This window comes from Leptolyngbya sp. Heron Island J (assembly GCF_000482245.1).
GTDB lineage: Bacteria > Cyanobacteriota > Cyanobacteriia > Phormidesmidales > Phormidesmidaceae > Leptothoe.
In genome coordinates, this window is the sequence record NZ_AWNH01000103.1 from 57,672 (window position 1) to 115,342 (window position 57,671).

A 57,671-nucleotide genomic window follows, 5' to 3' on the forward strand; every position below is an offset into this window, starting at 1 on the left:
CATGCTTTTTCACCGCAGGAAGTGCAGTTTATTGCCCGTGAGGATGGTTTAACATTTGCCACGGTGATCCGAGAACTGGCCCAGGCGGGTGTTGGTTCGCTACCCGGCACTGCCGCTGAAGTGCTGGATGATCGGGTGCGACGGGTGCTGTGTCCTGAAAAAATTGATGCCACGACCTGGGTGGAGATTGTCACGACGGCCCATGAGCTAGGGATGCCTACCACCAGTACCATGCTATCCGGCCATATTGAAACGATTGAGCAGCAAATTGGCCATTTTGAAACACTTCGCCAGCTACAGCAGCGCTCCTTATCTCAGGGTGAGACCGGCATTAGTGAATTTATCTTGCTGCCGTTTGTCGGCCAAGATGCTCCGGCTCCTTTGCGTAAGCGAGTGGGTCGTGACCAGCCGGTGATAGCCGATGCCCTCTTGCTCACCGCAGTTGCCCGGATTTATTTGGGTCGCTGGATCAAAAACCATCAGCCGAGCTGGGTCAAACTAGGTCTGGACGGCGCTACTGAGGCACTACGTTGGGGCTGCAATGACATTGGGGGTACCCTGATGGAAGAGCATATTACCTCCATGGCCGGAGCCCAGGGGGGAACCTGTCAATCGGTGGCAGATTTGACGGGTGCGATCGCCACCCTCAACCGTCCCAGCCAACAGCGAGATACTCTGTACAACCTGATTTCAGCCAATTATTAACAGACGCATCCAATCGTTAATGTTTGCTCCAATCTAGTTCTATTCCCGTGGCAGATTTGTAGAGTAGTTCAGGATATTCACACATCCAATGTCTTAGTTCTCACCGCCCCGTTAGCTGCATGCTCAAACTTATCAGCATCTTGCCACCGGCCAAGCAGCATAAGCTCCGTAAACATCTCAACCAACATCGTTCACTACTGACATTAGACACCTCCAGCTATGGCATAGGACGGCAACGTTACTGGTTAGAACATGAGCCCGTTTTAGGCAGCTGTGGCCGTTCCTATCAACTGGCTGTGCGTCAGCCTCAATTTTGGCATTTCTGCCAAACCATCTATCAACGGGCCTATCGTATTGGTCTGCCGGATCAAGAGGCTCTGCAACCCGATGTGGGCTTAGTTGCCTATGGCGGCATTGGCATTCGAGAGCATCGTGACGATCCCTATGCCGCCTGTCCAGCCGTCAGTATTAACCTGTCCACCAGCCCGACCCAGTGGGGCTATACCGCCAACTATGCTGGCTATGACAAACGCTATCCCAGGCGAGCCCAGGAGCAAGTTCATCGATTGCCACCGGGAGCGATTGTCATGTTCAATAGTCAAAATCCGCACCGTGTGATCAATCCCGATCGCGAACGCTGGTCGATTAATCTATGGCGGATCTCCTCCTCCTCTCGACCTTATTTCCAGAGCTATTTAGAAGCCCATCCCTTAACCCACAATAATACGGTAAGCTTTTTCTCACAGGTGGGAGAAAAAGTCTATGGCCAAAATCGAGCAGAAGGACGTGCAAATTGGGGACCTACAGTGGGTTTACCGTGAACTAGTCCCTGATAATCCCAACGATAAACCGCCTGTCTTGATGCTCCATGGTTTAGTCTCCCAAAGCTATAGCTGGCGGGAGGTCATGCCCGCCCTGGCAGCCCAGGGATTTCGTAGCATTGCGCCCGACTGGATTGGTCACGGTTCATCGTCTAAACCTGACAAGCGTCAGTTTGCCTATGACCCAACCACCTATCTCAATGCCCTGAGTGAATATATTGACACCCTGGAACTGAGCCGATTTTCCCTGGTCGTTCAGGGTTTTTTGGGAGCAACCGGGCTCCTGTATGCTGCTCAGCATCCCGACAAAATTGAGAAGCTGATTATTCTCAATACGCCCCTGCCTCCCAAGGCAAATTTACCGTTGCCAGTAAAGATGATGGGCTGGCCTTTTGTCGGTGACATGATGACCCAGGACCCGCTGTTAGTGGATCGCACTCTAGAAGGCGGTGGCCCTTATCAGGTATCTGATGAAGATCTGGATATCTATCGTCGCCCATTTCTCAAAAGTTCTGATGTGGGTCGTGCCTTGATGTGGACCATCCGCGCTATGAAAATGCCCCAAATCACCGAACAGATTGCCCAGGGATTTGCCAATTGGCCACGACCTACCCTGGTGGCCTGGGGCATCTCGGACCCCTGGCTATCGGCGGCGGATGCTAAGACATTTGCCCAGGGTCTAGATGACGGGGAATATGTGGAACTTGAAGAAGTGGGTCACTATGCCCAAGAAGATTGGGCAGAAAAAGTGAGTGAAGCCGTGGTGCCGTTTTTACGCAAGCAGGAATTCTAACGATAAATTTTCTGGTGTTGCTGAGGCTCGGGATGATGTCATCTACAAGATGCTGGTGAATGGTCGTTGCTGATCCATCGGTGTAACCTCCAAATCAGCAACGGCATTATTCTTTGTTAGGCAGCTGTTTTTTTAACTCTGCTAACAATATTGCCTGTTCTTCCTGCAGGCTGTTGAGTCGCTGTAAGATTGTTGCGATTTGTTGTTCTTGAGAGGTTTCTGGGGTCGTTGTTTTGGTCAGTAGCCAGCGACCCAGGGAGAAGGGAGAACGACCCAGCCACTTGAGAAGACGATGGAGCAGCTGGCCGGTGAGGGAGATACTGAGCTGCAGCAAGATGATTAGGGTAATTGCGATCGCAACCAGCCAGTAGGGATGATGTAATCCCCACAAAACTGCTGTCTCGGTCGGTGTCAATACCGCGCCAACGCCTAATCCCACTAACAATAGACTACCCCCCATCAATCACCGCCACCCCCCATCAATCAACCCTTAATCATCCCGTCGGTCACGTCGCCATCGCTTGCGATGTTGTAACTCACGCTTTACCGCAATACTCCACTTATCGACCAGGGTGATCATTGCAGGCATATCCCGAGAGACCTTATCTTCCCAGCCTAGCTCAGCTACTACCGACTTAAAGGTACGACGTTTGGTCATGCGATAAGCAATTTCTTCCACCTCATGCCAGGTCAAATTGCTTTCAATATTCGCTTTAGTAATTACGGTCAACAGATTGGTATATCGATTTCCCTCCGCTTCAGTCATCATCGTGTGGGGAATATCTAACACGCGCGCAAAGCTGTGATACCAGCAGTAGGGCTGATGTTCGAGTGCCGCCTCAAAAAAACGCTTATGGTCATAGTTATTCACAGCGCGATCGCTTTCACTAGAAACCATAAAAATTGGGGCAATGGAAGACTTTTTAATGCGCTTAAAGTTGTATTTGGCGATCCGCAACACCGCCCGCAGGGCAGAAATCTCAAACCCTGGATAGCTAGGTCCCAACAGTTTTTCCCATTCAAAATACGTATCGATATGTTTAACAAACAAATCGATCACCTTGCTACTAGAACTAAAATAGGGCGCAAACAAAATTGTCCGGTAGATTTCATCTGTTTTTTCCATCGCCAGCCAGGTAGCCAGCGTGGCACCACCGGATAACCCCCCAATCACGACCTGGGACCCCATCATCCTGGCAATTTTGAGCCACTGCAAACCAAATTTTAGATAGATGCGTGGATCATCGGTTAGCGGTGGGGGGTTGCCAGGTCCCCACTGGCCTGCCAGACCATGGCCTGGCAGTAAAGGCACCAGTACATTAAACCCAGCTTTGTGCAGCATCTGGGCCATGGGAATAAACTGGTATGGCCCAGCAGTGAAACCATGAAAAAATAAACAAACCTTGTCAGTTGGTTGACTATGGAACAAAAAATATGAACGACAAAGCTGGTCAATCAGCGATAGCTTTGACTCACGCGCCGATATTTTTTGCTCTAGCACCGTTTTAAGCGTCAGGTAATCCGCCATAGTAACGTGATGTCTGGACACAGTCGCATACTAACGCCCAGACTCGGCATATTCCGAAAAGATTGCGAGACTGCTTAATATCTGGCTCGGAGTCTACTGTGCTCAGAATAGGGGTGGAAAATCAAGTGCTTTAAGAGGACCATTGACGGGAACAGTCGCGATCATTATTCGGCGGGTGGCTCCTCTTGCAAATCGGCATTATTCGTCAGCAAAATCACTTCACCACTGCCATCTACGATGCATGAACCCTTCTCCTCAGGGAGTTCTACCATGGACCACAGGATCAAATAGGTGCCATCTTCCATCGCTTCTGAGGGTTCAAGCTTTGGCGTTCGTTCAAGGGTGGCTAGGGTTTCGTAACAGCTGCGGGCAATGGCTTCGACATCATCTGGAATCACCGGCTTTTTGGGGCCACAGGAACTGATGCCGCTGAACAGCAAGAGCAGCAGCAAACAATTCAGCCTGGTAGCGCCTGAGCCCAGGTAGCGCTTACGTTGTGCCGCGCGGCACTTAATAGATATCCTTGACAGAATCATTCCTTAAACCGGTAACGCCCTTACAATCAATAGGAGCTGGTACAGCAAATGTGCATTAGGATATTTGCGCATTACATTGGTGGCGTCATCAATACCTTACAAGGTACTCAGTCTCATCACCAATGTGACCAGCGATTAGCAGCTTACAGAACTTTTAGACCCAGTCCCCATGCAATTATTTCGATTTATTCTGCCCCTGTTGGTTGCCATTTGCCTATTGTTCACTGGCTCTCCTGCTTTAGCTGCACCTGTAGCTGTATTGCCGGGTCTCAAAGGAGTATTTACGGGTACTCCCCCCACTGATATCGGTGTTTATGAGCAGCAACTGAGTGCCTGTCCCACCTCGCCTAACTGTGTTAGCAGCAGCGCTAGTGATGATGAACACTATATTGCGCCGATTGAGTATACAGCTGCATCTGATGCGGTCCGCGACAAACTGGTGGCCGTTTTGAACAATCAGCCCCGTACTGAAATTGTTGAACAGACCGATGAGTATATTCGAGTCGAGTTTACCAGCCGTCTGATGGGGTTTGTAGACGATGCTGAATTTTATTTTTCGCCCGATGGTAAAACCGTTGCCATCCGTTCTGCGGCGCGGTTAGGTGAATCGGATTTGGGTGTGAATCGGCGGCGGCTAGAGCAGTTTCGCTTGGCGCTCCAGAGTTTAGGCGCTTAAGGATAACAACTGCTGATCGGATCAAAATACCGTGGTCTCTAATCATTGCCATATTCGACCCATGACTCGCGGCGAGCTAGACATTGCCGTTGATTGGGCTGCTGCAGAAGGCTGGAATCCAGGGCTGTACGATGCTGATTGCTTTTACCATGCTGACCCCACTGGGTTTTTGATGGGGTTTCTCGATGGCGAACCGCTGGCTTCGATTTCAGCTATTAAGTATGGTGATTCCTTTGGTTTTATTGGCTTTTATATTGTCAAACCAGAATTTCGGGGGCAAGGCCACGGGTTGGCCCTTTGGCATGCAGCGCTTGAGTCTCTCAAAGGGCGTAATGTTGGCCTAGACGGTGTGGTTGCCCAACAGGAAAACTACGTCAAGTCTGGGTTTAGCCTGGCGTATCGGCAGATCCGCTATGAGGGATTGGGTGGGGGCATTAGCGCTGCTTCGAGCTGCACACCATTGGCCGCATTGCCAGTGGAGAAAGTTGTTGAGTATGATCGGCAATTTTTTCCTGAGGTGCGATCGCACTTTATCCAATGCTGGGTTATCCAACCCCATCACCATGCCATCGCCATAGTAAAGGAGCAAACCCTGGTGGGCTATGGCGTCCTGCGCCCCTGCCGCAGTGGCTATAAGATTGGCCCACTGTTTGCCGACACCGCAACCATGGCCGATGCAATCTTCCGAACCCTGGTAGCCAACGTTCCCCCAGGACAGCCATTTTATTTAGATGTCCCAGAAGTTAATAGCGCCGCCATTGCCCTGGCTGAGCACTATGAAATGCGCTGTGTATTTGAAACAGCGCGGATGTATACCCAGAGCGCTCCACAGTTACCCCTCAACAAAATTTTTGGTGTAACCACGTTTGAGTTAGGGTAGTGCGATCGCCTTAGAACGCTACAATATTAGAAATAAATATTAAGTGTTCGTTACATTGGGACGGGAGTTGGTTATGGGGCGTAAGCAAGCCATCGTAATTGGGGCTGGAATTGGCGGACTTGCCATGGGTATCCGCCTCCAAAGTTTAGGATTTGATACCACCATTGTGGAAATGCTGGATGCCCCCGGTGGTCGCGCTTACGTCAGGAAAGCAGACGGCTTTACCTTTGACATGGGACCGACGGTAATCACGGTCCCTCACTTTATTGAGGAACTGTTTTCCCTAGAGCGTGATAAAGCAGCCCTCACCCAGGACGACTTCCCCACCGAAATTGTCGACGAAAGCAAGCGTATCAAGTCTGGTATCTCGGGTGGTCCCAACACCAGTCGCTACGTCAAAATTGTGCCAGTGCTGCCCTTTTACCGCATCTACTTTGATGACGGCACCTTCTTTGACTATGACAGCGACCCTGAGAACACCCGCCGACAGATTCTAGAGCTAGGTGAACCCGGCGATTTAGAAGGCTATCATCGTTTCCACGCGGCCGCCAAAGCCGTCTTTGAACGCGGATTTTTGGAGCTAGGCTATACTCACTTTGGCAGTGTCGGTTCCATGCTCAAGGTGGTGCCCGAACTGCTGAAGCTAGATGCCGTACGCACCCTATTTAGCTTTACCAGCAAATATTTTAAGAGTGACAAACTGCGTCAGGTGTTTAGCTTTGAACCACTGCTGGTAGGCGGTAACCCTCTTTCAGTCCCTGGCATTTACGCCATGATTCACTTTGTTGAAAGTACCTGGGGTATCCACTTTGCCATGGGCGGCACCGGTGCTTTGGTCAGCGGCTTTGTGAAAAAATTTGAGGACCTGGGGGGCAAGATTATCTACAACGCCAAAGTCAGCAAAATCAATGTCACCAAAGAAAACGGCAAGAAAGTTGTTCAGGGCATTACCCTGGCTGATGGGACAGTAATGCAGGCCGATGCGGTTGTCTCCAATGCAGATTGGGCCACCACCTATGGCAAGATGATTGAGTCTAAGTATCGTTTCTGGAACAGCGACCTGCGGGTAAAAGTGACCCAGCAGTCCATGTCGGTATTTGTCATGTACCTTGGCTTTAAGGCTGACGGTAACGAGAATGCCAAGCTGCGGCACCACAGCATTATCCTGGGTCCCCGTTATGAGGAGCTACTAAAAGATATCTTTGGTCGCAAGATCATGCCCAAAGATTATTCTCAGTATGTGCATCTGCCCACCCTGACCGATCCGTCCCTGGCTCCTGAGGGACATCATGCGGCCTACATTCTGGTACCAGTTCCTAACAATGCTTCGGGCATCAACTGGGATGAGACGGGTGAAAAACTAAAAGACAAGGTGCTCACCTTTATGGATGAGCGGGGCTATCTGCCCAATATCAAAGAGCGGTTGGTACATTGCAGCTACATTACCCCTGACTACTTTGAGAACACCATGATGGCCCACATCGGTAATGCCTTTGGTCCTGAGCCTACACTGATCCAGTCGGCATTCTTTAGACCCCATAACCGCAGTGAGGATATTGCAAACCTCTATATAGTTGGGGCTGGAACTCAGCCAGGGGCAGGTACACCTAGCGTGATGATGTCTGCCAAAATGACAGCTCGTCTGGTGGCTGAAGATTTTGAGGTTGCCCCCGAGATTGTTGGCGGTACATCTGAAACTAAAGAGCCCTCTTTGGTGTAAGCGGTTAGCCGCTATAGCGTGACGTTGGAGCGTCAATCGCTCATCAGCTGAGATAAAGATTGTTCAGGCCCCCAAATCCCTAATGCTGGGGGGCCTGAGTTTTGTTATCCCAAACTTTGTGAAACACCAGTATGCTTGATTGGGCGATCAGGATTATTTTTGACAGGGCGATCAGGATGTTCACGTAGCCGTACATTAAAAGTAACGAAAAACTAAGAGTATTTACCTATTTTTTGCAAACCAGCCCATCCTCCTTAATCAGCGAACATAATTAACACTTTCAGGGTGATTTGCTACCGTCAAGCCATCAAAGTGGCGGATATGAGGGGTTTTATTCAGGTGACCTAGGGACATCTTAGGTCATCTCGTTGATCGTTGTGCCCAAGGAGTTCCCATGGTATTTCTTCCCGCAATCATTGTGTTTGCTGCTGTTTTTCTGCTCTTTTCCAAAGAAGTTCTGACAACAAAAGAGAAGCCTCAGAAGAAAGTAAAGACTGAGGTTTCTGAGCCAAGTATGTCTGATGTACTCCTCAAATATAAGATTCTCAATGAACTTGAAAAATCTTAGGGGTAGCCATTGATCTATTCCTGAGGTTCAGCTTATAAGGCCTATGGGTCAAAATAAATGCCAAAGTGCCTGCTAATTCTTTTTGTCTAGGTTGTGAAAATGTTGCTGCTTTAGGAGAGTGTCTGCATACTGGTGTTACTGATCCTTCCTATGATTTCATCTGTTGAGTCTGGGCGAATCGCACTGTTTTGAGATCGGTTCATTCTCTAAATCAGCAACGGCTTCATACTTTCAGGTTCAAGTTAGGTTCAACATGGTCTCCACAGTTATTGCTGTTCCCGGTGCCAACAACACTCCATTGCGATAATGACCGGTTGCCAAAATCACATTTTCATAGCCTGCTAACGGCTTAATCACTGGAGCTCCTTGACCCTGAGGACGAGGTCGTAATCCGCTCCAGTGACGCAGGGTTCTTGCCTGGGCTACGGCTGGACAGTAGCTGATGGCAATTTGGCGCATTTGTTCTAAATACTCCAGGTTCGGCACCATTTCAATGTCATCACCTAGGGGAAATTCAACCGCTTCACCACCGGGAGGAAATTCTACGGTGGCCCCTACCCAATAACGTTTTTCTCCTAAGGGCACCAAATGGACATCATGGCCGTTGAGCACCGGTTGAAAAATATTGTCATCTAGGGGGTGATCTAGCTCAATTTCTATGGCTTGGCCCAACACTGGGATCATCGGTAGTGGTTCTTGCCCGAGCTGGCTTAAGTCTGCTGAGTTTAGACCTGCCGATATAATCACCCAGTCTACTTCTAAGGTTTCTTCGGGTAGCTGGAGCTGAGAGCAATAGCCAGCTCGTTTATTTAAGCCTAAAACTGGGCTTTGCCAGTGGGTAGTGACGCCGCGCTGTTGGGCCGCTTCAACCAGGGCTAATGTTAGTTCTTGGGGATGAACCTGACCGTCTTGGGGGGAGTAGATGGCGGCGGCTGCCGTATTGGCATTTACCTGGGGGCAGCGTTCGTGTAGCTGTTGTGGTGACCAGATTTCTAAGGGATATCCTTGGTTGGTGCGTTTGGCCTGGAGCGATTGCCAGCGTGGGATTTGTTCAGGGTCAAAACAGAGGCTGACTAGGCCCTGGATGTGAGGAATCGGACGTTCTAAAGATTTTTCTAGTTCGGGGAGTAGTGTTTTGTAGCGCTCAATGCTGTCTCGACGCAGTCGCCAGTTGCGGCCTTTGACTTTGTGGCTGATGATGCCCATTAAAACGCCCAAGGCTGCTTGGGTAGAGCCTTGGGCAGGATTCTCTTGATCGATGATATGAATGTCAAGATGGCTGTGGCGACTCAGCTCGTAAGCTAGGGTAGCGCCAACTATTCCACAACCAACAATAGCAATTCGTGTCATCCAGTGGCTTAATCTACAACTGATTCCTCGGTGGGTACGAGGTTGAGCAAGGTGCTCAAATCTTTGGCAAAATTGATGTAAGCCGCATTGGTGCGGTTGCCATCAAAAGCGCCAACAGCGGCGCTCATGGTTTCGAGGTCGGCTGAAATCTTGTCTGATAGTTTCAAGGCTTCGGCTTTATCGTCGGGTAATAGTTGAAAGGCTAAGCGGTTCATGCGCTCTCTGAGTTCGCCTAGGGGACCGTGGATAAAGTTATCGATATTAGCCCAGTTTTCTTCACGGATATAGCCTGCTAGCTCGGGAAGACGGTCTTTTGACGTTTGAATACGACCTGCGTAAACTGCGATCTGAGCGATCTGCTCGGTGGAGTATGTGGGGGGTGCAGCCGCCTGACCGCCAGAACTGCAGCTGACAAGTAGTGTCGCGATCGCAACCAGAAATATGCCCATAAGCGATCGCGCCAGTGATCGAAACCGTTCCATACCTGCAATACCTCTTAAAATGCTCCCAGTGCGATGTGCGCTAGATATTTAAGCCATAACGCAGCATCAAACCCAGCTAATTATAGTACGTCACTCATGGCGAAATCACGTTCATACTAGCCTTATCGAGGACTACTAAGAAGGTAATCAATGCCTAGCATTTTGATTCGTTCAATGATACTGACGCTCTAACGATATGTAGCAATTTAATTCCGTATTCACGAAAGTTTTTTATTTCAGTCAGAAATTTGAGGTAGACGGCGCAGCTGGTGGTTTTGTTCCTGTCAAATGTATGGACGATTTGAATACTCTTATTGAAAAGGCTCAACTCTCCATACATCAATTATTTAGCCGCCTTTTCAATCTTTCATCCCCTGTAGTTATCCGCATTGTGCTTGACCACTTAATGTGCAGGAAGCAGAAAGAGAATAATGAAGCCCATTTTGCATAAAATAACAGTTGGATTAGGCGTAGTAGGTTTCCTACTAGCTTGCTCGCAGAGGAGTGCAAACGCTTTCAATCTAAAGGCTGAGACGTTAAATGGCTCACAAGTCGTACAAGATAGTCGAACTGGATTGACCTGGCTAAAATTAACTGAAACAGATGGATTAAGCCCTAATAGTGCATTGACTAGATTTCCAAGTTACTCCTGGGCTAATGGTGAAGCAGTAAATGGGTTATTTTTATCTCTACAACAGGACTTTGGAGGTGAAATTTTTAGCGTTAATACAGGTGGAATTTCGGGAGCTAGAGCACAAAATAGTGCATTTTTATCTCTCTTTGGCTTGACCCTGCCAGGGGGGGCTCGCGGATGGTATGACCAAGAAATTGTCGATAACTCCTCCACTATGGTCCGTGTATCCACAAATACTTTGATAGTCGCCAGGTTTATTGGTATCGGCGACTCAGGGGCTGCAAGGCGTCAATCTGGTGTCTTCTTAGTAAAAGACAATACTCCCGCTGAACCCATTCCCACACCAGCTCTCCTTCCTGGTCTCATCGGCATGGGGGTCGCCGCCCTGCGTAAACGTATTCGTGAGCCTCAGTAAAACATATCTCTGGGTGTAGTTACACTGTTGACGGGTTCCTTGCGATCGCAAAATACAAACTTTGTCTAATACCATGCATATTGGATATTAGGTTTACCGTATTTAGCCAGATAACAACAGAGCCCGTCACTATGAGATTACTCGTTCAACTTATCGGCCTAGTCCTCATGCTATTTGGGATTTATTTTCTAGGCAAAAACATTTTCTTCACAACTAATGTTAGCCCTTACTTCTGGCGTGGCCTTGCTGCCGATGCTTCAATCTTTTTACTGTGTGCTGGTATTTGTCTCCTAGTATTTATGCCCCTTGGATTCATGAAGCAGTTAGGTTGGATTTTTGTCGCCGCTGGCATCCTCTGTATTTTTGTCAGTAGTCGAGCAATTCTAAACCCCACTAGCCTCTGGCAATTTTTCGTTGCAACAGCATCCATGGCGTTTGGGTATCGGTTGTTTGCTACTGGTCGGATGGCTTAGCTCTGAGCTGAAGCATTATGCGGAGAGCGGGAGTAAGGAGATTGCACAACAATAAAGTCCCAGGTTGAGGCTGTAGATGGGTGGATGAGTGATGGGGTAACGGGAAATTATTGAAGCGCTGGAACCGAATGACTCTATCAACAACAATAAGCCTAAACATAGAAGTTCCTGAAGCTCTCTATCTCTCTATAACAAAGTGACTCGATACAGTGATTCGATACATAGAAGAGGATCGGGAATGGGATAGCGATCTCCCCCGCTAAGGAATGGGGAGCAAACAGTTAGTTTTGACTTTGCTGATGTTCGCATAGCCCTTACCCCAGCCTTCTCCCCCGGAGAGGGAGCTAGATTCCAAGTGTCTTCTCCCCTCGGGAAAAAGAGTTAGGATGTAGACGCCTGAGTGGCTACTCCCAGAGTGGGCAAAAAGCTGGACATTAATAAATCCTGATTCCTAAGCTGCGCGATAACGGGAATCCCCTCCCGAAAGAAAAGCTGGAATTTAGTGTGGCTACACCCGTCTTCAGCGAAGGGTGTGTTTGCAGGAAAATACCCCCGGATGGAAACAAGGGTATTTTGTACATCTATGAAGTAATGATAATGAAATCGCTAATAAATTCCATCTACTGGGCTTTAGCCAGGACTTCTGCACGAATCCGACTGGATTCGTGCTCATTACTTAATAAAAAGACTTAGCATACTTTTCGCTGCTGCATCGGGAAAGCTGCCGCAGTTCATCACAACCGCTTAGATTAACTACGACCTTTGGCTGAGTTGGAGCTCATCTAACCACCTCAAAGCTTGCGACTAAAGTCTAGCTATTTGCGCTGAATCGTATGAACATACTAGCGCAGATGGGGGCAGACGAATGGACTTGGGGCACTGTTCCTAACTATGAAACACCTATAAAGAAACGAGCCTCAATGCCTCTTGTATTAAGGGTTTTTAATGCGAACTTTGTAGAGCGATAAGAAAAAACCCCTGATTTGACTCAGGGGTTTCATGAAGAATGGAATTGTATTTATATGACGAATACTGCAGCCAAAGTTCCGTAGAAATACTTTTTAGACGAAGGTATAGGACGCTACCTAAGACCGTCGCAGTGCTTCGCCTATACCCGAAGAGTTAAGGGGGATAGGTTCGACTCTCAAGCACTGATCCTCTAAGTGCTCTGCGAACTCTGTTTAGAAAGGGTTTTATTACCAAGGACTGCCGATGGTGGTAAAAGAGGCCCAAAAATAGGGATGGGAAAAGAGGCTACTGTCAATCTGAGATAGATCTTCCGGTAGCTCCAGGGTGCCCCCAGACCAGATCAGCTGGCCGTTTTCTACTTGAATGTCGCCATTGAGCATGGCCAGTTGGGCCTGGCGTAGGGCTTTGGCCTTGATCGGTTCGGTTTGTAAACTGGTGTAAAACTGGGTCATCAGTCCGGCGGTGCCCACATCGTCTACTTTCCATAGGCTGGCGATGGCGGTTTTAACTCCAGCCTGTACGGCTAAGCCAGCAAATCCTAGTTCGGCTTCTTCATTGCCTAGGGCTGTGCGGCAGGCACTGAGTACCATCAGCTCAACAGCGGGATCATTTAACCCTAGCGATCGCACCTGGTCGAGGCTAAGACGCTGGTCCCAAAACTGAATGTAGGAATTGTCGAGACTGCCCGCTTTAAATTCACCGTGGGTGGCCAGGTGGACAATGCCGTAAGGTTTACGGGCGCGGCTAGCCTTAAGGGCATCAGGGGTAAAGGTTTCGTTGATCACAAAGTCGCCGGGCCATAGCTGGTCGGCAATAGTGCTGAGTTCGATGGGGACAGCGGGTAGTTCAGGCTGGTCGGCAAAGTCCGAGGCTCCCATGGCTAAGACTTCGGTCTGGCGTACGTCCACATAGCGCAGGTCTGTCAAGCTAACGCTGGGCATCAGTCCGACGCTGTAGCGCTCGATCAGAAACTGGTCGCCATTGTGGAGGGCGGATACGGGGAGCGATCGTAATCCAGGCGGCATCACAAAGGCCAGATTGGTAATCCCCCGTTGTGTGAGTTCCGCTTCTAAGGGGTCAATCAGCCAGGAATCTAGCGCTTGAGCTGCACTCAGATAGGTGCGGGTGCGGAACCGACCGGGATTAATCACATTACGACGGAACCGATCAGCGGTTCTTTGCAACTGTTCATGCTGAACCGGCAGCGTCTTTAGAATGGGTGGACCATCCGGTGTGATCACCACCAACTCAAGGATGTCAGTGGCCTGAATTTCACGACCAGCTTTGGGAGCCACTGCACCAGGCTCACCTGCTGTATCCCCTGGGACAAAGGAGACATAAATAATGGCGGGCGGCTCGCCGGTTTCTTCCGCAATTAACGACAGCTCCATCTGGACCTGCGGCAGGTTGGGGATGGTGCCTTCTTCTGTACCCAGGTTGAGATAGTCTTGAAACTCGTCAGTATAGCGAGTCTCATTCCGTAAAATTGCCTGCTGGGCATCGGGTAGCAGTTGGGGTTCAACTGAGATCACCACCTCTGGATTGTCATCTATAAGTTCTGGTCTGGGACGATTGGTGGTGCAATCGGCATCACAGTCATCTACATCCGGTAGTTCAGGGTCCGGGTCTGGATCAGGATCGGGGTCCGGATCGGGGTCCGGGTCTGGATCAGGCGGGTCTCCTGTTAAGATTGAAATATCTCCTCGAATCTCATCGCCTAGAAAAGACTCAACAGGTTGAATCTCACTCTCGGTTGCAACAATGGCACCAGCTGTACCATTGACCCCAGCATCACCCACATCAAACGGAGTCAGACCGTTGCCGCCGTGGGTAATGGTGACCTGGCCGTTACGGCTGAGCACACTGCCCTCTAAATCAGGAAAATTTCCTTCTGACATAAACAGTTGAGCAATGCCTAAGGCTCTAAAGAACTTTGGCGTTGTCACGGTAATATCACCATTGGCGACCAAACTCTCCACTTGAATATCGTTGTCGCTAATTAGAGTTAGCTGGTTGCCTGTATTTAGTTCGTCCGATATTAAAATACCTATGGGATTGGTGGTGCTATTACCAGTGATTTCCAGAGAGCTGTCAAGTGTGTTCAGATTCCCATCGATACGGACCCCAACATCGGTCTCACTGTTGCCAACTAGCGTAATCCCATTACCTGAGAAAATTGCAGCGGTCTCTTCAATGAGAATGCCAGGCCGATTACCAGCGGTACCGGTTAAGCTCACCAATCCACCCAGTCCCTCTTCAGAAAAGATAGCGGTTGTATCAACAGTGTTGTTGCCCGCTATAAGAATAGCTGAGAGATCGCCTGCTCTAGTTAAATTACTGCTGTCGGCTGATATGGTTAGATCTCCACCAGAGGTGTTAATGGCGCTGCCAAAAAAGATTTCGCCAACCGTGTCAATCACCACTTGACCTACACCACCGCCGTTTGTATCCGCCAGCAGCTCCACATTCAGTGGCTGTGGCGGCAGGCCGAATTCGCTGTTGAGTTCTAAATCTGGCTGAATCGTACCATTAATAAAAATACTGCCCGCAGCTTGTAGAGATAAGGTCGCCTCACCATCAATGGTGTCATAGAACAAATCACTGACCAGGGTAATATTGCCCTCTTCTGTACCATCAGTCCCTGTGGTTATGGTTACCGTTCCTCCTTGACCCAGGGCATCAATAATTAAACCAACATTGATCTGGGCAGGGGAGGACAGGGGACTGAAAACATCACCTGTTTCGTCAAAGGGCGTTGTTTCAAAATTGCCAATCTCCACATTTAATGGATCAATCAGCCATAAACCGGCGGTGCCCGCTGGGGCCGATACATTTGGAGTATTGTTCCCTAGGGTTAACCCCTGCAGACCGCTAGTTTCAATCAGACCGCCGTTCCCACCGTTAGGACCGCCTTTGGCTAAAAACTGTCCCAGGGCGTTGGTGGTTTGATCGCTCCAGACAATGATTTCACCACCGTTGCCATTCACCGTAGCACTGGCATCGACAACAGAATCCGCACTGACATAGACAATCTCGGCATTGGGTAATGGTCCCTGGCCTTGATAGCTGCCACCAATCTGGATGACACCACCGCCGTCAGGGTCGCTAGCATCGAGCTGACTGCTAACCATCCCGACAGTATCTCCTAGCAGGGTAATGTCCCTGGCGGTGATTTCTCCATTGACAATGGTGGTGCCAGGGGTATTTGGGATGGCCAGGTCGCTGTTGACCAGTCGTACAGTTCCGTCGGTGTCTAACTCCAGACTACTGATGGTAGTATCCCCTGCTCCCGTTAAGAGTTCTGGCAGGGTGAATGGAGATAATACTGTGTCGCCGCTGGGGGCAATGTCATAGCTGAGCAGTGAACCGTCTGGGCTGAGACGAATCATTTGTTCACTGGCAACAGATGAGATCGCAACCTCTCCAGCTGATAGATTGCCGGTGGAAACAACGGTGCCACCCGCCAACATCAGCGAGTTGTTTTCACCAAGATTTAAATTAGCGGTATTGACCACTGAACCGAGGCGACTCAACCGAAATACCAACCCCGTTGGACTACCCACAAGACTGCCATAGTCAGGGGTGCCCACCATCTCCAAAATGTCTTCTCCAAAGGCCAATCCATCAGCGGTAGAAACACTCAGATCGCCCGGTAACGCCAGGGTCGCATCTGGACCAAATACCACCCCCACTGGATTCAGCAAAAATAGATTGGCCGTGCTGCCTGTGATCCCTAGCTGGCCATTAATAATCGATGGATTCCCACCATTAATTCGCCCAATTACATTCACCACATTGGGCTGAGTTATGAAGGTAGCGGCTTCTGCTGAGGTAAGACCAAATTGTTCAAAACTATGAAAGAGATTCTCTCCATCGTTGGAGCGGGTTCCCCCTGTAATCTGATGGTCGCCATTAACATTCGTAACAGTTGTATTGGCTCCATTGGGGGTAATCGACTGCGCCCCAACATTACCCCCCCCGACTAACAGGCCACTGATGATCAGGGCTGCACAACTTCTGATGCATACCATCGTTAATGTCTCCAGCAGATAGGGTATCTCACACCATGACCTATATTCCTAGTAATGAGGGATTTTACCGGAATATCTATGGAGTTCTATGTGATCTTGTTGTGAATTTATCTAGTTTTGATACAAGAAATAACACAGTTTACGTATCACGTAAGTAACCATTCTGGTGATACCACTGTACTGTATCTTTGATAGTCTCTTTCAGAGGACGATAGGAGGTTTTTAGCCCCTGAGCTGCTTTCGAGGCGTCGAACCACTGTCTTGACATCATGATTCTCACTATATCGCCATGAAAGAAAGGTCTCTTCCCCCTAATGCGACCAATCAGGTTTTGCAAAAATGTCCATAGGGGGACCGCAAATCGGGGTAGCTTTTTGCTAGGGACTGGCTGCCCACTAGCTTCGGACAGGTCATGCATGATTTCACTGACCGAGTAATAGCCCCCGGTAACCAGGTAGCGTTCATTGGGCAGACCGGAATAGACGGCGGATAACATGGCCATGGCCACATCACGGGCATCCACAATGGGAATCCCACCACCCGGTATCACAGGAGCTTTACCTTTTAAGAAGTTAAGAATAAACCGTCCCATCTCTGTAGGGGCAGAATCGTTAGGTCCCATCATGCCGGCGGGCAAAATCAGGACTACGGGAAGCTTGTGGGATTTTAGAAAATTAGAAATGGCTTCTTCAGCCATCAGCTTACTCTTAAAGTAGGGATTCTTATGGTTCCATTCCTGGAAGGGCGTGGACTCGTTACTGGGAGCTCCGCCACGGATAATACCGACACAGCCGCAGGCGCTGCTAACGTGGATCACCTTAGAGACTCCAGCCTGATCGGCGGCTTCGAGCAGTTTGACGGTGGCATCGACGTTAATGGCCTTAAGTTGCTGCCAGTGATCGCCATAATCAAAGGATTCGCGAAAGTAAGATGCGGTGTGAAATAGCACATCACAGCCCTGTAGATAATGGGCAAAGGCATCGACCTCTTGCAGGTCTCCCTGGATGATTTTCAACTTGGGATGTTCTTCTAGAACCTTACTGGCTTTGGTTAACTCACGCGTTAATGCAATTACCTCAAATCCCTGACTTAGTAGCAATTGGGTTAGGTTGCTACCTAGCAGACCGGTACTGCCAGTCACAAACGCTTTCATAAAAACTCCTATATGTGGATAAAACTGGCTGAATATGAATAATGCCCTGCTAGAGCAGGATGTACCGCAGCTATCAGACGGTTGAGTCTAGTCGGTATCGGTGTAGAGCATGTAATGGCTCAGTAGATAAGCCAATCATTGGCAACCTGATAGTCACCAGCCATTCACCAGAACCATATACAGACTCAAATACTGATAATCCGATGCAATATGTATCTCTTTAGTGCTTTGTGCTTAGTATCTCAGTCAATTTAAGTAAATATATTGGGTCTTGATTTTGTCTTGATATTTGATTAGAGATGTCAGATTAGGGCTCAGGGTTCCTTAAAAACCCCACCGGGTTGTTCTTTAGGACAACCCGGTGGCAGGTTAATCCACTAACACTTCTTGTAAGAGCGGTGCTAGTTCGTCCTTTATCTGTCCAGCTCGGATAAACTCGGCGTAGGTATCTGACTCAATCGCTAATAGTTCTTCTTTGATTTGCTCAGCGGCAAAGGTTTGCAGGTCTGGATATTTGGCCTGCAGGGTTTGTAATTCTTCCTGGAGTTTGTCCACCTGACCCTGGACTAAGGCGAGCTGATAGCGACCAAATTCGGCGTCAACTTCCTGTCGCTCCATGAGTTCTTTAATCCGGCCGATGACTCGGTTGAGGGCCACCCGTCTGGCAATGGCCTGCATGTATTCTTGTCGTAGGGGCTGATCACCTAGGAGATTCAATGCTTCTAGCAGTGGTTTGGTGGTTAATCCCTGGACCAGCAGGGTAAACAACATGACGCCAAAGACCGTGGCAATAATCTCTTCTCGTTCGGCTAGGGCGGCAGGTACACTCAGGGCCAGGGCGACGGAGACAGAGCCGCGCAGTCCTCCCCACCAGAGTACGGTTTGTCCTTGCCAGCTGATGTCTGTGTTATCAGGGGTGATCATGTTGCTAAAAAAGCTGAGGCCAAAGACACTGATCAAACGAGCCAGCAGCATGGTTGCGATCGCAATGCCAATGGATTCTGTATAGTTACTCAAACTGCTGAACTCCACCTGATCCCCAATCAGTAAAAACACAATGGAGTTGACAAAAAATGCCAGAAATTCCCAAAACTCTGATACCACCAGCCGAGTCCGAGGGTTCATGCCAATGCGGGACCCAAAGTTGCCCAAAATCAACGCTGTAGTGACGACCGCAATCACTCCAGAGCCCCCCAGCTCCTCCGCCACAATGTAGGTGCCATAGGCCGACACCAGGGTGAGCGATTGCTCCACCAGCGGTAGATCAAACCGCTGGGTCAAAAATGAAATGCCAAAACCAATCAGGGCACCCGTGCTGACGGCAATGCCGGTGAAGACCAAAAACTGGGCAATGGTCACCGATAGGTCAAACTGTTCTACACCCAGGGCAATGCCAATCACCAGGTTAAAGGCAACAACCGCCACCCCATCGTTAAACAGACTCTCGCCCTCCATCAGCGTCGTCAGCCGTTTATTCACCCCTAGTTCTCGAAATAGGGCCACCACCGAAACCGGGTCGGTGGCCGATAGACTGGCCCCCACCAGTAGGGCCGTGGCCAGGGATGCTCCAGCCACATTCAGCAATCCCCAAAGCAGTGCGCCCACGCAGATCACCACCCCAACAATGGCGTAGAGCACAATCGGTATCCAGTCTCGCTTGAGGTTTTCCCAGCGGATATTCCAGGCCGCCTCAAACAGCAGCGGCGGCAAGAAGATAAACAAAATGAGCCCAGGCGATAGATTCACCAGTCGCACATTCAGCACCGCCAAGCCTAGACCAACCAGCAGCAGCAGCAGCGTGTAGGGAATATTCCGCAGCCAGCTGACGACCCGCGATAGCGTGGCCACCCCCAAAGATACGGAAAGCACCAGCAAAAACTGACGCAGGTTTTCTTCAATGGCTGCATCTTCAACCATGATGTCCGTAGCGGCGGCAGCAGTCGCTAAAACACCGTGCAAATCAGGCAAACCACTCTCTAAGACCATGACATACGAATACCGGCAATCAAGGCTACATGATAAGGGCTTTATCGTTTATTTAGTCAGGGAACTTGCAATTTGCCTAAAATCTCTCTCTTTGGGCGGAATTGGGCCATCCGGGAGTCTTGTCTAGGAACCAATACATTCTCGTTTACGCATCGCCAGCATCAGCACCTAACAGATTGAGCCTAAAGGTTATGGGTCTGTAAAGACCGATAAATATTCGGTGTTTGTTGGCCACGCATCGGATGCAGGATGCTGATGATTTGCGGGGGCACTGGACATTTGGATAGGAAAAAAGTCTATCTACCCAATAACGCTGATTGGGCTGTACCAGGGTCAGGCTCATTATTTATCGAACGTATAGTTAGCTCACTTAATTCATTAGGAGCAGCCCTGGGGAGCCCCTGACGCTGCCCGCCGTTAATTTTGCATAGCTCCTGCTCTCCCGCGACCAAGCTTATCCGTCAGATTTACCGATAAAAAAGCCCCTATGACATCTTTTATACTTCCTGCTAAGTCTGATCATCGTCAGCCGATAGAACCGCGCGTCCAGATCGACGAAACTGCCCTGGCGATTTTTGATAGTCGTGTGGATGACTTGCCACTTTTACTGGCAGGGCTGCGACCTGGGGTCAGTGCCCATGTGCTGGACCCGAACCGTGATGGCATTGAACAAATTAGTGAGTTGGTGCGTCAGCATCCCACCACATCCCTGACCCTGGTGGCCCATGGTGCGCCCGGTGAGTTGCAGCTGGGGGCTGACAAGCTGCAACTGGCCAATCTCAATACTTATACTCAGCATCTGAAAAGCTGGTTTAGAACCGCTGATGCGGCCCGTCTGACCCTATTGGCCTGTCAGGTAGCTGCCGGGGATGCGGGTACGGAATTTGTCGCAGGGTTGGCAGAGTTGACCGGGGCTGTGGTGACGGCGGCAGCGACTGTTGTGGGGAATGGGCAATGGCCCCCCGTCGCTACTCAAACATTTCGGCAGTCGGTGTTGGATACCTATAGCGCTACCCTGGTGCTGACCTTTAAGCAGGCGATCAAAGATGGCAGTCTGGATGGTGGCGATCCGGATGTGAATCGATTGTTTGGCACATCGGGGGTGACGGTGAGTCCCGATGGCACCCAGGTGTTTGTGACCAGTGCAATCGATGCTTCCCTGACGGTCTTTAATCTGGATGCGTTTGGGAATTTGACATTTAGTCAGGTGATCCGAGATAGCTTTGAGGTAGACGAATTATTTGGGGCCTTTGGGGTGGCGGTGAGCCCCGACGGTAGCCAGGTGTTTGTGGCGAGCACGGGGGACAATTCCCTGACGGTGTTTAGCCGCGATAGTGCTGGCATCCTGACGGAGCAACAGCTGCTAAAAGATGGCCGGGGTGATATTGAAGCCCTGGAAGGAGCAACTGATGTTGCGATCGCGCCCGACGGCAGTCAGGTGTATGTGGTCAGTTCAGTGGATTCAGCCCTGACGGTGCTCGATCGAGATGAATCTGGCAACCTCACTTTTCGCCAGGCCATTGTCGACGATTTTGGTGGAGCCAACGAACTCTTTGGAGCTTCAGGGGTGGCGGTGAGTCCTGACGGTAGCCAGGTGTTTGTCACCAGCCAAGACGATGCCGCCATTACCGTTTTTGATCGAGATGCCTCAGGTAATTTATCCTTTCGTCAGGCGATTAAAGACGGTCAGAATGGGGTCGAGCATCTATTTGGAGCCTCGGGAGTCGTAGTCAGCCCTGACGGCAACCAGGTCTATGTCGCCAGCGCCGTTGATGCGGCCATCACCGTCTTTGATCGCAATGCTGACGGTACCTTGAGTTTTGCCCAGGTGGTGCTTGATGGGGACGATGGTGCTGAACTCTTTGGCGGCACCGGCGGCACCGGCATTGTCACCGTGGACGGATTTACTGGCATTAGCATCAGCCCCGATGGCAACCAAGTATTTGTTACTAGCTTTGGCGATAGTGCCATTACCGTCTTTAATCGAGACGCGGCCGGACGACTCACCGTCGACCAGGTGATTCAAGATCAAGATGGGGTCAACGGAGCTAATGAACTGGCAGGAGCCATCGGTGCAGTTGTTAGCCCTAATAATCAGCAAGTCTTTGTGGTTAGCACCACAGATAATGCCCTGACCGTTTTTAACCGTGACCTGGCTCCCAACCTGCTCAGCATTACCCGGCAGACGCCAGCCACCACCGAGACCGACGCTGATACGCTGGTGTTTCGCGTCACCTTTAGCGAAAGCATCCAAAACATTACCGCTACTGACTTCACTGTGTCCGGTGGCTCCACCGCGACGGTTAGCAATATCACCGCTGTCAGCGCTACCGCTTACGACATTACTGTGTCCGGTGGCGACCTGGCTGACTTTAACGGCATCGTTGGTCTGGACCTGGCTGCTGGTCAAGACATTACCGACCCCATTGGCAATTCATTGCCCACCACCGAGCCGACGATCGATGAAACCTACAGTCTGGTTAACGAAACCATAATCACCCCCAACAAGCCGGCCCAACTCACCCCGCTATCAGGGTTAGAGATTACCGGGTTAGGGACTGACAACACCCTGCGTCTGCATGTGCAAGCGGTGGATATTGCAAGCGTGGGTGAGATTCGGATTATTGACGTGAACGGTGCTAACCGTACTCAAATCGGTGAGTTCTTTTTACTGGAAGGCGGTCGGTTACCAGCTGCCTACAGGCCTGCGTTTAGTATCGATAGCAGCCAGGTTAGCGAAGGACAGTTTTTAGAATTTCAGCTGGTAGTAGACGGCACGATTCAGCTAGCAACACCAGCGGTGATTAGTGCCACTGAAGTGGCGCTTAACTTTGGGGAAGGCACCCAGCTAACGGTCGAGACCTTTACCCAAACGGCAACAACCAATCTGTTGGTGAATGATGCGGCTGCAATTGACCTGACTGGCCAGACTGGTGTGGTCAATGTTGACTTTACCGTCTATCGCGAAGCGGCCCTGAACAGTACCATCGGGTTTTACACGACTGACTTGATTGACGGTGGCATCCGCGATCCCCTCACCGGCAACACGTTACAACCCGGCGATGCTGGCTACAAAGAAGCGGCTCTGGCCAACCGACTCGATATAGAACTAACCGGAAAAAATAATCAGGTCAGCACATTCTCTGCTGAACTCGCTGCTGGCGGATTCTTGGCTATCTTCCTGGTGGCTGATGGCGGCAATCCAGCCACGGGAGAAGTCTTCTTTAGCCATGCCGGGGCCAATAACAACAACGATGACCACGCTCGACTCCTGGGCGACAATATGTTTGGCTTTGAAGATTTAAGCGGTCTTGGCGATCGCGACTATAACGATATGGTGGTGGAGTTTTCGCTTGGTTAGCCCAGCTTGCGATCGCATTCCTAAAATGGCAACAACTTTATACTGGGGCTGGTTCATCAATGGAACCGACCTAGCCTGTAACGTTCGCCCCAAAGAAAGTGCCTAATGCCCTGCGGCCTGGAGTCACTCATCCTTACTTTGAACACAGGTATTGATATTTGCCTAGCAAAACGGACTGGTAAAATTAATGCTATTTTACTAAACGGTTTAGCAAAATAGCATGCACTCTATTAATACTCGATGGCAGAAAATTAGCAGCTATTTCATCGATTCAACAATCTCACGTTAGTATCCATCCCTCCCTATCGGTAAAAACATTTAATAAAATCCCAAGGAAGGTTACTGTTGTGGCTAATTCTGAGCATATTCAATGGCTTAAACAAGGCGCTATTGTCTGGAATCAATGGCGACAAAAAAATCAATCCCTACGACCCGATTTTAACAGCGACTATTGCCGAGGTTGTTGTCTAGTGGGCGCACAGCTCAGCTACAGCAATTTTCACGGCAACGACTTACTGAGGGCTAATCTAAGTCAGGCTCAGCTGATAGAGGCAAACCTGGGCAACACCTCACTACGCAAAGCAAATCTCAGCGAAGCTCAGCTGTACAAAGCAAATTTGATGCAGTCAGATGCGCGGGAGGCCAACTTTAACCGGGCTAACCTCCGCTATGCAGATTTAATCAAAGCAAATCTTAGCAAAGCCCAGTTTATTGAAGCTGAGCTTCCTCATACCCTATGGATTAAGGCAAATTTAAGCCAGACAGTTCTGATCAGAGCTAATCTTCAGTGGGCCGATTTTACTGGAGCCTCTTTGACTGGAGCCGATCTGAGTAAAGCTGACTTACGAGGAGTGAGCTTTTTAGGAGCCGATTTACGAGGTGCAATTCTCATGGGCAGCCGTCTAGACAACGCCTTATTTGAAGAAGCCAATCTGCAAGGGGCGAATTTTACTGGAGCCTATTTTGTTAAGAACGATCGGTCCGATGGCTTTAGAACAGTGGATGTAACAGTCTCATCTCCGCCTGCAGATCGATCTTTATTAATGTCATATACTTCATCAGAACAACTCAATGTTACTCAATCTGCGAGCTAGGATCTACAGTGACGGTAGGGATGATTTTAGTCCTGGGTCTGCTGGTGGATGTCTTCATTAAAAACAATTTTTGGATGTTATAAACCCATGTGTAATTGAGACTGCATTTATGCAGCTGCAGGAAATTTATGATATTTTCCACTGGACGTAAAATTGTGTAATCGCATCCTTTACGATTACGTGGATCAAAACTCATTGGCAGACAACCTTAAATATGCTGTTCGTCCATTTGAGCTGGGGAATGTGAAAATTTTCATGGTCCGTTAGTGACTTTTGGCAGATTAAAAATAAACAAAATTCAATTAATTTAAGGGCATTGACCAGGGCTCCTTTTATGAGTTTGCCATTGCCCCAATTCTCTGACCATAGTCCTATCTCGAAAGCAGGAACCGCTTTTAAGCATCCAGTTAAACATCGCCTTGTTCAAGGTACTGTTGGCTTCTTGCTTTTGAGCATCCTCACAGGCGATAGCTATCTGCTCTATCGGCAGTTTGTTCTGATCCCCCAGCAGCAAGAACAAGCCCAAACGCTGACGGTTGATGTTGAAACTGCCACGCTACCAATTACGGTCGCAGCTAACGGGACCGTTGAGCCTGAGCAACTGACGAATGTTAGCCCTAAAACATCAGACCGTTTGGAAAGCGTGACCGTTGCTGAAGGCGATGCGGTAGAAATAGGTCAGGTTTTGGCCTATATGGACAATTCTGACTTGCAAGGCCAGTTGCTCCAGGCGCAAGGGCAGCTGGCCTCAGCCCAAGCAAATTTGGCCATGCTGGTTGCTGGCAATCGCCCCCAAGAGATTGCCCAAGCTGAAGCAACCTTAGCCAGTGCCAAAGCTAGCTTAAACCAGGCTGAAGAGGAGTTGAGTCGCTATGAGGCCCTTTATTCCCAGGGGGCGATCTCCGCGCAAGAAACCACGGCCTACCGCACCGCTCGCGATACGGCTCAGGCCCAGGTGAAAAGCGCACAGCAGGCATTAAATCTTAGCCAAGCGGGTACCCGCCAAGAAGAAATCGATCAGGCTGAAGCCGCTGTGACCCAAGCGAAAGGTGCTTTAACCACAGTTGAGACTCAGATTGAAGATACGGTGATTCGGGCTCCTTTTAGCGGGATTGTCACTGCCCGCTATGCTGACCCAGGAGATTTTGTTTCTCCATCAACTGCCGCCAGCGAAACGTCGTCATCGTCGTCATCGTCGATTCTCTCGTTAGCCTTTAACTACCAGGTTGTTGCTAACGTGGCAGAGACTGATATTGCTCAGATTCAAACCGGGCAGCTGGCTAAGATTCAAGCTGATGCCTACCCAGATCGGCAGTTTGAAGGGACCGTAGTCCAGGTTGCAGAGCAGGCAACGGTCAGTTCTAATGTGACTAGTTTTGAGGTGCGGGTCAATCTTTCTGAAGCAGCGCAGCTACAGCCTGGAATGAATGTAGATATTGAATTTCAAGCCGGTGAACTGACTGATGTAATGGTGGTGCCCACCGTTGCCGTTGTACGAGAAGAGCAGGGAGAAGGTGTGCTGGTGCTGACAGCAGAGGGGGTGCCTCGATTTCAGCCGATTGAAACTGGATTAACATTTGATGATCAGACAGAGGTGATTGCAGGACTTGAGGGGGATGAAAAAATTGTGTTGAGTGCGGCTCAGGGATTACCTGAAAATCGACAAAATCGAGGCGGTCCACCTTTGATACCGGGGGACGGCTCTGGTAATGGCCCTAGCGATGGCGCACCAAGAGGAGGTCCTGGTGGTTAAGACTCAAGCACGTTTAACCTACCTGCCATCAATCTCCATAACAGAGATTTTAACGATGGCGATCGCAGCTCTCTGGAGTAACAAATTGCGCACGGCCTTAACCATGTTAGGTGTCATCATCGGCATCACCGCCGTAATTGCGGTCACCTCTGTAGGGCAAGGGGTACAGTCTGCTACAGAAGCAAATTTGCAGGGACTGGGTGCAGATCTTTTGCAGGTGCGGGCCGGGGCTGCAAATACTGGCAACGTCAGCCAGGGTAGTGGCAGTGCCACCACGCTCACCTGGAGCGATGCCCAGGCGATTGAGTCCCAGGTGTTATCCGTTGGAGCCGTGACGGCCTATCTACAACAAACAACTCAAGTGGTTTATGCCCAAAACAATATGTCTACAACCGTCTTGGGCACGGATACAAATTATGCAGAGGTGAATAACATTACACTGCAGTCGGGACGTTTTTTTACCCTAGATGAACTGACAGCCGCTCAGCCAGTGGCGGTATTGGGACCAACTGTAGAAGATGAATTATTTGGTAGCGATACTTCTATTGGCAAAAGTATTCGCATTCAAGGACAGCGGTATAGCGTGATTGGGATTGCCAATGAGAAGGGGGCCCAGGGTCGAGAGAATCCTGACGAACAGATCTATGTGCCGCTGACGAATATGTCTGCTCGGTTGGTCGGCAACAACGCCCTAAGCGGGATTGCCGTTCAGGGTATTTCGATAAAAGTGACTGAGCAAGACCAGTTAGAAGCAGCTGATTTCCAGATTACAAACTTGTTGCGAGTGCGTCATAACATTTATCCCGCCAAGGGTGATGAAGATGATTTTCGGATTGTGAGTGCTGCTGATTTGGTGGAGACATTGACCAGTACGGTGGGTTTGTTTACGATTATGGTGGTTGCGATCGCAGGTATCTCTCTAGTCGTAGGCGGTATCGGCATTGCTAATATTATGCTGGTGTCAGTGGTAGAGCGCACCCGAGAGATCGGTATTCGTAAAGCAGTCGGGGCGACCAATCAAGCGATTTTGAGTCAGTTTTTGATAGAGGCAATCTCAATTTCGGCTGTGGGTGGAGGCTTAGGAGTAGGGTTGGGAGTGGCCATTGCCCGGATCGCCGCCACCTTATTTGATTTTCCCTTTGTAATTTCTCTCTGGGCGATTGTTTTAGGAGTGGGTCTTTCTTTTGTGATTGGTATTGTCGCCGGTGTGATTCCCGCCCGCAGTGCTGCAAAATTAGATCCGATTATTGCCCTGAGAAGCGATTAGAAAAGGGTCTTATCAGGTCCAAAAATTAATGAAGAGACGTTCCATGGAACGTCTGTACGTTCAATAGGAGAGACGTTCCATGGAACGTCTGTACATCTATGGCTGCCATGATTTGGATGGAAGACATTCGCAAAACCTATCAGTTGGGTGAAGTTAATGTCCCCGTACTCAAGGGGATTGATCTAACCATTGAAGAAGGTGATTATGTCTCGATTATGGGAGCCTCAGGTTCCGGAAAATCTACCCTGATGAATATTATCGGTTGTCTGGACCGTCCGTCTGCTGGCCACTATGTGCTGGAAGGACAAAACTTGACCACGCTAAACAGCGAAGGACTGGCCTATATTCGCAATCAGCGCATTGGCTTTGTCTTTCAGCAGTTTAATCTGCTGCCTCGCTCAACTGCGTTAGAAAATGTCATGCTGCCGATGATCTATGCGGGGGTGAGCCGTCGTCAGCGGCGAAAACAGGCAGAATCAGCTTTAATGCGGGTAGGGCTGGGCGATCGCATGGGCAATCGACCCAGCCAGCTCTCTGGGGGACAACAGCAGCGGGTTGCGATAGCACGCGCCCTTGTCAATCGACCAGCATTGGTCCTGGCTGACGAACCCACAGGTGCACTCGATACCCAAACGTCTTACGAAGTGATGACACTTCTCAGCGAACTCAACAGCCAAGGAATTACTGTCATCATTGTCACCCATGAGCCCGATATCGCAGCACAAACCCGTCGTGTTATTCATGTGCAAGATGGTCTGCTTCAAAGAGAAAATTAACCCTTTCGGGTCTTGCAAAATTTTGATCACTCTGTTATTTGAGACACGGTCTCCTAGCAGAACTTCCTTGTATCCAATTTGATAACTAGCACCTACTTCGTGAATGCTTTGGCTATCTTTCGTACGTTAGTACGTGAATCAGTGCATTTCAGAAGACTACTTTTAGGATGTCTATTAAAGCTGCTAGCCTTTTCGCCAGTTTAATGGTTTTCGCCAGTGGAGCTGCCCATGCCCTCCAATCTCTCCCTGCTGATGCGCCCCTGCCCTCTACTCTGCCAGGTCTAGTCGCTCGCCGCATTCAACTAGACTTGGCGAGACGTCTGAATGTTCCGCCTGAAAATATCATTATTGGAACAGCGACACCTCAAACTTGGAGCGATCAGTGTCTGGGTTTAGCGCAACCGAACGAAAGCTGCACAGACACAGAGACAAAAGGATGGCGGGTAGAGGTAGAAAGCTCGCAGCAACGATGGGTTTATCGCAGCAATCGCGCCGCCCGTCGTCTGTATCTAGAACCCTTGCCCAATAGCACTGACTTTAACCAAAGAGACTTTTCTGCAGACATTAGCCAAACGTTACTCGAAACGGTTGCACAACAGGTTCAGCAACCCGTAGAAAATCTACAAATTCTAGAAGTCCAGGCCGCCACCTGGGACAGCTGTGTTGGCATTGCTGAATTCGGCGTAACGTGCACACAGGAGACCATTCCAGGATTTCGAGTACTCGTCAACGATGGACCAAAAGACCAGGTCGGCAACCTGCAAAGAGACAGCTGGCCAGAGCATCGAGAATTTCAAAGAGAATGGGTGTACCATCTGAATGAAGATGTTTCAGAGATTATTCAAAATACAACCGCCAGTGACGAAAAAGGTCGAACAGCCACCTGGTTTCGCCGCTCACTAGAGCGTCCTGAGGATCTAGCCCCTCAGGTTGTTTTTCAAACGAGAGCTCGTAACGATTTTGCCGGGAATATATATATCACAACGCTAACGGCCGACGGCACGTTGAGTAGGGAGTTGATAAGTTCCAATCCAGACGATAACGCTGCATTAGAGGTCATTCCCTCACGTCAGGTCTCCCACTCAGTCGCCACCGAATTTGGCATGCTGTTAGAACGGAAAAACTTTTCTAACCTTGATCAGATGAGCTATACCAATGAAGATCAGTATCTTGCCACACACGGTACCTTCACGCTCATTAATTATGAAACTGTTGTTGAGATTACCGCTGAAAATGAGGATTTGCCTGCTGACTTGCAGACTATCCTCGAAGCCTGGGAGACTTTGATTACGTCTTTCCCATAGTTGACTTTTTTGAGTATTATTATGAACATTGTTAGAAAAGACGCCAGAGAAATTGTAGATGGAACTAGTGTAATCACATAAAGTGATCCTCCGTCTAACCCTGCTGCTGCCCTTGACGCTACTGTTGAAAACTCAGACTCTGCCATCGCTGTTACAGCAGCCATGTGCGGTGGCATCTGTCAGACAATCAGAGCATTGGCATATTAGGTATTGACATCTAGTTAATTAGACGGTTCAGTAGTGCTATATTTATTTTACTAAACCGTTTAGTAAAATAAAATTATTAGTCTTTGCTGATTGTTTCTAGCAGAGGTGTGGATTTATGTTTTGCAGCAAGATGTTACGCGAGGTTTACTCCCATAATTTTTTCGGCTTCCCTACAACAGTAGCTGCAAGAGCCTTTTATAGAGCACCCCTGAGCTATCGGCAAAATATCCGGCTACCAATCTATCGACAACAAACTTTATAAATAACCTCAGGGAGCTCACATGCTAACAAGATTTTGGCTAAATCGTAGATTACGGTTTCTATTCATTACAGCTGTGACTGGATTGTTGCAACTGCTTTTATTGACTACGCCTGTTTTGGGGGTGGAACGTATTTATGCGAGCTTTGGCCCACTGGAACGATACATTGAAGTTGCAGATCTGAAAACCTATGTAGATACAGGTGAGCTTCCTAATAGTCTTAGTTTCTTGCGCCGTTTTCTCAGCCCAGAACGGCTTGAACGGCTGCGTAGTGGATTGTCAACCAGTGCAAATATAGATGTGGTAACGGTTTCCCGGTTTCTCTATACCACCCAAGGAGAGGCAATTTTACAGTGGCTGGGAGAGTTAATCCAAACCCAGGGACGACAAAATGGAGCCCTTGGGATTCGAGGCTCTTTGATCTTGGCTGCAGCGGACCCTGACGGTGGGTTGAATGCGCTCAATGTGCTGAAGCATTTTCCGACTCAGGGGGTGCGGGTAGATTTGCAAACCCTGTTAGGCGTAGCCAGAGCCGCCACTAATCAAATCAACCAAACCCAAGCAGTAACAACACAAATTCATGAACAGGCTAGCTATGTGGGTGACGGCGTCGCAAAAGCTGACGTGTCAGCTCGCGACCTAACATCACCTGGTCCGAGTGTTTGGCAGTTGCTCACCCTAACAGAAACCTCGTTACCCACCGATCTCTATCTGCCTGCAGGAGACACACTACCGCTAGTTGTTGTCTCCCATGGTTTGGGTGGCGATCGCACCACTCTAGCCTATTTAGCCGAACATCTTGCCTCCCATGGTTTTGCTGTGGCTGTCGTTGAACATTCAGGCAGCAATAACGAACAAATCGGAGCCCTCTTAGGCGGCGAAGTGGGTGAAGTCGTTGAACCAGAGGAAATGGTGCGCCGACCTTTGGATATTCAAACGTTACTCACTGAGCTGGATGCCTTACGCGACCCCACCCTGCGCGATCGGCTCGATTTCCAAAACGTTGGCGTATTGGGGCATTCCATGGGAGGCTACACCACACTGGCTTTAGCTGGTGCTACTGTTGATTTAGACACCCTGGAGCAGAGCTGCCCACCCCAGATTAAACAGCTAAATTTATCGCTGTTGTTGCAGTGTTTGGTGCCGTCTCTGCCACAGCCTCTGCCAGAATTACACGATGACCGGGTGAAGGCTGCGATCGCAATTAACCCTCTCGATAGTGCGGTATTTGGCCCCGCCGGTATGGCCAATATCAAAATTCCTACCATGATTGTCTCGGGCAGTGCCGACACGGTAACTCCGGCCCTAGCTGAACAACTTCGCCCCTTTACCTGGCTACAGGTACCGGAGCGCTATCTGTTGTTAATAGAAGGTGGTACTCACTTTTCAGCAATCTATGATTCACAGGGGAGTGAAGACCCAATAGCCTTGCCAGAGGAAGCTTTAGGACCTAACCCTCAGCTGGCTCAAGACTATGTTAAGGCGATGAGTGTGGCGTTTCTCAAGACCTATCTAGCAGAGGACGACACCTACCGGCAGTATCTAGACCCGTCACACATAGCCGGTCTCAGTCAGCCTGAGCTACCTATGGTTTTGGCCCGTAATGTGATGATTGAGGATTAAATATCTCTATGTACAGGGCAAAAACATAATCGCCTGATGAAGAGTCACTCTTTACTCTTCACCCTTCATCAAGGGCGAAATCCCCATTTTTAGCTTTGACACGCTGCACTAGGGATTAAAACCTTGCCTGTAAAATAGTTGGCCAGGCATTGACCGCCATCAGCATTTTTGCAAAAGGCTAATTTTGAATGGGCGATTGCCATAATCTTATGTTAACCTTTTCTTAAAGTCGAAGTTTGAAGAAAAATCCGCTGTCCTTTCAAACGCTTTCCTTAGTTAAGCGACTAATTTCTAAAACTTTGTCTGTATACCGAATCAGTGCATCAACCATCCAAAATCACTGAGTCACAACCTACAGTTTTGACTTAGTCAATACAATTCATATTAACTCCTAGACTCAAACTGCTACAGCGAAAGACTCTATGATTGACAAAACTCTTCTCATATAGATGTTTTAGATCTGTCAAGAAGTTCGACTTATTGTTATAGAGAGCTTATGTTTTAAGCCCAATACATGTTTGACAGTTGCTTACTGTTAACTGTGAAATAGTGGTTTTCGCCATTTAAGAAGATTTTGGAATTTGGCTTTAGATATCCTTTGAAAGATTCTCAATAGAGAGATTTTGATTTGCTCATGATGATATTCAAAGAGCGCTGGCATCTGCTTATATTTATTCCTTCAATTTTATTGATCCTGGCAATTGGTCTAGCTAAAGTACTATTTCAGGTCCCTATTTATAAGTTAATTGGAGATGTTTTCTCGATTGCTGATATTCACCCACTCTCCGGTTTGCTCTCGAATATCGGTGTTCTTCTATGGTGTGCGGCAGCAACAATCTGCTTCTTCGTTGCAGGTGTTTTGAGACAGACCAAAAACTATAGAGTCATCCCTTTTCTTCTGGCTTCTGCCTGTCTGTCTATGTATCTGTTAATTGACGATTTTTTCCTACTTCACGAGGAGCTAGTTCCTACCTACATCGGCATCTTGCAGAATACAGTTTTGATGCTAATAATGATTGCGGTCGTCGTGTATCTTTTCTGGTTTCGCCGAATTATCTTGCGAACTCAATATGGATTTATGCTGATAGCGATTGGATTCCTAGGCATTTCTGTTGGGGTTGATACTGTCCTTAAGCCGTGGCTACTTTTTCTCGGAGAGTGGAAGTCCCTGCTTGAAGATGGAGCTAAACTTATAGGTATTACCAGCTGGCTCAGTTATTATACAGATGTAGCCTATCAGTTTTTGTTAGATAAATCTCGTATCATTTAGCTTGCTACAACGAGTTATGCTGTTGCTGATTTAGGGGGATGCACCAGCCTGTTAGAAATTCCCTACTAGCACGGTTTGGGTCTCGTCTTCGATAGGCATTGGCTTTTTCAAGCTGAATGTTAATCGCGGCCAGATGATGGCCCAAACTGTCGTGAAGATCTCGGACCAGACGATTACGTTCTGCGATCGCCACCAGATCAGCCCCACGGGCCGAATAGTGTTTTAGCTCGGGGTGTGTCACATATAAGTTCTGTGAATATGGGTGTTACTAAGTAAATTTGCTAGCTAAAATCCGGGGATACAGAATCCACCAGGGCCTGACTACACGTTAGCCTCTACGTGGTTGTAGCTACCGCAGGCAAATCCTATGGAACCCCCTGAAACTCTTAAACTCAATCCTGTCAATGCAGTTCATTCCCAGTCACAGGCCAAGTACGGGGCTAAAAAGGTCATCATCCTAGAAGGCGCTGAGGACATTAGCCTAGCGAGCGCTGCATTGACCCATAACTATATCGTTGGGGGCCACCTAGATCGCGATCCAATGAATACGTCGTTTATGCCTGATAGTGAGCATATCGGTGTGTTGGTTTCAGGTGCACAGATTGACTCGTCTACCTTCATTGGCCACTATCCGGGGCTAAATGCAGATGCCCTCGATGATAATCACCCAACGGTCATTCACAACAGCCGTTTTGTCCTGCTAAAAGGGCGGGGGTACAAATTTCAGATTGTTATTCCCATCAAGCAACCTGTTACAGAATATCAGCCAGCTGCTGTGGGTAAAGGGGTAAACCTCAGCCGCGCTAACTTTAAGCAAGCTGACTTAGCCGGTACCGACTTTACCGGCTGTAATTTAGAAAGTTCCAACTTTACCGCAGCTAACTTAAGCGGCTGCAACTTTACTGGAGCAAACTTGGCCAGATCCAGTTTTAACGGTGCCGATCTATCAAACGCGATTCTCACAGGTGCTAATTTAGCTGGCGTTGACTTTAGTTCTACGGTGACCTCTGAAGCCACGGACTTTGGTCATGCTTATTTGGTCGGTGCTCGGTTCTATTGTCTAGGTGGCGAAAAATTTGCCTACCTGGGCTGTTTTCATGGAGCCAGATTTACGGACGGAGAGAGACGTATTGAGGTCGCCAACGCTGACTTTAGTAGGATTTCCAACCTGGTTGATGGTCAATTTGCTTGTTTTTACAAATCTGATGTTGTTTTGCCCGCTAATGTAGAATGCATTTCTACCAACAGATTTGTTGAAGCCAGAGAAACATCCCCTGCTGTTAGCGAAGCCGCTGCTTCAAAGACGTCTGCTGCTTGGGGAGAAGAAGGATTTTAAGCCGACGACTCTCTAGTGGGGTATGGGCGCTGCTACCTAGCACCTTTAGCGTTAGGCAATGTAGTTGTCGTGGCTGCACTCTACCCGTAGTGAAAACTTAATGAGATACGAAAACTTATCTGATGACTCAGCTGATTGTGCCACCATAGCTCAGCCTGACTCCTAGAATGCATAGACGATCGCAGCCCAACATCGCTTACTACACAATTTCCTAAAAAATATGCATAATGCATACATGTTTTGAGGTAGATATTATCTCGGTCAAATATGGATAACGAAAGAACTGCTAATCTTCTAGGGGCGCTGGCCCTTAGCCTGGTCGACTCCCTAAATTCAGCGATAAAAACTGTCGGATACGGTGGAGAAGCTCCGGCTGCTCTGGTTACTCTAGGAGCCAATCCTGGACTTTCAATTAATACACTCCGGCAAATCCTTAACCTTTCGCATCCGGGGACTGTACGGCTGATTGACCGTCTCGCAGCTCAGAATCTGGTGGAACGTCGGTCTGGGGTGGATGGTCGAACACTAGCTCTTTTTCTCACAGAGGGAGGTCATGAGCGACGTCAGGAAATTTTGACCGATCGCAAGCAGCAGCTACAGCTTGCCTTAAGCTCACTGACCCAGAGCGATCGCAACCAGCTAACCCGACTCCTAGAAAAAATGCTCACAGCAGTAACAACCTCTGAGCTTCGCAGTTATGCCATCTGTCGTCTTTGTGAAGAAGAGGCATGTCCGGCCGATAGCTGCCCAGTAGAACAAAAATATTGCCAGCTACATAACCCATGAACAGCACCTTGCTTGCCATTGGTTACGCCTTTTGTTGGGGGATGGGCGTTACCCTGACCAAAGTCGCCTTATCAGCAATTACGCCAACAACGCTGCTGATTATTCAGCTCTTTTCCAGCGTTCTCTTTTTAATAACGGTTTGTTGGCTAACAGCTCAAAAGCTACCGTTTTCCTGGCAACATCTCAAACAGGGAGTCGCTGGCATTTTTGAACCCGCCCTCGCCTACATGTTTGGTATTGTCGGCATACAAATGACCACTGCCAGCAATGCCACACTGATTGGCTCAACTGAGGTAATTTTAACCATTTTGTTGGCTGCGATTTTTCTAAATGAGAGGCTGACACGCCTAAAGCTGCTGCTGGCTAGCATTAGCTTTGTGGGAGTTTCTTTATTGATGTTAAAAGATGTTCAAAATACTGACCAATCTTCACTTATGGGCGATGTCCTGGTGCTAGTGGGAACTCTTTTTGCAGTATTCTATGCGCTTTTAAGCAAACGTCAGATCGCAACAGCCCATCCATTGCAGCTGACCACATCGCAGCAAACGATTGGCTTAATAACAACGGTGTTGTGTTTTGGTGGGCTATCGCTGCTTAATCCAGTTTATGCGGTCAGTGCGGCCAACATTTCCCTGCCGTTTTGGCTGCTTGCCATTGGTTCAGGCATTATGCAGTACGCTCTGGCATTTTTGTTATATCTCATTGCTCTGCAAACGGTACCGGCAAGTCATGCGGCATTTTATCTAACCCTAATTCCTGTTTTTGGTGTGACGAGTGCAGTGCTAATCATTGGTGAACAGCCAAGTTTTGCTCAGGCTATTGGGGGCTGTTTGGTAGTGGCATCATCCTATTGTGCCAACAGATTAACAACATTATAAAAATCATTGACTATGCCTCTTATAGGGTGCGTTTGCATCCGGGTAAAGCACCCCATGAAGACAATCGAGTCACTTCACCGGATGGGTTTTATCATCCTGTCATCATATCGACAGCTAATACTAACCTGAACCTGGGTATCCACGACCCGTGCCGGATATATCGGCAGACAGATGGTGGCGTCATCCATGCATTCCCCTGTCTTCAGGTTGAAGTTCTGTTTATAAATTGGCGATGCAACTTTTAAAACTCCTTGGCGATCGCCAACAATACCCCGCGACATCACAAACGCCTGGCTAAATGGGTCAAAGTTTCCTGTCGCGTACACTTCATCTGTTTCGCCTATCCGAAAGATAGCGACCTGCTCTGTGCCTAATAGGGCGTTGACGCCGGTATTGGGCGCGATCGCATCCAATGTACAGATGGTCACCCATCCTGTGGTGTCAGTGTTCACGGACGTAGTCGATAATGATTGCACCATTGGAATTCCTATAGTTCTAAATGCTTTCTGAGACAACATCAGCGGCCCAGCGGCCCGCCGGTAAAACAATCAGTATTGCGGCGGTGTCACGAGAGCCTGACTCTGGTTTAAGACCACCCGTTCCGCCTCCGTGGCCGGACGTTTTTGCCCCCGTTCTTGTACATAGGCCAGTGACGGATCAGCATCATCTGCGTTAACAAAGTGCCGGAAACGCTGGACCTTTTCTGGAGTCTCGATAGTTGCTTTCCACTCACACTGATAGGTATCCACGTGATACTGCATCTGGGCTTCTAACTCATCGGCAATCCCTAGAGAATCTTCGATGACCACCTGTTTCAGGTAATCTAGACCGCCCTCTAACTTGTTAAACCAGGTGGAGGTGCGCTCTAGCTTGTCTGCGGTGCGAATGTAGAACACTAAAAACCGATCGAGATACTTGATCAGGGTTGCTTTATCAATGTCTGCCGCCAGCAGTACTGCGTGTTGTGGCTTCATGCCGCCATTGCCGCACACGTAAAGGTTCCAGCCGTTTTCCGTGGCGATAATGCCAAAATCTTTACCCTGAGCTTCGGCGCATTCTCGCGTACAGCCTGATACGGCTGACTTCAGTTTATGAGGCGATCGCAACCCGCGATAGCGCAGCTCTAACTCAATCGCCAGACTGGTGGAATCCTGCACCCCAAACCGGCACCAGGTACTACCCACACAGGACTTCACCGTCCGTAGCGCCTTACCATAGGCATGACCCGACTCAAAGCCCGCATCCACCAACCGTCGCCAGATTAGCGGCAGCTGGTCCACTCGGGCCCCAAACAGATCCACCCGCTGGGCACCAGTAATCTTGGTATACAGGTCAAACTCCTGGGCCACCTGACCTAACACAATCAGCTTTTCAGGGGTAATCTCTCCTCCTGGTATGCGAGGAATCACAGAATAGGTACCATCCTTTTGGATATTGGCCAGAAACGCATCGTTTGTATCCTGTAGACCGATGTGAGGCGTATTCAACACATGGTCGTTCCAGGCAGAGGCCAGCATTGATGCCACCGTAGGCTTGCAAATTTCGCAGCCATACCCGGTCCCGTATGTGGCCAACAACGTATCAAATGACTTGATTTGCCCCACCCGCAGGAGGTGATACAGCTCCTGACGAGAATAGGAAAAATGTTCGCACAGGTGATTTTTTACCTCTACCCCAGCCTTCTTCAGTTCCGAGGTCAACAAATCCTTCACCAACGGCACACAGCCACCGCAGCCAGTCCCCGCCTTCGTACACTTTTTCAGCGTGGGCATATCTGTCAGACTATCCTCACGGATGGCTTCACAGAGCTGTCCTTTGCTTACATTATTACAGGAACAAATCTGGGCCGTATCCGGCAGGTTCTCCACACTGAGTGAATTTGTCACGCCACTTGTCGGTACCAACAAACTCAGCGGATTAGCCGACAATGTTATCTGGTTCTGCACCAGCGGTAACAACGTGCCATAGGCAGAGGCATCACCGATCAAAATGCCGCCTAGTAACAACGAACCCTCTGCATTGACCACCAGCTTTTTGTAGGTGCCTGCCACGGTATCGGTTATCACCAGCTCTTTGGCTCCAGGAGTCTTGGCGAAATTATCCCCAAAGCTGGCCACATCCACCCCCAGCAGCTTGAGCTTGGTGGACATGTCTGCTCCGGTAAACTGCTGGGCTGCTGCCACGTCCAGCAGACAATCACTGGCGACGGCGGCCATGTGATATCCCGGTGCTACCAGGCCAAAGATCCGTCCCTGATACAGCGCACATTCGCCGATGGCATATATGGTGGGATCAGAGGTCTGACAAGATTCATTAATCACGATGCCGCCGTGCTTGCCAATCTGCAGGCCACAGGTGCGTGCCAGTTCATCCCTGGGTCGAATCCCCGCCGAGAAGACAATCATGTCCGTCTGCAACGATGTTTCATCGGCAAACTGCATCGATACCAGCTTGCCATTCTCACTGACAATGTTTGTTGTCACCTTACTGGTGTGTACCTGTACCCCCAGCGCTTCAATTTTTTCTTTGAGAATGGCACCGCCTGCCTCGTCAATTTGTACCGGCATTAACCGGGGGGCAAACTCCACTACATGGGTTTCTAGCCCTAAAGACTTTAGGGCATTGGCACATTCCAACCCCAACAGGCCACCACCGACAACAACGCCCACACGAGATTGTTCCCCATAGGCTTTAATCGCTTCTAAATCCTCAATGGTGCGATAGACAAATGTTCCCGTCGCATCATTGCCTTTAATCGGTGGTACAAATGGATAGGAGCCAGTGGCCAAAACTAGCCGATCATATGCAACCTCAGCCCCGTTGGCCGATCTGACAACCTGCTGTTCGCGATCAATCTCAATTACCTGGTCACCGATATAGATCTGAATGTCATTGTCTTGATAAAACCCTGGTTCCACCAGCGTCAGGTCAGCGGCTGTTTTATCGACATAATATTGGCTCAAGTTGACCCGGTCATAAGCAACTCGGGGTTCCTCACAAAATGTAATCAGATTCCAGCGATCGCAACCACCCTTCTCGACCATTAATTCGAGAAACCGATGTCCGACCATTCCATTGCCAACAACGACGAGAGTTTGCTTGCTGTTCGGCATACTGATCCTATTCTCAACTCATTGACCAAACAATGCGCGATCAGTATCGAAAAAAACAATCCCTCTATCCGGCTTTTGCTCAAAATTAATGCATGATCTGCATATATGAGCTATCGTCTTTTTTCTTGCTACATGTCAAGTAAATATTGGTGAAAAAATACAACAGTTTCTGCGTGAACCTTAATAAAGCGAGATGGATGTTGTATTCGTTTACTGGGGCAGAGGTGTCGGTGCCTGGATCTCCCGATGTTTCTCCAATTGATGTCCCTAATCCATCCTTTCGAATCAACCACAGAACGACTTGCACATATCGGTTTATCGACATATCATCAAGGCGTGAGCTGTGTCGAGTAGAGAGGCAACTATTTAAAGGCGCAAGGCGATTTTTCCTTTTAAGGTTGTTCTTATTTCAGCTCAACACGTGTATCTAGGGAGGCAATTGGTATGCCACGTCAAGTCGGTGCGCGTTATGCCTGTGAGAAGTGTGGAGCCCAGCTGGTTTATGAAAAGCCATGCCCCTGTCCAGAAAGTATGCCCCATTCAGAAATCTGCTGTGGAGAGCAGATGAAGCTGGTGCAAGCAGGGACTCCGGAGAAAACGAAGAATAGCTAGGGCGTTGCCCAAGGAAGGCACTTGTTCTGAAAGTGCCAATATGCAGATAAGTAGGCTTTGATGTAAGTGCTTGGCTAAGGCTGGGTGCGAAAAACTACTGTCGAAGTCTTAGTTAGAACGGTCAGTATTGAGGGCAGTGCAAGACTGCAGAAGTGACCCATGACAACAGCAATTACAGACTCACTGGTGAAATACAAAAACTTACCTATTTGGACAGAAATAACATTACCAGAATCATTTCAAACCCAGCACAATACAAAGTCAGGCACCTGGGGAAAAATCACGGTAGTAGCAGGTCAGTTGCAATATGAGGCCCTAAATGAAACTGGCGAACTCCTGTCTACCAATATCATCACTCCACAGCATACAGACTTTTTTGTATCGCCAGAAGCCTGGCATCGGGTCAAACCTTTAGGTCCCCTGCGCTGTTTTGTTGAGTTTTACTGTCGCTCCGAGGACTACTTTCAAAAGAAATATCACTTTGCCGCTCCTCACCGAGATGTCCAGGCGCTCATCCAAGGACCTTTGGCAAATTATCAAACGATGAACGTCTTAGATTTAGGCTGTGGTAAAGGTCGCAATGCTACTTACTTATACGCTCAGGGGCATCGGGTGACAGCGTTAGATAAAAATGCCAGTGCTATTCAACATCTTCAGGAGATTATTCAAACAGAAAAGGCTGAAGATAGATTTCAAGCTCGTGTGTACAAAATTGAATCAGCCGCTCTCGATGACCAGTACGATTTGATCATTTCCACAGTTGTTTTTCAGTTTTTGAGGTACAACACTCTGTCCAGTGTGATTGAAAACATGCAGGCTCAAACTAAACCCCAGGGCTACAACTTTATCATTGCCCCGGTTTCGTCGTCGGAGTCTCCCTGTCCCATTCACTTCCCGTCTACCTTTGCACCCCAGGAACTGCGTAATTACTACAACCACTGGCATATCTGTGAGTATCAGGAACAACGGGGAACATTTCATCGCAAAGATAGTAACGGCAACCCTATTGAAGCGACCTTTGCTACCTTACTGGCTCAGAAACGCGTAGTCTAAAAGATGTCAGGATAGCTCGTTCTCGCCCCAATCATCCGAACCGTTCCCCGTAGGGGCATTGCATGCAATGCCCCTACGGGGATGTTCCCACGGCATGTGTGGCTGAACCCAGTTGACTCAACATAATTGTTATGTCAACCTTCACCATTAACTCATAACAGTCTGCTACAGGCTTTGCAGTGTCTCATCTCCCACACGGGCATTATTAGCCACAAACTTCTTGGCTGAGCGAAACTTATCTGTTTCTCGTAACTGCTGGCTCATAAACCGACAAATCTCCAGCAAAATGTGGGGCCGCTGTGTCGTCAGACTAATAAACCGCTGTTTCTCCAGCTTTAGCAGCATACAATCATCCTTGGCAATTGCTCCATTCCATCGAGGCGAATCATCAAACAGAGCAATCTCACCAAAATAGTTGCCAGCAGCCAGCTGCTTGATCTCTCGTTGCTCATCATCGACGGTTTTCACAATCTGCACTGCCCCTGAAGCAATAATATACAGATGAGATCCCCAGCTTCCTTCTTCAAAAATAGTCTCACTGGCCATAAACTGCTGAGGTACGATCGCTTCATCAATCAGCAATAGTTCATCTAAGGAGAGATTTTGAAACAGGGCGACATCTTTGAGAATCAGTAGACGGTTCATAAGCGTGTCGGGAGTAGAAGGCTGTAGCGCCGTGTAGACATCCTGTAACAGTGGTGGGGTGGGAAATAAATCACGGGCGACCGCCTGAACAACAGGATCAACATCCTTGAGCGAGGCTCTGGGGATTTTGGCCAGGGCAATTAATGCTCCGGCCCGTAACCATCGATCCTTGGATTCAATGGCCTCTAGTAGGATTTTATAACCTTTGTTCCGTAACCAGTTCAGTGATAACGGACTGTCTTGAGGGAAGCTGGTAGTTTCGGCGTCTTGTTCTAGCAAGGGCAACAGCGGCAAAATAAATCGACGATGGCTGAGGGATGCCAGCACCTCAATGGCATTGGAGCGATCGCGACTATCTGTAGTTGCAAAAATTTGATTGACCGTATTCACAGTGCGGCTATGGCCCAGACAGGCTAGCACATAGAGTACTTTCTGAAGCAGCCGCTGGTGGTAGTCCTCAATCGCTACCGCCAGCGGCTGCCAGTTAGGATCGGTCTGGGGAATCAGGGTGCGCCAGCGCCGCGTATGGGCGACCTGCTGAAAATTGTCGGCCAGATGAGCGTACAAGATGTCGCTGGCCTGCCGGGTACGGATTTTACCAATGGTTGCGATCGCGCTATTCACCGTTTCCCGTTCTTTCGCTGCCAGCAGTGTTTTCGCCTCGGCCAGACCTCCTTTTGCTGCCAGCCAGGTAGCCGCCTGTTCCCGTACACGGGGATGACTATCCCCCAGGGCTGTTGTCAGCGGGGTGAGATCATCATTGCTTTGTTGCCACAGATTGAGTGCAGCAATCCTCACCTCTGGCTGGGTATGGGCAAAATACCGCTGGGCCAGCGTCAGCACCTGGGTCCGTCTGGCATCGGGCAGCGTTTCCATTAAATTGGCCAGTGTTTCTAAGCCCAGCTGTTGAGTAGCGGCACTGCCCTGGGGCAACAGATGCGTAGTCAGCAGTTCGACTAAGGTGGCATCGGCACTGCGAGCCACCACTCGGATGACAGCTTTGGCGATGCCTTCATCTAACATGGCCGAGGCAATCGTCGTAAATGCCTCATCGGTAATGGCTGTGCCCTGGAGCTTGGCGACGATGGCTAGCGATCGCAAACTTGGATCATCAGCTTTAGACAGCTCATCCAAGCGCTCCTCTTCGATTGGCTGTTGCTGCACCATCAAAATTTCCAGCGCCGTCAACCGACAGGCCAGAGGCTGATCTGGCTGCAGCTGCTCCTGCCAAACTGACCATAGCCTGGTCTCTTCTAGAACCCCGCTTTCTTCTGATTCTGGATCACCTGTACCAAAGCCCATGCCTGGATCAAAGCCATCACTAAACAGGGTCACCACCGCCGAGCGCACCTGCCGATCGGCTTCGGGGAGTAGTGCCAGTACATCTGCTAAAAATGTGGCCGGTGCCCCTAATCGTGTTGCCAGGTCTAACCCCTTAATCTGGTCATAGCGGTCCCCGGACTGCAGCAACGTTTGGATGGTGCTTTTTAGTGGCAATACCGCCTGACGGCTGGCCAGCTGGTCTAAGTCAATGGCATCGGTGCGAATCAGATCTTCCAACCCGGCGGTATAAAAGCGCCCCATGGGCAGTCTGACTAGCAAAAATAGGATGACCAGACCGCTGACAAGCCAGGTAATCTGGGGCAGCGTGAGAGTATTTTCACACAGCCACAGAAACGCCCCAGCACAGGTCAGCCCCACCGCGTAGATCAAACCATCGCTGAGGGTCCGAACCCGACCCATAAATTCTTGGGGAATGGCGTTGTAGTTAAGCTGATGGACTGGCAGGTTGATGGCTTTGTAGAGGGCATCGCTGTTGAGCTGTAGACCAATGGCGGCGGGTAGCTGACCGTTGATACCTAAGCCTAGAAAGGCGGCCAGGGTGGTAATGGGAAAGACCACGTTCATGCGGGCTACCCCTAACCAGCGCAGCAGGGGTCGGGTTAGACCGTAAAGGACAGACATTTGGACGATGCTAACCACTACCCGCATCAGACCTAAAAAGCCGGTTAGCTGCCGTTGGTTAAACTGCTGGCCGTAGATGCTAAACCATAAAAATTCGGAGCTGAGATAGATGATTACCAGTAGAAAGCTACTGGCGGCTAGGAAAATGACGAGCGGATAGCGCTTGGCTAGCTCTGGAAATGATTGCAGTGATTCAAGCACACCGACGGTGGCACCGGACTTGCTGCTAAAGGGGCGCTGGGTGCGATCAAGATAGGCGAGTTGGACCAGTGCGATCGCAATTACTACTGGCAAACACAGCAATAAATCCTCAGTCCGGAGCCAGCGCGACAGCCCACCCACCAGCCCCCCGCCCACTAAAGCACCAGTGGCTTGGACAATGCCAATATACGGAGCATACTGCTTGTATTCCAGGGTATTGAAATAGTCAGTCAGTAGGCTGGGATAAAGAATATTGTTGCAAATGTCCCACTGAAAAAAGCTAACAATCAGCAGGCCGTAGTAAACCGGTGTGGAGTCTAGGGGCAGTGCCAGTCGCAGGACAATGACCGCTGCCAGCAGTGCCGCCAGGGCTCCACAAAAAAGTTGAGTCGTCCGAACCCGCTGCACCACCTGGCTGACTGCAATATAGGCCGGCATCGAGCACAGGCCGATCAGCATAAACGCGATGGGCAGACGGTTAGCCCCCAGCTGGCTGACAAAAATAGAATTAGCTACTGCGATCGCCATCACACTCTGCACCAGCACCGTTACTGCCAGCAGTAACAGCTGAGTTAGACGGCTATTCTGTAACGATTTGAACGCAGTGAGCATCAATAAAAATTTAGGGCCATAACCTATTCATAGTATTAAATAGTCATGACAGAAAAATACAATGTTCGTAATTTGTTCGCATCACCACGGTCCCAAATCCCTTACCTACCCGCTCCTTCCTGTTCATCCAACTCCTGCTGTACAGACCGAGGCAGTCGGTCAATAGGTTCAATAGTAGCTAACTCATCCCCGGTAGCGGTTCCTAGGGCCTTAAATTTACGAGCACTCACTAATACTCGGTTTTCCAAAGATCCGACTGCCTTATTAAACGTATCAACCGTCGCATCCAGACCCCGCCGCATTTTCTGCAAATGGCCGGTAAACACCCGTAGCCGATCATACAGCTCCCGACCTAACGTGCTGATCTGCTGAGCATTTTCCGTAACGGCATCCTGCTGCCAGCCATAGGCAACCGCCTTAAGTAAGGCAATTAACGTTGTGGGGGTGGCCAGAATCACCCGCTGGGCAATCCCAGCTTCAATGAGACCGGGGTCTTGTTCCAGGGCAGCACTAAAAAAAATCTCTCCGGGCAAAAACAGCACCACAAATTCAGGACTCGGTTGAAACTGGTCCCAGTAAGCTTTTTGCCCCAGCTGCTGAATATGGCGACGAACCTGTTGGGCATGCTCCTTCAGCTTGTTGCTACGTAACGGTTCATCCGTCATATCCAGAGCCTCTAAGTATGCAGCCAGAGGAGCTTTGGCATCGACAACGATACGACGCTGCTGGGGTAGCTGCACCACCATATCGGGGCGTAAAGACCCGTTGCCAGTCGTTACCTGTTGGCTAAAATCACAGTGCTCGACCATCCCCGCAATCTCCACTACTCGTTTTAGCTGAATTTCACCCCAGCGTCCTCGCACATTGGGAGCCCTGAGCGCTTTGGTTAAGTTGGCAGTTTCCGTTTGGAGCTGCAGCTGCCCCGTGGCCAGCTGGGTGATCTGCTCAGTCAGCTGGCTGTAGGCCGATAGCCGATTGCGTTCCAGATCTTGTAGATAGGTTTCTACCTTAGTTAAAGACGATTGCAGTGGCTGCACGAGGCTATCAATCGCCTGCTGTCGCTGTAATAACTCACCACTCGACTGGGAGTGAAACTGCCCCAGCTTTGTCTGAGCCAAATTTAAGAATGTCTCATTGTTTGTTTGCAATGCTTCTGCCGACAGTGCCTTAAATGCTTCCGTCAAGCGTTCTCGGGCCTGGTGCAACAGTGTTAGCTTGCCATCGACGGCCTGTTGCTGTTCCTGCAGCTGGGTTTGACATTGGGCCAGCTGGGCTGTGAGCTGATTTTTGTCTATTTGCAGCTGCTGTAGTTGTGTCTGTAGCTGTTCCGTGTAGGCTGCTTTAGTTTCAGCCGCTGCTCGCTGAGCTGTCGCTGTCGTTAACGCCTGTTGCTGTTGCTGTAGATCTATTTGCAGAGCGTGGAGCTGCTGCCGGAGATTGCCTAGTTGGGTCTCCTTGGTTTGCAACTGCTCAATCATGGTGGCACGTTCAGCAACTAGGTCACTCTTAGCCCGCTCCCGCACAACCTGATACCGAGACTGCCAAATCAACCAGCTCACCAGGCAGCCCACCCCTGTCCCTGCCAGAAACGTTACCGGCCCTTGCATAGATAAAGTACATAGTTACTAACGTCCCATACAGTAGCACCCGTACTTGTAGATCGTAAAATTGAGGCTAGCGTCCCCTGCCGCTATCTGCTCAAGACTATCCGCGCGAGCATTTCAGCAAAATCGCGTTCATTTAGGCACAGCGACCGGGTACTTTCATAGAGATATGAATAAGTGTTGATAATAGACAGGGCTTTTAGGAATACAGCTGACTATAGGAGCACAGCCAACCGCCATCGTTTGACCCAAACCACAGGTTCATCCAGAATTTAAGGTTCTCCTATTAAAAAAACTCAGGGTTTAAACTTGGATGTGGTTTATGTTTTGATAGGAGCTGGCCTTTTCGCCCATGTATCACTATCCACTGCAGCGATTAACTTCATCAGAGTCTTATAGGGAATGACCGTTAAAAGCCCACCAGAGAAACCTGTCAGAGCGCCAATATTGGACAAGCTGCCAAGCTACGGCATCCAAAGCGATGAGTGCCCCCGCCGGGCCAAAACGCAGCTAGACTTTATTATGCTTGCCATTGAAGCCCTTGAACTGAATGCATCTCAGGTGATGTTGACTGCTATCAAGGAATTGGGAGTGCAGGATGTGCTCAAAAGTCGAGTGTATCTCTGGCGGTTGCGTAGCACCAATCCGCTCAGAAAGTTTAACCAGCGGCAGCCGCTCACATTAGAAGAGGCTAAGGCATTGGTCCTGGTTGTATGTTATCTGTGCCGTAAATTAACGGTGCTGATTCGTCAGCTGTTCTTGGGATATCAACAACTGCAGGATCAGCAACTTACTCTCGATCACCATTTTCGCTTGGCCAAATATCTGAAGCGATTTCGGGCTCACTTTCGGGCTCGTATGAATCCTAAGCGAGCGATGGTGTTAACCTACAGCACGGATGAAAAACTGGATGAATTAGCCCTCTCATTATTAACTCAGCTATTGCTATGCACTGGCACTCGGGGAGAAGAGCGGCTCTGGGCTAGCCTCTTTGATGGGGAGATATCATGACGATTCAACGACAGTATGTGCTGCCAAACTGCAGCTTAATGTTAGAAGGGCTGAGTGCAGACACCTCCAACGTGCTCTCGATTCTAGCCAATGCTGAATTTAAATTCGTTGGTATTGATCAATCTCTGTCCGGTGGCATGGAGTTTTTTAATGCCCTGGTTGGAGCTGTGAGCGCTTACTGCCAACGGCTGATCAGTGGTCTAGACCATCCAGAGCATGTAGCCTCTCAGTCATCACTGGTAGCGGTTGAACCCGACGAAGGCCAGTACCACCGTCTAATTGTTAAGCCTGGCATTTTAAACGCGCCGTCTGGTGAGAGTGCAGACGATACTGCCCTGCAAACTATCAAGCTTTCTACAGTGCAGCTGTTTGACATGGCTGAAGCCATCGATCAGTTCTATGCTGATGCTCAAACGCTACCTGATGTTTCGATAAATCTGGCACCGCTGCCCCGTAAGTATGTCAGACCGGAAGAACCCCTGACCCAAAGAGCACTCTCCCCATTGCTGGGATTGGGTACCTTAGCTGCTGCCGCTCTAGGACTGTTCTTCTTGCCGGTGCCAGAACTGGCTGAACCGGAGGGGCTAGACCCCCAGGTTACCTTGGAGGAGCCCACAGGGGATGTGCCTATCACCGCCCCCCCTGGCGATGATGCCACTGCGCCTGAGACCGCTGACTCCGTACCTGACGACAGCGAAATCGAACCAGAGGCTGAGGCGACCACGATCACTGATGCCGCTCAGCTCGTAGCTCTGCAACAGCAGGTACAGCAGCAAATTAGCGATGCTTTGCCAAGCGATACTGCCTTTGAGCAATCCTTACGCTATCAAGTTGCCGTAGCTGAAAATGGCGATATCGTTGGCTATAATCCTTCAGACGACGCTGCTCTAGAAAATATCGATAACACTCCCCTACCGGCGCTTACCTATATTCCTGTTGATGAAACGGTGGCAGGAGCCGTCGCTCAGTTTGATGTCACATTTCTGCCAGATGGCACAGTGGAGGTAGTGGCTGACCAAATCGTCACCCCCGAACCTTTGGCTCCGGAGTCTGAGGCACTACCCGATACATCTGGCGATGACGATGGTGCTGAAGAACAATCATCGACACAATCACTCAGCATTACAGCAGATAGCAGCGCTGAACCGGATAACTCTGAAGTTACTGCGGTCAGTACGTCCGGTGGGCAACTGTCTAACACAATTGCTACGCCTATTCGCGATCGCGATCGCATACTTGCACTCAACCAGCAGCTCAGACGCACCATTATCGAGAATCGCGATCCTGATCGGACTGGACCTGAAATCCGCTACCGCATCCGTCTGGACGAGGAGGGCAATGTCACGGGCTATGAGGCCACTAGTCCTGAAGCAGAGCGAGATGTAAATGCTTTCAATATCCCTGAGCTGGTTACTGCTATCCCCGACGAGAGTCCTCAGCTTGATTTTCTAGTTGTGATTAACGATGACAATGTAGTAGAAGTCAACCCGTGGGACGGCTGGCCTTAGTATTAGTCAAAGCTAGAGGAGCATTGCCATGTCTGATGAGCAATACCCCAACCTCCCTACGCCTCACCCAATTTCCGAGATATCTCCCACCCTTGAGGCTGTTCCGCCCGCTCCCCCTCGACGTTGGCTCACCTATGGAGCCCATGTTTTATTAGGTGTGGCTGTCTTACTAGCGGGGATGCCCCTGGCCTGGCTACTTGGTATTGGTATGGCCAGCTTGATGCCTGCCCCCGGCAAACAGATGCCTTTGCAGGAGGTGGCGCTACGGCGAACCAATCGAGTGATTACAGAAATCTATCGTTTACCCAGCCGTTGGCGACCGGCACCTCCCCCCGAAACACGCATCGAGCCCATTCCCATTCCCACCCAACCCATTGCGCCACTCACGACGCCCCCAGCGGCCTTAAATGACCGTGAGCATCAGCTGGCTACCGAGGAACTGGCGGCGCTGCAACAGGAATTTGAAACCATCCAGAAGCGACTATTTGACCTGGAAAGTAAGCTTGGGCAGGCTCAATCGACCGCAGAAGTCGAGAGTCGGCTGGTTGAGCTAGAGCGTCGACTCAACCCTGAATCTGTTGCCCCTCGGTCTGATCTAGAGCCAACGGAGCAGGCAAACACTGATCTACAAACGGATGTGTCCGCCCAGCCCACCACCCGACATCCGCTTCTGGAAACGACCGAACTCAAGATTACCCTGCCCAGTGATGCCCTATTTGCCCCTGGTGAAGCTCGCCTCCTGACGACTGCGCCAGAACTGTTGAGCAGTATCTTTGAAGATCTGGCCCAATATCCCAACGCCACCATCCTGATTGGTAGCCATACCGATGACCATCTGGAGCCCTACCAAAGCCTCAACCTAGCCTTTCAACAAGCCAGTGCTTTAAGGGCCTATTTGGCTGGCAATTTACCAGAGCATCGCTGGATTACCATCGGCTATGGTCAAAACCGTCCCATTACCGATAACAGCACATCTCAATTTCGTCAGCGCAATCGCCGGATTGAAATTGCTATTGATCGCCGTTAACGGCATGCTGATAATCAACTCACCTATTCCGCGTCCTTGCTTGTGATGAAAGTTGTCTACTTTGGCACCCCGCAGTTTGCGGTACCTAGCCTTGTCCGTTTGCTTAAAGCGCCTGACTTTGAAGTTATTGCTGTCGTCACTCAACCAGATAAACGACGGGGGCGAGGCAGTAAAGTGACGCCGTCTCCAGTCAAGACCGTGGCTACTGAAGCGGGTATTCCGGTGTTGCAACCCCAAAAAATTAAAAAAGACACTGATACCCTTGAATTTCTAAGTAAATCACAAGCGGATGCCTTTGTTGTTGTTGCCTACGGTCAAATTCTCTCGCAGGAAATTTTAGATATGCCGCGGCTGGGGTCGATTAACGGCCATGGCTCAATTTTGCCTACCTATCGTGGGGCCGCCCCTATTCAATGGAGTCTTTACCATGGTGAAACCGAAACGGGGGTAACGACCATGCTCATGGATGCTGGTATGGATACTGGCCCCATGCTGCTTGAAGAAACGATTCCCATTGGCCTATTGGATAATGCTTGGACCATTGCTGATACATTGTCCAAATTAACCGCTGAACTGCTGCTGAGCACACTGCATAAGCTCGATGGTCAAGCCATTCGCCCTATTCCCCAAACTGAGGGGTATGCGACCTATGCACCGCTAATTCAAAAAAATGACTACATGATTGACTGGCAACGTCCAGCCTTAGATATTCACAATCAGATTCGGGGGTTTTATCCCAACTGTGTGACCCAGCTGCGCCAGCAGCCCCTCAAAATCAGTGCCACCGTGCCGTTATTTGACAGTGTTTGGCCTCACCTGCCCCAGGATTATCAGCCCCTCCAGCAGGCCTATAGCCAACTAGAGCCCGCTAGCCCTGGCAAAATAGCGGCTATTTGGAAGAACCATGGGCCTGTGGTAGCTACAGGTGCTGGGTATTTACTGTTGTATCAGCTACAGCCAGCGGGTAAGAAATCTCAGTCTGGCTGGGCCTTTGCCAACGGCAGTCGGTTAGAACCGGGAGAATCTTTAGGCCCCTCATAAAGGTATTTTACAGCTGCAAAAACAGACCCCCAGCCTCGGCTAGGAGTCTGTTTAGATGTCCAGGAAAAAACTAAAGTCGCTTTAGCCAGCTGCCAAATAGCCTTGGAATGTAGCCTTACGGCGACGGAGATGCTTCAGGGCTTGCTGCTCTAGTTGACGAACACGCTCACGACTGATGCCCATGCGCTGTCCTACCTTAGCCAGGGATAGCTGAGTACCATCAATCAAACCAAAGCGTAGATTGATGACTTCCTTTTGCTGAGGAGTCAGCTCGGTCAGCATATTGCGAATGTCCTGCCGCAGTGACTGTTGAACGGTATAGTCCTCAGGGGATACGGTTTCATCCTCTAGCAGTTCCTGTAGCTCTGTGTCCTGGTTGTCGCCAATGCGGACATCCAGAGAAATGGGCTGGCGGGACATGGTTAAATATTCCCTGACCTGCTCGGGGGATAGATCAAGCTCCTGGCCAATTTCACCAACCGATGGGCTACGACCTAGCTTTTGGGCTAGCACCCGCTGCTCACGCTTGATCTTATTGAGCTTCTCAGTAATGTGAATCGGCAACCGAATGGTGCGTGACTGCTGAGCAATGGCACGGGTAATTGCCTGCCGAATCCACCAGTAGGCGTAGGTGGAAAACTTATACCCCTTCATCGGGTCAAATTTTTCAACACCGCGCTCCAGACCCAGCGTGCCCTCTTGAATCAGATCTAGGAACTCAAGGTTGCGCTTTTGGTATTTCTTGGCTACGGCCACTACCAGTCGCAGGTTTGCCTCAATCATTTTGCGCTTTGCTCGCTGACCATGCCTTAGCTGATGTGCTAGTTCGGTCTCGGAAATACCAGCAGCCTGAGCCCATTCTACGCGACTAGCATCATGACCAAGGTCTTCGTCTAACTTCTCCTTAGTTGCTTGCAAAGCCATTAAGCATTGCACCTGTTTACCCAGCACGATTTCTTCTTCATGGGTAAGCAAAGGTACGCGTCCAATCTCCTGGAGATAGGTACGGACTGTATCAGTGCTGTAGGCAACTTGGGGAGTTCGTTTTGGGGCTTTCAGCTTTGACATAGCTTTTAGTGGACCTCCGCTGGAAAAAGTGTGTCGAGTGCAGGGAGTAGGTTCGACCTTTACCCCTGGCTTGATTTGTTAAATGACGAGCTGTATCTGTAATACGTAGAACACAACAAGATCGGATTTCAATTTGGTGAAATCTCCCTAAAATCCGTTTCAAACGTCCAGGTTAAGGTCAAACAAAATACCTGTTGTGTTTACAGAAAAACGAACTCAAGTCGGATTCATTATGAGTTTGATTTTACCTTAAGTGACAGTGTTGATGGCACTAGATGAAGTAACTCTCATAAAACACCTCTCCATTGCCCTTACTTTAAATTGCGTAGATGAGAAATCCACATAAACTAAGATTAGAGCTACCTGAGAGAACAAGGATAAACGACAATCTCTACGTTATCAGTATGACTTAGGTTTTCAGGCATTTAGGTGAGGTTTCCCTTGGGCAATAACCGAACTATCAAAGTCGATTAATTTTTTTTCTATACTCACTCCACTTACTGTGTAGACGTGTCTTCTCGGGAATTTGGCTAACTCCAAAGTTTAGGGATGAACCAGTGGCAATTCTGTAGTGATTAGAACAACTTTTGTCTTATTTCGAGACTAAACCTCACAATCAACATGCGCTATAGATGCAATCAATGAAGGCCTATGAATGAAATAGATAATTATAGTTTTTCTAAACAGGACACAACCTTGTTTTAGAGGATTAGCCACCGAGGAATAGTACCATAATTTAGTTCATTTGTACTAATGATTGTGTGCAATTCTTACATAGATACTTTTGAGCAGACATGAGGAGTGTTTATAAGTCCCCAACTGTTGCACCTTACTGAGAATAAAACGTAATAAAGCGGTCTAGACAAACCAAGGAAGACACGATTGGCGTCATTATAGCTCTAGTTTTAGGTGAAAGTAATCAATACTGTGACACCTGGGTTAATCAAGAAGAGTGTCACATTTGTTTATCAGGGTTATTGCTAGTCATTCTTTATTCGTGAATACACTGTATTCGTAACTATATTTACGTCACTCCAGGACAAGACTGTAGTTAAATAAGGACATTCCTGTTCTAAGCTCTGTGTTTCCCGCAGTCGGTTGGTCGTCAAGATTACTTGAATTTCCCCAGTATTCTGAAAAGCTGTGTATCAATGGGCACCTTGAAAGTAGTTGAGTACCCACGACCTATTCAGCTAATCAAGGAATGTTATGGCTCTGAACAAATCTGCCAACGATCTATCCCACGGCTCGAGTTCTAATCAAGACCCAGCGTTTTGGCAGCAGCTGGACAAGGACTTTCCCTTTGAAGGTGTTGATGAAGAACAGCTACGGCAGCAAACAGAGCAGTGGATACAATGTGCAAGTGAAATTTTAGGACTGCCCCCCTCGCGTGCCCAAAAGAAATCAGCCCGTTAGGCCATGGCCTGGCTATGTTGCCAACCGAGATACAGGGCTCTGGGCACATGGAAACATCCTTTCCACTTACCGCCTTTTAAGGATAGTAAGACCTCTCCCTGGCGGTTGAGGTAACCAAACCATTCACCGTGGTCTGGATCATTAAATCGAGACCAGGCATAGTCATGAACGATTTGATACCACTGCCAGCAGTCATCTCTCTGGGTGAGGCGATAGGCCAATAGCAGGGCTACCAGGGTTTCTAAATGGACCCACCAGAGTTTTTGGCTCCATTCCAACTGCTGAGGGGGATGACCCCTGCGGTCTAAAAAGTAAAAAATGCCGCCGTATTCCTGGTCCCAGCCGCGTTCAAGAATTTTGAGGGTAGTTTCAACAGCGCGATTAATGAGCGCTGTGTCCTGGCGTCGCTGGCCAATTTCCATCATGAACCACATTGCTTCAATGCCATGACCCGGATTGAGGAGTCGTCCTTCAAAACAGTCGATAGGAGAGCCGTCTGGGGCAATGTGTTCATAGACTAAACCGCTTTCGGTATCTAAAAACTCTTCCATGACAGCGTGAACGGTTTGATCGAGGACTGATTCAAGGTGGTCTGGTGTCAGTAGCCAGTCCATTTCTAGGGTGAGGTTTGCTAAAATCATTGGCACTGCTAAGGACCTCATGGGGCGAGTGCCCGGATAGACCTTGTTGTATTGACCTTTGGGATTATCCTGGCGACGTAGGACATTGTTGTAGGCCTGCAGTGCAATTTCTTTAGCGTTGCGAACTGACAAGTCAGCCCTGGCGCTATTGCGACTGGCCTGAGCATACTGACTAAAGGCCATGGCGGCAAAACAATCGGAAAAAATGTTGTAGGGTTGCACCAGGGGACGACCCTGACGGTCCAGGGAAAAGTACCAGTTCCCTGTTTCATCACGCCCGTGGTTAGCTAAGAAATCTGCGCCGTGGCGAGCGACCTCCAGCCAGTCAGAGCATTGTTCTAGACGGTTATACAACATAGAAAATGTCCAGACCTGCCGGTTCTGTAGCCAGATAAATTTATCGGTATCGTAAACTTTCCCCTGGACGTCTAGACAAGTAAAGTAGCCCCCGTAGTCAGGATCTAAAGAATGGCATTGCCAGAATGGCAAAACAGTCTCCAGTAGGGTGGATTTATAGAGCTGTGCCAGGGCGCTAAAATCCTTGTGGGACAGACGTTCAATCAACATCAGGATACGTGTCGGCTAATACGGCTATTTAGGTGATAACACTATCTCATGCTTGTAGAGGTGCTACGGAACCCGAGTCAGGAGAGGGCTGTGATTTTTTGGGGACAACCTGTTGAGGTCGGTCGATCGGTGGGGTTGATGCGATCGCATATCAATACAATTTGTTGAGTTCATAAGTGCCACGGGCAGTCTATAAAGACCAGCCAAAGACTATCCAACAAGCACTGCCCAAATTACCGATGAACGCCTATGCTGGTCTCTGAAGACATGATGGAACTGAAATATCAAGAGATTTTGGAATACCAGGAGGTCGTCACTAATGCTGCCATTAACCGGATGACCATTGATACTGTTAGGAACCAGGCGACTAACATAGAACTGGCAATCATCACCAGTCTGCTGCTGGGATGTTGCACCAGGGTATTTATACTTAGTCAAAATCACAAGCACCCACGTTAGTGATGGGCTGGTATATTCACGATTGGTTGTTAGTTGTGGATATCGATACTTATACCTATCTAAGATTTGCTGTCTTAGGGGTGCCTCTGAAGGGTGGTTTGAATAGTTAGGCTGAGTCGCGTCAAGATTCACATAATTAAAGTAAGGAAATCGCAGTGTATGGTCATTCGACGTCGAGAGGTTTTAGCAGGGCTATTGGCGACTGGTGGCATCGTGATATGGGGGGGGATGAGTCAAACAGCCCATGCCTACGACGTGACGATTACACCCACATCTCCTCAGCTGGGGGATACCATTTCTGTGATTGTGCAGGCGAGTCGTGGGAATAGCGTGCCGCCAACGGTTACGGCGAATGGCAAAGAGTATCCCAGTTTTCCCTTAGCCAATAATCGTTTTCGCGCCTTTGTGCCCACGAGCCCCCTTGATCCACCAGGACGCCTGGTGATTCAGGTCAGTGGTCAGGAAGAAACCCGTAATCTGGCAGTTGGGGTACGAGATCGCAGTTTCCGCACCCAATGGATCACCCTGCGAGGGAGTGGCAGTCTGGGGACAGACCATGAATTTGATCGCGTCGATGCATTTAAGCAACTAGTCAGTCCGGACCGCCACTGGAACGGCCCCTTGTTACGTCCAAGTCAGGGACGAGTGAGTTCTGAATATGGGGTACAGCGTTATTACAATGGTGAATTTGCCGAAGGTTATTACCATCGCGGCGTAGACTATGCGGCGGCTACCGGGTCCCCTGTGGTCGCGCCTGCGGCCGGCTACATTCGGCTTGTGGGACGTGTGAGCGAGGGCTTTGAACTCCATGGTAATACCGTTGGTATTGACCACGGCCAGGGGCTGTTGAGTATTATGATTCACCTCAGTCGTATTGACGTTAGTGAAGGTGATTTTGTCCAGGCGGGGCAACGTATCGGGGCGATTGGCTCCACCGGGGCATCTACAGGCCCCCATCTCCACTGGGGACTGTATATGAATGAGGTCGCTGTTGATCCGGTGCCCTGGCGCTTTGACGGCTTTGAGTAGTCACGGCGCAGTGTATGGTTCGTTGGCGTGCTCGGGTTAAACAGACGACAGTCTTAGGGTTTTTGGGGCACCCTTGCGAACAATGCAATTACTGGCGGTAGCTCTGGCATCGATGACGTTCGTAACACCTAGCTGGTAAAGCTCAGCCTGGGGTTTTTGGAATGAACAGGAACTAATACCGAGAAAATACCGACTGCGTACATGGGCCAAAATCTCCAGGGGTAAATGTCTGGCGCTGGCGGATATTGCTGATGTCTGGAAGCGGTTAGGACTCTGACAAATGATTTCCTGCGCCAAAAAAATTAAAGCGTCAGGGGTATCGATGTTTAAAATAGCGGTTACCTCAGCTGTTGTAGCACTGTAGCCATAGGCAAAGGCGGCGGCTAGAGCCACATTGAGAAATCCATGCATCTGGACAGTGGTCCCATTCGGTAGAGTTTGCCAACTGCGTAAAGGATGGGACAAGCCGTCAGTCGCCTTAAAGGGAATTCTGGCACTGGCACAGGCCACTATAAACTGAGCCAGGGCTTCGGCACTGGGAAAATCGGCGGCGGTTGGTCCACCCGTATGAACGTTAACAGCAGCGCGGGTTCCCTGGAGGGTGGAAAGATAGTTGGGAAGGGTGTTGTCATCTAGAGGAACGGTGAAGAAGAGATCGCTATGGGGGGGGAGATGAGGGAGTAGAGGTGCGATCGCATCGGCTGTTGCCATCTCAAATTCAAGGGCTGAGATGGTCAGCTTATTTTGTTTTTTTAGCCACGGCGCTAATCTATCGAGTGCTTCTGCAGATGGGGCCAGGGCAATGCTGAGCGGCCAAAAAGCAGCTGCATATTGTCGGCTTAACTGTTCTAAACAAGTCTCAAATTGAGGCAGTTGAGATAGGGATACCACAAACCGGCCCAACATCCAGCGATAGGAACTCCTACTATAACGTTCGTAGGCAGCAACCGCTGCTGACATATTTAGTGCTGCAGGAGAAAATAGCCCTGCATAGTCAATCAACGTTGAGAGCAATAATCGAAGGGAGGGAGCAGTCATGTGAGAGCAATGTGCTTTGGAGGGATGAGTCTATGACGTATAACAGGTCAAAGGGCGGGCGTTGCTGATCCGAACTATGATTTCATCTGTAAAGTCTGGACTAATTACACTTCTTTCAGACCGGTTCATCCTCTAATTCAGCAACGGCAAAGGGCGACATTCAGAAAGGTAGCTATGATAGACCATATACATTATAGTCTCACCCATCACTATGGAACAACGTCTATGTTATTACCATAAAATCTCTAAGAGAGTTTTGTGATCGTTGAGTAATAGTCGTTAACATGACCATATTTGCAGCGCTAATCAGATTAAATTGTCTGCATCAGAGAAAATCTGTTATCAACTCTGTTAATGATGAACTCTTCTAAATGATTACCTGATGAGTCCATGAACAAAAAAATAAGCCCGATGTGGGCTTGAAATGTGAGCCTGAATATCAGCTGTCAGGCCAAAATTCTGCTATTAGTATCTGATTACGTTAATCTCTGACGATTTACTTTAGAAAACGAGTTACTGCGGCACTATAGGCCTGATAAGGTTTCACACCTGTTAGCGTTTCCACCAGTTCACCACCTTTGAAGAACATCACTGCTGGCATGCCCTTGAGCCCAAATCGCTTAGGCACTTGCTGATTTGCATCAAAATCTATCTTCATCACATTCGCACGGTCTTTATAGGCATCCGCCAACTGATCAATTAACGGCGTCACCAGCTTGCAAGAACCACACCAGGATGCCATACAATCCACCACCAGTAGAGATTCATTGGCTAAAAGAGAATTTAGTTCTGATTCATCGCGAATAAAGCGAGCGGCTCCTGTTTCTGTTTGAAACAGTTCAAATAGTGCCTGGGTAATCTCAGCAAAAGAGAGACTGGCGTTAATGGTTGTTAGCTGTTGTTGCTGCCGATAATACTCAAGTAACGGTGTGATCTCTTGTCGATGGTGGGTTAAACGGCGACGAATAGCCGAAATTGGTATCTCTGGACCGGCCTGGGCCGATAATCGATCGATCAACAGTCCGGTCATGGCCTTGAGCTCAGCCACCTTTGCTACAGGCTGACCTACTTTCAATAACAACTCATTCAAGCTTTGAGCCTGGTCCAGCGTTCGGGGAAATCCATCCAAAACCCAGCCCTGCAGCATGACATCTGGTTGCTCAAACCGTCTTCGCAGCAGCTTCATAACTAAATTATCCGGGACCAGCTCTCCAGCTTGCACATATGGATGCGCCTCCAGTCCAACAGCCGATCCTTTGGCGATAGCATCACGGATCAGCTGTCCCATGGATACATGGGGAATGTGCCAGTGGGTGGACAATGCCTGTGCCTGTTCCTTAACACCTATACCGGGAGGCCCTAAAAGAATAAGCTGCTTAAATTCCATCGAATAGACCCTTGTAAACCATAACGGCCACTGTCTTCA

At 49.3% G+C, this 57,671-nt stretch carries 46 protein-coding genes (1 of these 46 only partly in view); 29 read left to right on the forward strand and 17 right to left on the reverse strand.

All coding sequences use genetic code 11. The features are described 5' to 3' along the window. The 3 genes from cofH to N836_RS66215 all read left to right on the forward strand — a co-directional run. Nucleotides 1–705, forward strand: partial view of a 7,8-didemethyl-8-hydroxy-5-deazariboflavin synthase subunit CofH gene (cofH, locus tag N836_RS66205; RefSeq protein ID WP_023075792.1) — the 3' portion only. Its footprint begins 447 nt before the window's first position; only the last 705 of its 1,152 coding nucleotides appear in the window; the start codon falls outside the window, past its left edge; the stop codon is at nt 703–705. A 119-nt stretch (nt 706–824) separates the two neighbouring features. Next, nucleotides 825–1,526 carry a hypothetical protein gene (locus tag N836_RS66210; protein ID WP_023075793.1) on the forward strand — a complete coding sequence of 234 codons (702 nt, stop codon included), beginning with the start codon at nt 825–827 and terminating at the stop codon, nt 1,524–1,526. Beyond that, the gene (locus N836_RS66215) at nt 1,468–2,319 is read left to right on the forward strand and encodes an alpha/beta fold hydrolase (RefSeq protein ID WP_031294003.1); all 852 of its coding nucleotides are present in this window, start codon (nt 1,468–1,470) and stop codon (nt 2,317–2,319) included. The genes N836_RS66210 and N836_RS66215 overlap by 59 nt, the downstream gene beginning before the upstream one ends. 106 nt (nt 2,320–2,425) lie before the next feature. Here the strand turns inward: N836_RS66215 and N836_RS66220 are convergent, their stop codons facing one another. The 3 genes from N836_RS66220 to N836_RS66230 form a co-directional block, all read right to left on the reverse strand. Then, the gene (locus N836_RS66220) at nt 2,426–2,779 is read right to left on the reverse strand and encodes a hypothetical protein (RefSeq protein ID WP_023075795.1); all 354 of its coding nucleotides are present in this window, start codon (nt 2,777–2,779) and stop codon (nt 2,426–2,428) included. Between the two features lie 30 nt (nt 2,780–2,809). Then, nucleotides 2,810–3,847, reverse strand: a complete 1,038-nt coding sequence (locus N836_RS66225) for an alpha/beta hydrolase (protein ID WP_023075796.1) — start codon at nt 3,845–3,847, stop codon at nt 2,810–2,812. A gap of 164 nt (nt 3,848–4,011) precedes the next feature. Next, a complete protein-coding gene (locus N836_RS66230) occupies nt 4,012–4,383 on the reverse strand; it encodes a hypothetical protein (protein ID WP_152532265.1) in 372 nt (123 codons plus the stop codon). A 169-nt stretch (nt 4,384–4,552) separates the two neighbouring features. On the opposite strand from N836_RS66230, the gene N836_RS66235 reads away from it, so the two are divergent. The 4 genes from N836_RS66235 (at nt 4,553) to N836_RS76760 (ending at nt 8,227) form a co-directional block, all read left to right on the forward strand. Next, nucleotides 4,553–5,059, forward strand: coding sequence for a DUF1499 domain-containing protein (locus N836_RS66235; RefSeq protein ID WP_023075798.1), 507 nt, complete (start codon nt 4,553–4,555; stop codon nt 5,057–5,059). Nucleotides 5,060–5,090: 31 nt separating this feature from the next. Then, the gene (locus N836_RS66240; protein WP_235071169.1) at nt 5,091–5,939 is read left to right on the forward strand and encodes a GNAT family N-acetyltransferase; all 849 of its coding nucleotides are present in this window, start codon (nt 5,091–5,093) and stop codon (nt 5,937–5,939) included. 73 nt (nt 5,940–6,012) lie between these two features. Continuing rightward, nucleotides 6,013–7,659 carry a phytoene desaturase family protein gene (gene crtI / locus N836_RS66245; RefSeq protein ID WP_023075800.1) on the forward strand — a complete coding sequence of 549 codons (1,647 nt, stop codon included), beginning with the start codon at nt 6,013–6,015 and terminating at the stop codon, nt 7,657–7,659. A gap of 394 nt (nt 7,660–8,053) precedes the next feature. Further along, entirely contained in the window at nt 8,054–8,227 is a 174-nt protein-coding gene (locus N836_RS76760) for a hypothetical protein (protein ID WP_023075801.1), read from the forward strand. 237 nt (nt 8,228–8,464) lie between these two features. Here the strand turns inward: N836_RS76760 and N836_RS66250 are convergent, their stop codons facing one another. Both N836_RS66250 and psbQ read right to left on the reverse strand, forming a co-directional pair. Further along, nucleotides 8,465–9,577: an NAD(P)/FAD-dependent oxidoreductase gene (locus N836_RS66250; RefSeq protein ID WP_023075802.1), complete on the reverse strand. Its 1,113-nt coding sequence runs from the start codon at nt 9,575–9,577 to the stop codon at nt 8,465–8,467. An 8-nt stretch (nt 9,578–9,585) separates the two neighbouring features. Beyond that, a complete protein-coding gene (gene psbQ, locus N836_RS66255) occupies nt 9,586–10,059 on the reverse strand; it encodes a photosystem II protein PsbQ (protein ID WP_031294009.1) in 474 nt (157 codons plus the stop codon). Between the two features lie 626 nt (nt 10,060–10,685). Between psbQ and N836_RS66260 the strand changes: the two genes are divergently transcribed. Both N836_RS66260 and N836_RS66265 read left to right on the forward strand, forming a co-directional pair. Further along, a complete protein-coding gene (locus tag N836_RS66260) occupies nt 10,686–11,108 on the forward strand; it encodes a PTPA-CTERM sorting domain-containing protein (RefSeq protein ID WP_161635036.1) in 423 nt (140 codons plus the stop codon). 131 nt (nt 11,109–11,239) lie between these two features. Beyond that, nucleotides 11,240–11,581, forward strand: a complete 342-nt coding sequence (locus N836_RS66265; protein WP_031294011.1) for a hypothetical protein — start codon at nt 11,240–11,242, stop codon at nt 11,579–11,581. A gap of 1,196 nt (nt 11,582–12,777) precedes the next feature. On the opposite strand, the gene N836_RS73865 is transcribed toward N836_RS66265, so the two are convergent. The 3 genes from N836_RS73865 to N836_RS66275 all read right to left on the reverse strand — a co-directional run bounded on the left by N836_RS73865 (nt 12,778) and on the right by N836_RS66275 (nt 19,720). Further along, nucleotides 12,778–16,581 carry a CHAT domain-containing protein gene (locus tag N836_RS73865; protein ID WP_023075806.1) on the reverse strand — a complete coding sequence of 1,268 codons (3,804 nt, stop codon included), beginning with the start codon at nt 16,579–16,581 and terminating at the stop codon, nt 12,778–12,780. Nucleotides 16,582–16,720: 139 nt separating this feature from the next. Next, nucleotides 16,721–17,734, reverse strand: coding sequence for an SDR family NAD(P)-dependent oxidoreductase (locus N836_RS66270; RefSeq protein ID WP_023075807.1), 1,014 nt, complete (start codon nt 17,732–17,734; stop codon nt 16,721–16,723). A 369-nt stretch (nt 17,735–18,103) separates the two neighbouring features. After that, on the reverse strand, nt 18,104–19,720 hold the full coding sequence (locus tag N836_RS66275; RefSeq protein ID WP_023075808.1) for a cation:proton antiporter: 1,617 nt from the start codon (nt 19,718–19,720) through the stop codon (nt 18,104–18,106). Nucleotides 19,721–20,207: 487 nt separating this feature from the next. On the opposite strand from N836_RS66275, the gene N836_RS73870 reads away from it, so the two are divergent. The 8 genes from N836_RS73870 to N836_RS0139360 all read left to right on the forward strand — a co-directional run bounded on the left by N836_RS73870 (nt 20,208) and on the right by N836_RS0139360 (nt 32,635). Then, nucleotides 20,208–23,081 carry a DUF4347 domain-containing protein gene (locus N836_RS73870; protein WP_023075809.1) on the forward strand — a complete coding sequence of 958 codons (2,874 nt, stop codon included), beginning with the start codon at nt 20,208–20,210 and terminating at the stop codon, nt 23,079–23,081. A 347-nt stretch (nt 23,082–23,428) separates the two neighbouring features. Continuing rightward, complete coding sequence (locus N836_RS66280; protein ID WP_023075810.1) at nt 23,429–24,175, forward strand: pentapeptide repeat-containing protein; 747 nt, start codon at nt 23,429–23,431, stop codon at nt 24,173–24,175. A 334-nt stretch (nt 24,176–24,509) separates the two neighbouring features. Beyond that, entirely contained in the window at nt 24,510–25,928 is a 1,419-nt protein-coding gene (locus N836_RS66285) for an HlyD family secretion protein (protein WP_023075811.1), read from the forward strand. Further along, nucleotides 25,921–27,195 carry an ABC transporter permease gene (locus N836_RS66290; RefSeq protein ID WP_327058730.1) on the forward strand — a complete coding sequence of 425 codons (1,275 nt, stop codon included), beginning with the start codon at nt 25,921–25,923 and terminating at the stop codon, nt 27,193–27,195. Before N836_RS66285 ends, N836_RS66290 begins: the two co-directional genes overlap by 8 nt. Nucleotides 27,196–27,293: 98 nt before the next feature. Continuing rightward, nucleotides 27,294–27,971: an ABC transporter ATP-binding protein gene (locus N836_RS66295; protein ID WP_023075813.1), complete on the forward strand. Its 678-nt coding sequence runs from the start codon at nt 27,294–27,296 to the stop codon at nt 27,969–27,971. 167 nt (nt 27,972–28,138) lie between these two features. Next, nucleotides 28,139–29,275 (forward strand): hypothetical protein, encoded by a 1,137-nt coding sequence (locus N836_RS66300; protein WP_023075814.1) that lies wholly within the window; start codon nt 28,139–28,141, stop codon nt 29,273–29,275. 488 nt (nt 29,276–29,763) lie between these two features. Then, a complete protein-coding gene (locus N836_RS66305; RefSeq protein ID WP_023075815.1) occupies nt 29,764–31,365 on the forward strand; it encodes an alpha/beta hydrolase in 1,602 nt (533 codons plus the stop codon). A 634-nt stretch (nt 31,366–31,999) separates the two neighbouring features. Beyond that, nucleotides 32,000–32,635, forward strand: a complete 636-nt coding sequence (locus tag N836_RS0139360; RefSeq protein WP_023075816.1) for a hypothetical protein — start codon at nt 32,000–32,002, stop codon at nt 32,633–32,635. Nucleotides 32,636–32,639: 4 nt separating this feature from the next. Here N836_RS0139360 and N836_RS66310 read toward each other — a convergent pair whose 3' ends face one another. After that, nucleotides 32,640–32,876 (reverse strand): histidine kinase, encoded by a 237-nt coding sequence (locus N836_RS66310; RefSeq protein WP_023075817.1) that lies wholly within the window; start codon nt 32,874–32,876, stop codon nt 32,640–32,642. Between the two features lie 126 nt (nt 32,877–33,002). On the opposite strand from N836_RS66310, the gene N836_RS66315 reads away from it, so the two are divergent. The 3 genes from N836_RS66315 to N836_RS66325 all read left to right on the forward strand — a co-directional run bounded on the left by N836_RS66315 (nt 33,003) and on the right by N836_RS66325 (nt 35,635). Next, nucleotides 33,003–33,971: a pentapeptide repeat-containing protein gene (locus N836_RS66315; RefSeq protein WP_023075818.1), complete on the forward strand. Its 969-nt coding sequence runs from the start codon at nt 33,003–33,005 to the stop codon at nt 33,969–33,971. A 267-nt stretch (nt 33,972–34,238) separates the two neighbouring features. Continuing rightward, complete coding sequence (locus tag N836_RS66320; protein WP_023075819.1) at nt 34,239–34,757, forward strand: MarR family winged helix-turn-helix transcriptional regulator; 519 nt, start codon at nt 34,239–34,241, stop codon at nt 34,755–34,757. Beyond that, a complete protein-coding gene (locus N836_RS66325; protein WP_023075820.1) occupies nt 34,754–35,635 on the forward strand; it encodes a DMT family transporter in 882 nt (293 codons plus the stop codon). The genes N836_RS66320 and N836_RS66325 overlap by 4 nt, the downstream gene beginning before the upstream one ends. A gap of 74 nt (nt 35,636–35,709) precedes the next feature. Here the strand turns inward: N836_RS66325 and nirD are convergent, their stop codons facing one another. Together nirD and nirB are read right to left on the reverse strand one after the other, a co-directional pair. Beyond that, entirely contained in the window at nt 35,710–36,114 is a 405-nt protein-coding gene (nirD, locus tag N836_RS66330) for a nitrite reductase small subunit NirD (RefSeq protein WP_023075821.1), read from the reverse strand. A gap of 69 nt (nt 36,115–36,183) precedes the next feature. Next, entirely contained in the window at nt 36,184–38,748 is a 2,565-nt protein-coding gene (gene nirB / locus N836_RS66335; protein ID WP_023075822.1) for a nitrite reductase large subunit NirB, read from the reverse strand. Nucleotides 38,749–39,192: 444 nt separating this feature from the next. On the opposite strand from nirB, the gene N836_RS77235 reads away from it, so the two are divergent. Continuing rightward, entirely contained in the window at nt 39,193–39,360 is a 168-nt protein-coding gene (locus N836_RS77235; protein ID WP_200867471.1) for a hypothetical protein, read from the forward strand. Between the two features lie 159 nt (nt 39,361–39,519). Continuing rightward, nucleotides 39,520–40,413 carry an SAM-dependent methyltransferase TehB gene (gene tehB / locus N836_RS66340; protein ID WP_023075823.1) on the forward strand — a complete coding sequence of 298 codons (894 nt, stop codon included), beginning with the start codon at nt 39,520–39,522 and terminating at the stop codon, nt 40,411–40,413. A 165-nt stretch (nt 40,414–40,578) separates the two neighbouring features. Here the strand turns inward: tehB and N836_RS66345 are convergent, their stop codons facing one another. Continuing rightward, a complete protein-coding gene (locus tag N836_RS66345) occupies nt 40,579–43,836 on the reverse strand; it encodes a cyclic nucleotide-binding domain-containing protein (RefSeq protein ID WP_023075824.1) in 3,258 nt (1,085 codons plus the stop codon). Nucleotides 43,837–43,937: 101 nt separating this feature from the next. Next, complete coding sequence (locus tag N836_RS66350) at nt 43,938–45,443, reverse strand: DNA recombination protein RmuC (protein ID WP_023075825.1); 1,506 nt, start codon at nt 45,441–45,443, stop codon at nt 43,938–43,940. A 399-nt stretch (nt 45,444–45,842) separates the two neighbouring features. Between N836_RS66350 and N836_RS66355 the strand changes: the two genes are divergently transcribed. Genes N836_RS66355 through fmt form a run of 4 tightly spaced genes read left to right on the forward strand, consistent with a single transcriptional unit; the run spans nt 45,843 to nt 50,027 of the window. Next, nucleotides 45,843–46,451: a DUF3038 domain-containing protein gene (locus tag N836_RS66355; RefSeq protein WP_023075826.1), complete on the forward strand. Its 609-nt coding sequence runs from the start codon at nt 45,843–45,845 to the stop codon at nt 46,449–46,451. Then, the gene (locus N836_RS66360; RefSeq protein ID WP_023075827.1) at nt 46,448–47,959 is read left to right on the forward strand and encodes a DUF4335 domain-containing protein; all 1,512 of its coding nucleotides are present in this window, start codon (nt 46,448–46,450) and stop codon (nt 47,957–47,959) included. Before N836_RS66355 ends, N836_RS66360 begins: the two co-directional genes overlap by 4 nt. Before the next feature lie 28 nt (nt 47,960–47,987). Then, a complete protein-coding gene (locus tag N836_RS73875; protein ID WP_023075828.1) occupies nt 47,988–48,986 on the forward strand; it encodes an OmpA/MotB family protein in 999 nt (332 codons plus the stop codon). A 45-nt stretch (nt 48,987–49,031) separates the two neighbouring features. Next, nucleotides 49,032–50,027: a methionyl-tRNA formyltransferase gene (gene fmt, locus N836_RS66370; protein WP_023075829.1), complete on the forward strand. Its 996-nt coding sequence runs from the start codon at nt 49,032–49,034 to the stop codon at nt 50,025–50,027. A gap of 81 nt (nt 50,028–50,108) precedes the next feature. Here the strand turns inward: fmt and N836_RS66375 are convergent, their stop codons facing one another. Then, nucleotides 50,109–51,095, reverse strand: a complete 987-nt coding sequence (locus N836_RS66375; protein ID WP_023075830.1) for an RNA polymerase sigma factor, RpoD/SigA family — start codon at nt 51,093–51,095, stop codon at nt 50,109–50,111. Between the two features lie 1,209 nt (nt 51,096–52,304). On the opposite strand from N836_RS66375, the gene N836_RS66380 reads away from it, so the two are divergent. Continuing rightward, nucleotides 52,305–52,511, forward strand: coding sequence for a hypothetical protein (locus tag N836_RS66380; RefSeq protein WP_023075831.1), 207 nt, complete (start codon nt 52,305–52,307; stop codon nt 52,509–52,511). On the opposite strand, the gene N836_RS66385 is transcribed toward N836_RS66380, so the two are convergent. After that, nucleotides 52,508–53,719, reverse strand: coding sequence for an AGE family epimerase/isomerase (locus N836_RS66385; RefSeq protein WP_023075832.1), 1,212 nt, complete (start codon nt 53,717–53,719; stop codon nt 52,508–52,510). The genes N836_RS66380 and N836_RS66385 overlap by 4 nt on opposite strands. A 249-nt stretch (nt 53,720–53,968) precedes the next feature. Between N836_RS66385 and N836_RS66390 the strand changes: the two genes are divergently transcribed. Beyond that, on the forward strand, nt 53,969–54,178 hold the full coding sequence (locus N836_RS66390) for a hypothetical protein (RefSeq protein WP_023075833.1): 210 nt from the start codon (nt 53,969–53,971) through the stop codon (nt 54,176–54,178). 159 nt (nt 54,179–54,337) lie between these two features. Beyond that, nucleotides 54,338–55,207, forward strand: a complete 870-nt coding sequence (locus N836_RS66395) for a M23 family metallopeptidase (RefSeq protein WP_023075834.1) — start codon at nt 54,338–54,340, stop codon at nt 55,205–55,207. 36 nt (nt 55,208–55,243) lie between these two features. Here the strand turns inward: N836_RS66395 and N836_RS0139375 are convergent, their stop codons facing one another. Both N836_RS0139375 and N836_RS74935 read right to left on the reverse strand, forming a co-directional pair. Next, the gene (locus N836_RS0139375; RefSeq protein ID WP_023075835.1) at nt 55,244–56,245 is read right to left on the reverse strand and encodes a hypothetical protein; all 1,002 of its coding nucleotides are present in this window, start codon (nt 56,243–56,245) and stop codon (nt 55,244–55,246) included. A gap of 496 nt (nt 56,246–56,741) precedes the next feature. Continuing rightward, nucleotides 56,742–57,632 (reverse strand): nucleoside monophosphate kinase, encoded by an 891-nt coding sequence (locus tag N836_RS74935; RefSeq protein ID WP_023075836.1) that lies wholly within the window; start codon nt 57,630–57,632, stop codon nt 56,742–56,744. Nucleotides 57,633–57,671: the final 39 nt, after the last annotated feature.

Excerpts from the sequence above, each read along its gene's own strand:
- N836_RS66210 (WP_023075793.1), top strand. The coding sequence starts at position 825 with ATGCTCAAACTTATCAGCATCTTGCCACCGGCCAAGCAGCATAAGCTC.
- N836_RS66215 (WP_031294003.1), top strand. The coding sequence starts at position 1,468 with ATGGCCAAAATCGAGCAGAAGGACGTGCAAATTGGGGACCTACAGTGG.
- N836_RS66220 (WP_023075795.1), bottom strand. The coding sequence starts at position 2,779 with ATGGGGGGTAGTCTATTGTTAGTGGGATTAGGCGTTGGCGCGGTATTG.
- N836_RS66225 (WP_023075796.1), bottom strand. The coding sequence starts at position 3,847 with ATGGCGGATTACCTGACGCTTAAAACGGTGCTAGAGCAAAAAATATCG.
- N836_RS66230 (WP_152532265.1), bottom strand. The coding sequence starts at position 4,383 with ATGATTCTGTCAAGGATATCTATTAAGTGCCGCGCGGCACAACGTAAG.
- N836_RS66235 (WP_023075798.1), top strand. The coding sequence starts at position 4,553 with ATGCAATTATTTCGATTTATTCTGCCCCTGTTGGTTGCCATTTGCCTA.
- crtI (WP_023075800.1), top strand. The coding sequence starts at position 6,013 with ATGGGGCGTAAGCAAGCCATCGTAATTGGGGCTGGAATTGGCGGACTT.
- N836_RS76760 (WP_023075801.1), top strand. The coding sequence starts at position 8,054 with ATGGTATTTCTTCCCGCAATCATTGTGTTTGCTGCTGTTTTTCTGCTC.
- N836_RS66250 (WP_023075802.1), bottom strand. The coding sequence starts at position 9,577 with ATGACACGAATTGCTATTGTTGGTTGTGGAATAGTTGGCGCTACCCTA.
- psbQ (WP_031294009.1), bottom strand. The coding sequence starts at position 10,059 with ATGGAACGGTTTCGATCACTGGCGCGATCGCTTATGGGCATATTTCTG.
- N836_RS66265 (WP_031294011.1), top strand. The coding sequence starts at position 11,240 with ATGAGATTACTCGTTCAACTTATCGGCCTAGTCCTCATGCTATTTGGG.
- N836_RS73865 (WP_023075806.1), bottom strand. The coding sequence starts at position 16,581 with ATGGTATGCATCAGAAGTTGTGCAGCCCTGATCATCAGTGGCCTGTTA.
- N836_RS66270 (WP_023075807.1), bottom strand. The coding sequence starts at position 17,734 with ATGAAAGCGTTTGTGACTGGCAGTACCGGTCTGCTAGGTAGCAACCTA.
- N836_RS66275 (WP_023075808.1), bottom strand. The coding sequence starts at position 19,720 with ATGGTCTTAGAGAGTGGTTTGCCTGATTTGCACGGTGTTTTAGCGACT.
- N836_RS73870 (WP_023075809.1), top strand. The coding sequence starts at position 20,208 with ATGACATCTTTTATACTTCCTGCTAAGTCTGATCATCGTCAGCCGATA.
- N836_RS66285 (WP_023075811.1), top strand. The coding sequence starts at position 24,510 with ATGAGTTTGCCATTGCCCCAATTCTCTGACCATAGTCCTATCTCGAAA.
- N836_RS66295 (WP_023075813.1), top strand. The coding sequence starts at position 27,294 with ATGGCTGCCATGATTTGGATGGAAGACATTCGCAAAACCTATCAGTTG.
- N836_RS66300 (WP_023075814.1), top strand. The coding sequence starts at position 28,139 with ATGTCTATTAAAGCTGCTAGCCTTTTCGCCAGTTTAATGGTTTTCGCC.
- N836_RS66305 (WP_023075815.1), top strand. The coding sequence starts at position 29,764 with ATGCTAACAAGATTTTGGCTAAATCGTAGATTACGGTTTCTATTCATT.
- N836_RS0139360 (WP_023075816.1), top strand. The coding sequence starts at position 32,000 with ATGATGATATTCAAAGAGCGCTGGCATCTGCTTATATTTATTCCTTCA.
- N836_RS66315 (WP_023075818.1), top strand. The coding sequence starts at position 33,003 with ATGGAACCCCCTGAAACTCTTAAACTCAATCCTGTCAATGCAGTTCAT.
- N836_RS66320 (WP_023075819.1), top strand. The coding sequence starts at position 34,239 with ATGGATAACGAAAGAACTGCTAATCTTCTAGGGGCGCTGGCCCTTAGC.
- N836_RS66325 (WP_023075820.1), top strand. The coding sequence starts at position 34,754 with ATGAACAGCACCTTGCTTGCCATTGGTTACGCCTTTTGTTGGGGGATG.
- nirD (WP_023075821.1), bottom strand. The coding sequence starts at position 36,114 with ATGGTGCAATCATTATCGACTACGTCCGTGAACACTGACACCACAGGA.
- nirB (WP_023075822.1), bottom strand. The coding sequence starts at position 38,748 with ATGCCGAACAGCAAGCAAACTCTCGTCGTTGTTGGCAATGGAATGGTC.
- N836_RS77235 (WP_200867471.1), top strand. The coding sequence starts at position 39,193 with ATGCCACGTCAAGTCGGTGCGCGTTATGCCTGTGAGAAGTGTGGAGCC.
- tehB (WP_023075823.1), top strand. The coding sequence starts at position 39,520 with ATGACAACAGCAATTACAGACTCACTGGTGAAATACAAAAACTTACCT.
- N836_RS66345 (WP_023075824.1), bottom strand. The coding sequence starts at position 43,836 with ATGCTCACTGCGTTCAAATCGTTACAGAATAGCCGTCTAACTCAGCTG.
- N836_RS66350 (WP_023075825.1), bottom strand. The coding sequence starts at position 45,443 with ATGCAAGGGCCGGTAACGTTTCTGGCAGGGACAGGGGTGGGCTGCCTG.
- N836_RS66355 (WP_023075826.1), top strand. The coding sequence starts at position 45,843 with ATGACCGTTAAAAGCCCACCAGAGAAACCTGTCAGAGCGCCAATATTG.
- N836_RS66360 (WP_023075827.1), top strand. The coding sequence starts at position 46,448 with ATGACGATTCAACGACAGTATGTGCTGCCAAACTGCAGCTTAATGTTA.
- N836_RS73875 (WP_023075828.1), top strand. The coding sequence starts at position 47,988 with ATGTCTGATGAGCAATACCCCAACCTCCCTACGCCTCACCCAATTTCC.
- fmt (WP_023075829.1), top strand. The coding sequence starts at position 49,032 with ATGAAAGTTGTCTACTTTGGCACCCCGCAGTTTGCGGTACCTAGCCTT.
- N836_RS66375 (WP_023075830.1), bottom strand. The coding sequence starts at position 51,095 with ATGTCAAAGCTGAAAGCCCCAAAACGAACTCCCCAAGTTGCCTACAGC.
- N836_RS66380 (WP_023075831.1), top strand. The coding sequence starts at position 52,305 with ATGGCTCTGAACAAATCTGCCAACGATCTATCCCACGGCTCGAGTTCT.
- N836_RS66385 (WP_023075832.1), bottom strand. The coding sequence starts at position 53,719 with ATGTTGATTGAACGTCTGTCCCACAAGGATTTTAGCGCCCTGGCACAG.
- N836_RS66390 (WP_023075833.1), top strand. The coding sequence starts at position 53,969 with ATGCTGGTCTCTGAAGACATGATGGAACTGAAATATCAAGAGATTTTG.
- N836_RS66395 (WP_023075834.1), top strand. The coding sequence starts at position 54,338 with ATGGTCATTCGACGTCGAGAGGTTTTAGCAGGGCTATTGGCGACTGGT.
- N836_RS0139375 (WP_023075835.1), bottom strand. The coding sequence starts at position 56,245 with ATGACTGCTCCCTCCCTTCGATTATTGCTCTCAACGTTGATTGACTAT.
- N836_RS74935 (WP_023075836.1), bottom strand. The coding sequence starts at position 57,632 with ATGGAATTTAAGCAGCTTATTCTTTTAGGGCCTCCCGGTATAGGTGTT.